This is a genomic window from Mucilaginibacter galii (assembly GCF_014635825.1).
GTDB lineage: Bacteria > Bacteroidota > Bacteroidia > Sphingobacteriales > Sphingobacteriaceae > Mucilaginibacter > Mucilaginibacter galii.
In genome coordinates this window covers 288,357-346,027 of the sequence record NZ_BMDO01000003.1, presented here as the reverse complement: position 1 = coordinate 346,027, position 57,671 = coordinate 288,357, and the positions used below count along the sequence as shown (strand labels likewise).

41 protein-coding genes and 2 tRNA genes (2 of these 43 cut by a window edge) are annotated in these 57,671 nt (G+C 43.8%); 21 read left to right on the top strand and 22 right to left on the bottom strand.

Annotated elements, in window-relative coordinates; all coding sequences use genetic code 11:
• The 3 genes from IEV61_RS08350 to IEV61_RS08340 all read left to right on the top strand — a co-directional run.
• Positions 1-1,464 carry the 3' portion of a heavy metal translocating P-type ATPase gene (locus IEV61_RS08350; RefSeq protein ID WP_188415584.1) on the top strand. The gene continues 561 nt to the left of window position 1, outside the view, so only the last 1,464 of its 2,025 coding nucleotides appear in the window; its start codon lies beyond the left edge, outside the window; its stop codon occupies positions 1,462-1,464.
• A gap of 344 nt (positions 1,465-1,808) precedes the next feature.
• Positions 1,809-1,882 (top strand) — tRNA-Pro (locus IEV61_RS08345).
• An 11-nt stretch (positions 1,883-1,893) separates the two neighbouring features.
• Positions 1,894-1,968 (top strand) — tRNA-Ile (locus IEV61_RS08340).
• Positions 1,969-2,432: 464 nt separating this feature from the next.
• On the opposite strand, the gene IEV61_RS08335 is transcribed toward IEV61_RS08340, so the two are convergent.
• A complete protein-coding gene (locus IEV61_RS08335; protein ID WP_188415582.1) occupies positions 2,433-2,945 on the bottom strand; it encodes a hypothetical protein in 513 nt (170 codons plus the stop codon).
• 529 nt (positions 2,946-3,474) lie between these two features.
• Between IEV61_RS08335 and IEV61_RS08330 the strand changes: the two genes are divergently transcribed.
• The 4 genes from IEV61_RS08330 to IEV61_RS08315 all read left to right on the top strand — a co-directional run bounded on the left by IEV61_RS08330 (position 3,475) and on the right by IEV61_RS08315 (position 6,516).
• Positions 3,475-3,753 (top strand): hypothetical protein, encoded by a 279-nt coding sequence (locus tag IEV61_RS08330; RefSeq protein WP_188415580.1) that lies wholly within the window; start codon positions 3,475-3,477, stop codon positions 3,751-3,753.
• Between the two features lie 302 nt (positions 3,754-4,055).
• A complete protein-coding gene (locus IEV61_RS08325; RefSeq protein ID WP_188415578.1) occupies positions 4,056-4,913 on the top strand; it encodes a hypothetical protein in 858 nt (285 codons plus the stop codon).
• 139 nt (positions 4,914-5,052) lie between these two features.
• A complete protein-coding gene (locus IEV61_RS08320) occupies positions 5,053-5,547 on the top strand; it encodes a hypothetical protein (RefSeq protein WP_188415576.1) in 495 nt (164 codons plus the stop codon).
• 369 nt (positions 5,548-5,916) lie between these two features.
• The gene (locus IEV61_RS08315) at positions 5,917-6,516 is read left to right on the top strand and encodes a hypothetical protein (protein WP_188415574.1); all 600 of its coding nucleotides are present in this window, start codon (positions 5,917-5,919) and stop codon (positions 6,514-6,516) included.
• A gap of 137 nt (positions 6,517-6,653) precedes the next feature.
• Here the strand turns inward: IEV61_RS08315 and IEV61_RS08310 are convergent, their stop codons facing one another.
• On the bottom strand, positions 6,654-7,547 hold the full coding sequence (locus IEV61_RS08310; RefSeq protein ID WP_188415572.1) for a hypothetical protein: 894 nt from the start codon (positions 7,545-7,547) through the stop codon (positions 6,654-6,656).
• Between the two features lie 198 nt (positions 7,548-7,745).
• A complete protein-coding gene (locus tag IEV61_RS08305) occupies positions 7,746-9,245 on the bottom strand; it encodes an RtcB family protein (protein WP_229747070.1) in 1,500 nt (499 codons plus the stop codon).
• Between the two features lie 288 nt (positions 9,246-9,533).
• Here IEV61_RS08305 and IEV61_RS08300 point away from each other — a divergent pair, with 288 nt between their 5' ends.
• Positions 9,534-10,589 carry a helix-turn-helix transcriptional regulator gene (locus IEV61_RS08300; RefSeq protein WP_188415570.1) on the top strand — a complete coding sequence of 352 codons (1,056 nt, stop codon included), beginning with the start codon at positions 9,534-9,536 and terminating at the stop codon, positions 10,587-10,589.
• A gap of 46 nt (positions 10,590-10,635) precedes the next feature.
• Here the strand turns inward: IEV61_RS08300 and IEV61_RS08295 are convergent, their stop codons facing one another.
• The 12 genes from IEV61_RS08295 to IEV61_RS08240 form a co-directional block, all read right to left on the bottom strand.
• Positions 10,636-11,583: an ADP-ribosylglycohydrolase family protein gene (locus tag IEV61_RS08295; protein WP_188415568.1), complete on the bottom strand. Its 948-nt coding sequence runs from the start codon at positions 11,581-11,583 to the stop codon at positions 10,636-10,638.
• Positions 11,584-11,600: 17 nt separating this feature from the next.
• Positions 11,601-12,506, bottom strand: coding sequence for a ribose-phosphate diphosphokinase (locus IEV61_RS08290; protein ID WP_188415566.1), 906 nt, complete (start codon positions 12,504-12,506; stop codon positions 11,601-11,603).
• A gap of 7 nt (positions 12,507-12,513) precedes the next feature.
• The gene (locus IEV61_RS08285) at positions 12,514-13,926 is read right to left on the bottom strand and encodes a nicotinate phosphoribosyltransferase (protein ID WP_188415564.1); all 1,413 of its coding nucleotides are present in this window, start codon (positions 13,924-13,926) and stop codon (positions 12,514-12,516) included.
• A 4-nt stretch (positions 13,927-13,930) separates the two neighbouring features.
• On the bottom strand, positions 13,931-14,827 hold the full coding sequence (locus IEV61_RS08280; RefSeq protein ID WP_188415562.1) for an NUDIX domain-containing protein: 897 nt from the start codon (positions 14,825-14,827) through the stop codon (positions 13,931-13,933).
• A gap of 87 nt (positions 14,828-14,914) precedes the next feature.
• The gene (locus tag IEV61_RS08275; protein WP_188415561.1) at positions 14,915-15,601 is read right to left on the bottom strand and encodes an NUDIX hydrolase; all 687 of its coding nucleotides are present in this window, start codon (positions 15,599-15,601) and stop codon (positions 14,915-14,917) included.
• Between the two features lie 265 nt (positions 15,602-15,866).
• Positions 15,867-17,063, bottom strand: coding sequence for a glycoside hydrolase family 88 protein (locus IEV61_RS08270; protein ID WP_188415560.1), 1,197 nt, complete (start codon positions 17,061-17,063; stop codon positions 15,867-15,869).
• Between the two features lie 2 nt (positions 17,064-17,065).
• Positions 17,066-18,244 (bottom strand): alginate lyase family protein, encoded by a 1,179-nt coding sequence (locus tag IEV61_RS08265; protein WP_188415559.1) that lies wholly within the window; start codon positions 18,242-18,244, stop codon positions 17,066-17,068.
• An 11-nt stretch (positions 18,245-18,255) separates the two neighbouring features.
• Complete coding sequence (locus tag IEV61_RS08260) at positions 18,256-19,344, bottom strand: alginate lyase family protein (protein WP_188415558.1); 1,089 nt, start codon at positions 19,342-19,344, stop codon at positions 18,256-18,258.
• Positions 19,345-19,369: 25 nt separating this feature from the next.
• The gene (locus IEV61_RS08255; protein ID WP_188415557.1) at positions 19,370-21,610 is read right to left on the bottom strand and encodes a glycoside hydrolase family 3 N-terminal domain-containing protein; all 2,241 of its coding nucleotides are present in this window, start codon (positions 21,608-21,610) and stop codon (positions 19,370-19,372) included.
• 30 nt (positions 21,611-21,640) lie between these two features.
• On the bottom strand, positions 21,641-22,504 hold the full coding sequence (locus IEV61_RS08250; protein ID WP_188415556.1) for a hypothetical protein: 864 nt from the start codon (positions 22,502-22,504) through the stop codon (positions 21,641-21,643).
• A gap of 14 nt (positions 22,505-22,518) precedes the next feature.
• A complete protein-coding gene (locus IEV61_RS08245) occupies positions 22,519-24,156 on the bottom strand; it encodes a RagB/SusD family nutrient uptake outer membrane protein (RefSeq protein ID WP_188415554.1) in 1,638 nt (545 codons plus the stop codon).
• An 11-nt stretch (positions 24,157-24,167) separates the two neighbouring features.
• On the bottom strand, positions 24,168-27,398 hold the full coding sequence (locus tag IEV61_RS08240; RefSeq protein ID WP_188415552.1) for a SusC/RagA family TonB-linked outer membrane protein: 3,231 nt from the start codon (positions 27,396-27,398) through the stop codon (positions 24,168-24,170).
• A 697-nt stretch (positions 27,399-28,095) separates the two neighbouring features.
• On the opposite strand from IEV61_RS08240, the gene IEV61_RS08235 reads away from it, so the two are divergent.
• The 3 genes from IEV61_RS08235 to IEV61_RS08225 all read left to right on the top strand — a co-directional run bounded on the left by IEV61_RS08235 (position 28,096) and on the right by IEV61_RS08225 (position 37,892).
• On the top strand, positions 28,096-33,699 hold the full coding sequence (locus IEV61_RS08235; RefSeq protein WP_188415550.1) for an alpha-2-macroglobulin family protein: 5,604 nt from the start codon (positions 28,096-28,098) through the stop codon (positions 33,697-33,699).
• A gap of 408 nt (positions 33,700-34,107) precedes the next feature.
• On the top strand, positions 34,108-37,122 hold the full coding sequence (locus tag IEV61_RS08230) for a glycosyltransferase family 117 protein (protein ID WP_188415548.1): 3,015 nt from the start codon (positions 34,108-34,110) through the stop codon (positions 37,120-37,122).
• Positions 37,123-37,343: 221 nt separating this feature from the next.
• On the top strand, positions 37,344-37,892 hold the full coding sequence (locus IEV61_RS08225; protein ID WP_188415546.1) for a hypothetical protein: 549 nt from the start codon (positions 37,344-37,346) through the stop codon (positions 37,890-37,892).
• A 91-nt stretch (positions 37,893-37,983) separates the two neighbouring features.
• Here IEV61_RS08225 and IEV61_RS08220 read toward each other — a convergent pair whose 3' ends face one another.
• Positions 37,984-39,864 (bottom strand): gamma-glutamyltransferase family protein, encoded by a 1,881-nt coding sequence (locus tag IEV61_RS08220; RefSeq protein WP_188415544.1) that lies wholly within the window; start codon positions 39,862-39,864, stop codon positions 37,984-37,986.
• 546 nt (positions 39,865-40,410) lie between these two features.
• On the opposite strand from IEV61_RS08220, the gene IEV61_RS08215 reads away from it, so the two are divergent.
• Positions 40,411-40,842 (top strand): hypothetical protein, encoded by a 432-nt coding sequence (locus IEV61_RS08215; protein WP_188415542.1) that lies wholly within the window; start codon positions 40,411-40,413, stop codon positions 40,840-40,842.
• Between the two features lie 123 nt (positions 40,843-40,965).
• Here IEV61_RS08215 and bshB1 read toward each other — a convergent pair whose 3' ends face one another.
• Genes bshB1 through IEV61_RS08200 form a run of 3 tightly spaced genes read right to left on the bottom strand, consistent with a single transcriptional unit; the run spans position 40,966 to position 42,818 of the window.
• Entirely contained in the window at positions 40,966-41,685 is a 720-nt protein-coding gene (bshB1, locus tag IEV61_RS08210) for a bacillithiol biosynthesis deacetylase BshB1 (RefSeq protein WP_188415640.1), read from the bottom strand.
• Positions 41,685-42,203 (bottom strand): glutathione peroxidase, encoded by a 519-nt coding sequence (locus IEV61_RS08205; protein ID WP_188415540.1) that lies wholly within the window; start codon positions 42,201-42,203, stop codon positions 41,685-41,687. Before IEV61_RS08205 ends, bshB1 begins: the two co-directional genes overlap by 1 nt.
• A complete protein-coding gene (locus IEV61_RS08200; RefSeq protein ID WP_188415539.1) occupies positions 42,204-42,818 on the bottom strand; it encodes a DUF4294 domain-containing protein in 615 nt (204 codons plus the stop codon).
• A gap of 107 nt (positions 42,819-42,925) precedes the next feature.
• Between IEV61_RS08200 and IEV61_RS08195 the strand changes: the two genes are divergently transcribed.
• The 5 genes from IEV61_RS08195 (at position 42,926) to IEV61_RS08175 (ending at position 49,057) form a co-directional block, all read left to right on the top strand.
• Positions 42,926-45,157 carry a RelA/SpoT family protein gene (locus tag IEV61_RS08195; protein WP_188415536.1) on the top strand — a complete coding sequence of 744 codons (2,232 nt, stop codon included), beginning with the start codon at positions 42,926-42,928 and terminating at the stop codon, positions 45,155-45,157.
• A gap of 136 nt (positions 45,158-45,293) precedes the next feature.
• Complete coding sequence (locus IEV61_RS08190; RefSeq protein ID WP_188415535.1) at positions 45,294-45,761, top strand: Fur family transcriptional regulator; 468 nt, start codon at positions 45,294-45,296, stop codon at positions 45,759-45,761.
• Positions 45,762-45,966: 205 nt separating this feature from the next.
• Positions 45,967-47,244, top strand: coding sequence for an adenylosuccinate synthase (locus IEV61_RS08185; RefSeq protein WP_188415534.1), 1,278 nt, complete (start codon positions 45,967-45,969; stop codon positions 47,242-47,244).
• Between the two features lie 362 nt (positions 47,245-47,606).
• The gene (locus tag IEV61_RS08180) at positions 47,607-48,215 is read left to right on the top strand and encodes a GIN domain-containing protein (protein ID WP_188415533.1); all 609 of its coding nucleotides are present in this window, start codon (positions 47,607-47,609) and stop codon (positions 48,213-48,215) included.
• Between the two features lie 119 nt (positions 48,216-48,334).
• Positions 48,335-49,057 (top strand): head GIN domain-containing protein, encoded by a 723-nt coding sequence (locus IEV61_RS08175; RefSeq protein WP_188415532.1) that lies wholly within the window; start codon positions 48,335-48,337, stop codon positions 49,055-49,057.
• A 45-nt stretch (positions 49,058-49,102) separates the two neighbouring features.
• Here the strand turns inward: IEV61_RS08175 and IEV61_RS08170 are convergent, their stop codons facing one another.
• Entirely contained in the window at positions 49,103-49,336 is a 234-nt protein-coding gene (locus tag IEV61_RS08170; RefSeq protein WP_188415531.1) for a hypothetical protein, read from the bottom strand.
• A 273-nt stretch (positions 49,337-49,609) separates the two neighbouring features.
• On the opposite strand from IEV61_RS08170, the gene tig reads away from it, so the two are divergent.
• From tig to IEV61_RS08150, 4 genes are all read left to right on the top strand, one after another.
• Entirely contained in the window at positions 49,610-50,962 is a 1,353-nt protein-coding gene (tig, locus tag IEV61_RS08165; protein WP_188415530.1) for a trigger factor, read from the top strand.
• A 528-nt stretch (positions 50,963-51,490) separates the two neighbouring features.
• On the top strand, positions 51,491-52,210 hold the full coding sequence (clpP, locus tag IEV61_RS08160) for an ATP-dependent Clp endopeptidase proteolytic subunit ClpP (RefSeq protein ID WP_188415528.1): 720 nt from the start codon (positions 51,491-51,493) through the stop codon (positions 52,208-52,210).
• A gap of 91 nt (positions 52,211-52,301) precedes the next feature.
• Positions 52,302-53,540, top strand: a complete 1,239-nt coding sequence (clpX, locus tag IEV61_RS08155) for an ATP-dependent Clp protease ATP-binding subunit ClpX (RefSeq protein ID WP_188415526.1) — start codon at positions 52,302-52,304, stop codon at positions 53,538-53,540.
• Between the two features lie 276 nt (positions 53,541-53,816).
• Positions 53,817-54,680 (top strand): AMP nucleosidase, encoded by an 864-nt coding sequence (locus IEV61_RS08150; RefSeq protein WP_188415524.1) that lies wholly within the window; start codon positions 53,817-53,819, stop codon positions 54,678-54,680.
• A gap of 166 nt (positions 54,681-54,846) precedes the next feature.
• Here IEV61_RS08150 and IEV61_RS08145 read toward each other — a convergent pair whose 3' ends face one another.
• Positions 54,847-56,130, bottom strand: a complete 1,284-nt coding sequence (locus IEV61_RS08145; protein ID WP_188415522.1) for an anthranilate synthase component I family protein — start codon at positions 56,128-56,130, stop codon at positions 54,847-54,849.
• Positions 56,131-56,191: 61 nt separating this feature from the next.
• Positions 56,192-57,671, bottom strand: partial view of a RecQ family ATP-dependent DNA helicase gene (locus tag IEV61_RS08140; RefSeq protein WP_188415520.1) — the 3' portion only. Its footprint extends 413 nt past the window's final position; 1,480 of the gene's 1,893 nt are visible here — the last part of the coding sequence; the start codon falls outside the window, past its right edge — the gene reads right to left on this strand; its stop codon occupies positions 56,192-56,194.

The window sequence follows — 57,671 nt, the reverse complement described above, 5'->3', positions numbered from 1 at the left end:
ACGGAGACAGATCCGAAAACCGTTGCGGTGGACGAGATCATTCAGGTTAAAGCCGGTGAAAAAGTGGCGTTGGATGGCGAATTATATTCCGATGCAGCGACCTTCAATACTGCCGCCCTTACTGGTGAAAGCAAGCCCGATACCAAACGTAAAGGTGATAAAGTATTGGCGGGAATGATCAACCTGGACAAAGTAAGCGAAGTACAGGTTAAGTCATTATTTAAGGATAGTAAGCTCAGCAAAATACTCGAAATGGTGCAGGACGCAACCGCTCGTAAATCGCAAACGCAGCTTTTTATCAGCCGGTTTGCCAAGATCTATACGCCTATAGTTTTTGCTTTAGCTTTATTGGTTTGCTTTGCGCCATACTTCTTTGTTGACGCTTACAACTTTCACCAATGGTTTTATCGCGCATTAGTATTCTTAGTAATTAGCTGCCCTTGTGCCTTGGTGGTTTCTATTCCGTTGGGATACTTTGGCGGTATCGGGCTGGCATCGCGAAACGGAATCTTGTTTAAAGGTTCAAACTTTTTGGATGTGATGACCAAGATAAATACCGTTATCATGGACAAAACCGGAACGCTTACCAAAGGGGTGTTCAACGTTCAGGAGGTGGTGACCGATAACTTTGATAAAAACGAGCTGGTTAAATATGCAGCCGCTATTGAAGCCAACTCGACCCATCCTATTGCTAAAGCCGTGGTGGAGTATGCAGGCGAGCCTGCCGCTGAGCTGAAAGCCGAAAATGTTGAAGAAATATCCGGGCACGGATTGAAAGGAACCATAAGCGGAAAGATCGTTTTGGCCGGGAATGCAAAATTGCTTAAGAAATTTAACGTTACCTATCCAGGAGATGTAGATACGTTAGTAGACACGGTAGTGGTACTGGCTGTTGACAACAGGTACGTTGGGTATATTACCATTGCTGATGAGATCAAAGAAGATGCAAAAGAAGCCATTGAAAAGATGCATAGTTTAAAGCTGCAAACGGTGATGCTATCTGGTGACAAGCAGGCGGTAGTGGACAAAGTGGCAAAAGCTTTGGGCATTGATAAAGCTTTTGGTGATCTGTTACCCGATGGTAAAGTGCAGAAGGTACAAGGCTTCAAGGATGCCGGAAACCGCATTGCTTTCGTAGGTGACGGCGTAAATGACGCACCTGTTGTTGCCCTTGCTGATGCAGGTATTGCCATGGGCGGCTTAGGTAGTGATGCTACCATAGAAACGGCAGACATTGTTATTCAGAATGACCAGCCATCAAAGATTACCACCGCTATCAAAATAGGAAAAATAACAAGCCGGGTAGTATGGCAGAATATTACTATCGCAATGGTTGTTAAAGTAATTGTACTTGTATTAGGAGCTGGTGGGATTGCCAATCTTTGGGAAGCGGTAATTGCCGATGTGGGCGTAGCCTTGCTTGCCATTTTAAACGCAGTAAGAATACAACGAATGAAGTTGTAAATAAATATGGGATGACGATGTGAAAGCATTCAATAATTTATAAAGATACTTCAGCCGCGTTCAGCAATTGATAATGATGTGGCACGTAACCAGAGGGCCATCCTTAACTTTGTTAATTAATTGAAGAATCGCTACTGAATTGACTTTCAAGTTTTTTTACAGAACTTTTCTTGATTTATAAAATTAAGCCGTATGCTTGCAGCATGAAAACAACAACAATACAGATACAATTGCCGCAACCGATCTATCGGAGGTGAATGGGTATGTATTGAGTAAAATAGAACAATATGCCACGATCCTCTTAGATAGCTTTAAGGGGATTTTTTGTTTTATGTGCAATTTTCAGGGTAGTATATCAATTGGTCAGATTACCTGCTTTGGGAGCAGGAGGTTCCCGGTTCGAGTCCGGGTTACCCTACAATGTTTAGCGGAACGTTAGCTCAATTGGTTAGAGCAACAGCCTTATACGCTGTGGGTTATAGGTCGTGGGTCCTATACGTTCTACTATGATGGTTGGTTGCCCGGGTTGGCAATGGGGGACTTCCCTTTTGAGGGTAATGGTCCTGGGTTCGAGTTCCGTACCAACTGTTTATATTTTCCTATGGTGCAACGGTAGCACGTCTGATTTTGGTTCAGAAGATCGTGGTTCGAATCCATGTAGGAAAACTGTTTTAATGAAGGATTGGTATGGTGGACTTGCTGCTTTAAGCGGGTAAGAGAAATTTTGAAATTTAAAGATATTTCTGTATTTCTTTAAATTCGAACTAAAGTTTGCTTACAAAGTACCCCGTAGGGAAACTGCGGATAGCGGGAGGCTGCAGAAGTACCAGCAAGATATCCATCCCTTTTATTACGGAAGTTTGTTTTAAACTAATGGCCTGCTAATTTAGGAGTGTGTAATTTCCAGATCACTGATTTCGAAGCGAAATTTATATAAGATATAATCTGATTCAATCCGGACGACTTTTTTAAAAAGTGGCGTCATTTGTTTTCCGAAATCGTATGACCCCCGAATTTTCACTGTGCAAAGGATCCTGAAATACCAAGTCAAGCGAATCAGTTGTTCCATATTTTATAATCGTCCATCCTTTATCTTTAGTGTATTCAGAAGAAAATTTATCAAACCTGAAACTAAGCATATCTAACAAAGCCGTATTCTCACCGGCTTCGGGTTGAGCGTCTTTATAAGTTATTACAAATCGGTTGCCCAGTGTATCCCCTTTTATTTCAGTAAGTGTTGACTTTTCGTCCCTGATCTCATGAAAGCAATCGGTCAGGTTCTGCCTTTTTACAAATCCCGGTACTGTCATAGTGAAATAGGCGCTTCTAAAATCACAGCCAACCGGGCGTGCCATCTTTTTTTCCCGATTCATGGATGTAGCGCTATTGGCCCTGCCTTTATCATTGCCAGAACAGCTATTCAGCACGTTTGCAATAAGCGCCGCACCTAAAAAAACGATGCTTAAACAACTATTCTTCATAACCACTTGATTAATTTTAATAATTTACACTACGATTAATAACTTATAATATTCCTTAAAAGTTTTATGAAATTTCACTGAAAGGTCTGAAATTGAAATATTTATCCTGATCTATAATAGCAAGCGGGCATTGCTATAAGGTGTACCCTTTTACTATGGTGGCCGGTTGCCCCGGGTTGGTAATGGAGACTTCCCTTTTGAGGTCAAATGGTCTTAAATCAGTGTCTTGTAGCGGCCACTTTACTTTACTTTCCTTTGGTGCAACGGTAGATAATCTGTTTTTGGTTCAGAAGATCGTGGTTCGAATCCATGTAGGAAAACTTTTTTTAATGAAGGATTGGTATGGTGGAATTGCTATTTTAAGCGGGTAAGGGGAAGTGTTTAGATACATATATTGTTGTATTCGGTTTAACGAAGAATGAAGGCTGCAGGCGGTGTATTCCTTAAGAAGGCGGCAGACAACGGTAAACCCTTGGCCACCCCAAAACAATCATTGTAGAGAAGGGTTATAGGTTTAAATATTTCAACTATGAACCTTATTTGGGCAATTTTATTTATAGCAGGCGGTTTTATTTTAAGATTTCAGATCAATAAACGACAGTTTAACCGCCGTAACATGGCCGGCGTGGAAGAATTCAAATCGTACGGGAATGCGTATGCCACTCAAATGATCGAAAAGGTGGGTAGATATGTTGGATTTTTCTTGATCGTTTTCGGAATTATAATGGCCATTTCTTTTTTCTTCCGATCTTCAAACAGTAGTCATGATACCAACCGTAAGAAGGTTGAACATTACAAAGCACAATAATTTAACGGCGAAATATTCACCGCTTTACTGCGCTGGTTAACCAAATTCATAAAGAATTACACCTTAGGCATTAAATTCCTCTCCGGTTCGATTCCGGCGCTGGGTACACAGCGTGGGGTTTGAGTCCCTTCTTCCATACATGTGGTTGGAGTTGCCTCTTGGTCGAGGCTCGTTTTAGCATTTTGGTTAAAGTAATCAATATATGGCAGATAAAAGTTTAAGTGGATAGCTTTTGCGAAATAAACAATAAGCCAGTCGTTAAAATTCAAAATAACCTTAGCTTTATAGCTGAACAACACGCTATGGAACATTTATACTATAAACCATCAGGAAAAATACCGGTAAAAGGCATCTTTATTTCCCTCATTACGGCATTCGTCATCACGGTTGTCCTCAGTGTTATATATATCGCCCTGCAATGGTTTATCCCTTTTATTTACCTTAACTTTTTTATTGCAGCCGGACTGGGATTTGGCATTGGCGGCGGGGTGTTTTTCGCAATTGGGGCGGGGAAGATCAGAAACACGAAGTATGAGTTTGTGCTCGCCGTGCTGTGCGGCCTTTTAGGCTGGTATTGCCAATGGGCATTATTTGTATCCCTGCTATCAGAAGCCGAAGGCAGTATGGGAGGTGGCATGTGGGTGCGTTCGTCTTTTAACCTCACAAGTTCCTGGTATATTTTTACACATCCTGAAATTCTTTTTGGGGCCATGCTAAGCTTAAATGATGTTGGTACTTTTACCCTGAAACACAGCACGGTTTCTGGTACGCTTTTATGGGTGGTTTGGGTAATTGAAGCAGTGATAATTATTGGAGCGCCTATAATGGTTTCCTTTTCAGGAAGGTCGACGCGTCCATTTTCTGAACAGAATGATGAGTGGATGGAAGACCGGGATGTGGAGGGAAAGCTGAAAACGGTAACCGATCCTGATGCTATGATACAGGAGTTAAGTACCGGTAATTTAAAATCCCTGAAAGACTTTTTGCCTGCTGATGATCTATCAACCGATTATGCAACGTTGCGTATCTATGAGTCTCCGGGCGATCCTGCCAGCTATATCAGTGTGACCAATAACAGCCACAAAGCCGATAAAAAAGGGGAGTTAAAAAAAGAAACTAAAACGGTGATCGAATATTTTAAGATTACTGCTGCTTTTTAGCACCTTTGCCCGTTACTTTTTTACTAACCACACACCACTTTTTAACAGGTAAGCAGCCCACGAAAAGTATAAGGTTTGATTCCCTATGATGCCGCTTCAAGTTCTGATAATTTGGCTTTAATTTAATTTCTAATTAGATATGAGAGAAACGTTTTTAGAATATAAAGGTAAAGGGTTTTGGATACGAAGTAAGTTCGTAGAAATTGTGAGTGAACATATATGCCAGGCTTTTGAAAATTTAGGGTTAGCAAAATTTAACGAAAAGCTGCTTGATATATATAGTGATTGTGATTCCAACAGAAATGGTGAAAAGTCATATGGTGTTGTAAATATTCTATTTGATGATTCAGTCATAACTGAAGACGATAAAAAAGCGTTTTTAGATATTTGTAGCAGAGCTAAGCAGCTTATAGCTGCAAAAGGGCAAGAATTGAGTGTACCGACACTAAACGCTTGGGAACTACAAAAGCTTGTTACTTATGAAAGTTATACATGGTCTGTTCCAATAAAAATAGAGAGCTTGAAAAAAACAATCGAACTTTTTGAACAGCTCATCAACGAAACCTATCCATTTTCAAACCATTACATTAATTATATAGGTTTTCCAGCAGCTGAACCCCATGATATTTTGTAATAATAACATCGCTCCCGCAAGGGTCTTCGCTTGTGATAAAGTGGATAGGTAATGAAATTCGAAAATGTGTTGGAAGCGTTTAACCACCAGCGGGACTTTCGGGAGCAAGGGGGTGTTAAGAATGGGGGTTTGTTTGCGGCAGACTAAAGTCTGTGAGCATAGTAGTCCGTAGTCGGAGACTACGGACAGCGGGGTTGACACAAATTATTATATAACAATGTTAGAAGGCTTAAACTTATAAGGAAAGCTTTGTTATCTTATTTATTCTAACTTCTGCACTTATATATTCATTGGGATCTTACGCTGCTGCCCTTTTTATATTAATTTTAACGACTATAATCCATTAGGAATTCAAATTATATAGTTGAAATGAATAATAACTTAATTGACAAATTTGCAGTGGAACATTCTTTGGTAACTACGTCACTTTTTTGGAGCAGCTTTTGGCCCAGCTTTATGGCAAGTTTAATTGCTGGTATTTTAATAACATTTTTAATAACTTATCTTATAAGTAGAATAAAAAAGCCTAAGTTAGAAATAGGTTTGGTGATAGGAACAGGTACACAAAGAACTAATCATTTTGACTTTTATTGTATCAATACAGGAAGTACTGGTTTAATGCCTAATCAAATTCAGTGGCAGATATACTTTGAGACGATTTTTAATATAGAAAATCAGGAAGTTGGTTGGATGCAATCTGTAATAAACGGTAAAAGTTATAACGTTCTAAATGGCGTAAATAGCCAACCGTGTTTTCCAGATTCATCATGCTCAATCCTATCGTTAAGTGTTGTGCGAGACAAAGTATTCCCTTATTCAACAATTACTGAAGTGCCTTTTTATTACTCATTTTCAACAATTGACGGCCAACAGAAAAATAGAGACTTTTGGAAAAAGAATCCAAAAATGTTCTACAACAATGGTTTTATCAATAAACAAATGTTTAAAATTAGTAAAATTAGTATTTAAGATACCGAATATTCTCCTTAGCTCCCGCAAGCATCCCGCTTATAATTGAACCCTTACAGATCATTAAATACTCTTTGTTAACATCGCTTATGCCACAAGCTGGACGCTTGGGCGAGGAAAACCTTTTGCATATGTAGTTATCCCAAAAATTCACTCTCAATTCCGTTCTCGATTGTAGCAACTACTCGATTTATAATTGTATTTGTCACTTTAACATTTCCATTTTGGTCAATTTTTCTTATTTGATTCATATCGACTTTGATAGAAAATGTGTTTGAAAAATGAACATTACCTTTAATAACATGGGTCTTGAATTTGGAGTCATTCATTTCAAAATTTATTATTTCGTTGCCATAAAAGCCTTTCCACATAAACTTCCCCGATTTAATAGCTGGGGAAATTACATCTATTGTGGCCTTTTCTAATTCGAGATCTGGCAAGTCATCTGAGTTCAGTATAAACTTTTGAAAGTTATCTTTTGGAATCTTTCTGGGAGGACCAACGGGTGACTTGTTTTTAAATCTTTGTATTTCAATAAAATCAACTTTTGGATAGCTATTTAATTTTTTGAATAAATTTGATTTTCGCCATGAAATCTTGTAGTTTTTGATAACAAGATTAGTAGAGTCTTTCAGTTTATCATCTGTCAAGTCTTTATCTTCCTTAAGAGAATCAAGGTTTAATTTTTCTAGTTGTTGCCGCTTAATTTCATTATCTAACTTTAAATTTTCGATTTGTAATCTGTTGAGTTCCTTGTTTTCTACAGGAAATCTTGTTATTACGATTGTTGCAATACTTATTATTAAGGTTATTTGATTAGCATTTTTTCCTAAAAATCTCCAAGTTTCCTTAAATCCTCCTTCTTCTGTTGGTTCGGTCTCTAGATGAATAGAAAGTTCTAACGTTTCCGCAATTTCTTTAAAAAGATATAACAACTCTTTTTCACATTCATTTCTTAAAATAGAGTCAATAGTATGGCTTTCATCTTTGAAAAAATAGTGAAGTTGTAAACCGTCCGAATTCTCTACCATTTTATTTTCTAAATTGAGTATAACCCATAACATCTAAATAATACCTAAGCTTTGTTGTTACTCATTGAGTATTAATAAACTAACGCAAGATAAAAAAATATTCTAAACGCTGTTGTTTTCCTTTCTACCACAAGCGTCTCACTTGTGGTAGAAAGTTTTGCATCTCTCTATGAAATCAAACTTAAACGAGTAAATGTATCAATCCTCCGGCCTTTCCCTCGCATCTGCCATCCTTACAATCCTCGGTTCAAACTTAGCCAATACGTCTACCAAATTCTCCTGTGCGGCCATTACGGCGTGGATGTCTTTGTAGGCCATGGGGGCTTCGTCCATATCGCTGCCCATGAGGGTAATGCGCTTGTTTACGAGGTTGGCGGCTATCAGGGCTTTGTCCAGCGTTTTAAAGGCGGCACTACGGCTCATTAACCGGCCGGCACCGTGGCTGGCGGAGTTAATGCTTTCCACGTTCCCTTTACCGCGCACCACAAAACCGGGCGTGCTCATGCTGCCGGGAATAATACCCAGCACACCTTCGCCCGCCGGGGTAGCGCCTTTACGGTGTACCATTACCTCGGTACCATCGGCCAGTTGTTCTTTCCAGGCAAAATTGTGGTGGTTTTCTATCATCGTAATGGGTTGAACACCTAAGGCACGGGCAATTTTGTTATGAATTTCGTGGTGATTGGCACCGGCATATTCGCCGGCCAGGTTCATGGCAATCCAGTATTCCTGTCCCTCGTCCTTATCCAGGTCTAACCAGGCCAAATGCTTGGCTTCGGCCGGGAGCTTGGTTTTGGTCATAGCAATTTTGCTGTAATAATCGGCCACGCTGCCACCAAAGCCACGCGAACCGGAATGCGAAAGCAGGGCCAGGTATTTACCAGCCGGTATATCGGCCAACGCACAATCGGCAATAGTGAGTTCGCCCCATTCTACAAAGTGGTTACCAGTACCGCTGGTACCTAATTGCGCATAGGCCTTGTCTTTCAACGAGCGGATCAGCTTGGTTTCGTTCCAGGTTTTGCTATCGAACAAGGAACTGTCAAAGTATGATTTAGTAGTGCAACCTATCCCGAAATAGGTGTTATCCACCAAAATATTTTTTAGCTTATCGGTTTCGGTATCTACCGCTTCGGCCGGGAGATCAAAAATGCTCAGGCACATCCGGCAGGCAATATCCACGCCCACCGCAAAGGGGATAATGGTATTAGCCGTGGTAGCCAGTACGCCGCCAATAGGCAGGCCGTAACCCTGGTGGGCATCGGGCATTAAAGCGCCGGCCACGGCAATGGGCAGTTGTATGGCGGTACGCATTTGGCTTAGCGCGCCCACTTCAATATGCTCCAATCCCCACACCGGGAAATCGGCTATTTCTTCTTTCAGCTTAAAGTTGCTGCGTTCCTGCTTTACAAACTTGCCTTGTTTGCGCAGGGCAATTACCTCTTCGGCCAGGTTTTTAAACTTGCCGCCTTTTTGCATGGCATAAGGCATGGGGTCGTTTATTAAAGCTTCCAGGTTAGCCAAGATCTGGGTTTTATCCATCACCCCATGTTTCAGCAAACCATTAGCCACGCGACTGAAATTTACCAAAACATCCACCTCGTTAATGCCTAATGCTTTTAACTCGTTGTTGCCTATTTTTAACCCCCCAGCCCCCTGAAGGGGGAGTTCGTTTTTGATATTTTGCTTTCTCATCATAGCTGAGTTTGTAATTTAACATTTAATTTCTTTGCGGGCCAAAATCCCTCTCTCCAGGTTGAGAGCGGGAGCGTTTGTGAACGCGTTCAGCCTTTCGACCCTACAAAGAGAAACATCAAGTGCGCAGCGTATTTGCGCAGTAAAAAATATTTTAATAAATTCATCAAAAAATAGCTGAACCGGAATTTTAAGAATTAATTGAATTTGCAAAATTGAATTGCATAGAATTCTGGTAATCCTAAAAATTCTTCAAATTCCGGTTCAGACGAATTCGAAATCACAGATCACATGCCCGTTAACCGCAATGCCCTTATCCGTTACCGCACTATTGATAGCTGCCTGCAAAACAGGCGCAGGCAATGGTCGCTCGATGATTTGATTGAGGCCTGCTCGGAGGCCATATACGAGTACCAGGGCATTACCACGGGTGTAAGTCGCCGCACTGTACAGGCCGATATGGAAATGATGCGGAGTAATAAGCTGGGCTACGAGGCGCCCATTATAGTGGTGGATAAAAAGTATTACACCTATGCCGATAAAAATTACAGCATTACCAATAGTCCGCTAAACGGGCAGGATCTGCAGGTGCTCGCCGAGGTATCGGACCTGTTGAAGCAGTTTAAAGGCTTTGGCCATTTTACCGATGTAAACGAAATGGTGAGCAAGCTGGAAGATAAGATCTACACCCAAAAAACGCATAGCGCCCCGGTTATTGATTTTGAAAAGAACGATAACCTGAAAGGTTTGGAATGGATAGAAGTGATCCGCAAGGCCATTGTGGCTAAGCGAACCTTGTGTGTTACTTATCAATCGTTCAAGGCACGTGAGGCCAGTACTTTTTGTATCAGCGGCTATTTGATGAAAGAATACCGCAATCGCTGGTTTGTGCTGGCGCAATCGCACCAGCGGCATGCGCCATTGCTTACCCTGGCTTTAGATCGTATACAAACCATAGAAGAACATGCTGACGATTATCGTGAGAACACCCAATTGGACCTCACCACTTACTACAACGATGTACTCGGCGTAACCAAAAGCCCCAACCAGCGCGATTGCCTGGTGGTTTTCTGGATTGATAAAGACAACGCGCCCTACGTAATTACCAAACCCCTGCACCATACCCAACAACTGCTGAGCGAGGATGAAACCGGAAAGATCTTCAGCATTAAAGTGATCCTCAACTTTGAACTGGAACGCGAGTTGCTGGGCTTTGGCGCCAAAATGCGGGTGCTGAGTCCGCGCATACTGGTAAAGCAAATTAAGGAACAGTTTTTGAAAGCTTTGGAGGGATATAAGGCAGAGCGTGAAGAAAAGGCGGAGGAAACGGTGAAAAGGGATCAATAAGGGGAACCTGGTAAGCCAAACAACACAAAGCAGACAATAATTTACTTTAAGCCAGCTTGTTAATCAGTCGCGTTGCCAGGTCTTCAATGTCTGATTTGCGGGCAAGTTGTGGTAGCCAATGTGGTGGAATGCTTTGATAGCCATAAAGCAACCCTGCCAAACCACCGGTTACTGCGCCTGTTGTGTCGGTATCGCTGCCAAGGTTAACGGCTTTTAAAACCGCATCTTTATAATTATCTGTATTTAATAAACAGCAAATGCTTGCTTCAAGCGTATGAAGCACGTAGCCGCTACTTTGAATATTTGCTTCAGGTAATAAATCAATACGATCTGTTAACAAACGATAAAAGATATTTTTCTCAGATGGATTCATTTGGATAGAATCTAAAAACGCGGGTATGAATGCTTGTAACTCGGCATAAATCTCAAACTTATCTTTCCCGGCAATTATGCCCAACGCAAATTCAAGATAATAAAAGCAGGAAATTACTGAGCGAACATGACCATGTGTTATTCCTGAAACTTGTTTAATGATCTCGTATCGTTCCAAAACCGGCTTGTTCCTGATATAGAGCAAAAGCGGCAAGATTCGCATTAATGACCCATTGCCATTACTTTGTTCATCAAAATCGCCGGCAATATCTGGCCTTACACCCTTTACCAGCCGGTCAATTGCACGCTGGGTAGTAATTCCAATGTCGAAAACCACGCCAGTTGCCGTCCAATAATTTCGATATCGCCAATCTATGAAGTTTTGGGCTACCCGGTTCAGGTCAAAATCAACTGTCAACGCTTCCGCTAAACAAAACATCAATGAGCTATCGTCAGAGAAAGTTCCGGCAGGCATATTATGCGTACCAAAACCTATCAAATCTTTTACCGGATTGTTCCTGATTTCTTCACGGCTTTTAAACTCTACCGGCACACCTAAAGCATCACCTACGCTTACTCCAAACAAAATGTCTAAGCAGGTCTTATGATTAATATTCTTCATCAATAATGATTTTTACTTCAAATAGCTTCACAAATTAGCTTAGCTAAACTTTTTACTACCACAAAGTCATCATCAATAAATTGCGTATTTACATGCGAATCGGTGCAGATCAGTTTTTTTATTAACCGGGAGTCTTTCAGCTTTTTGATGCCGTCGTTTACAAACAGCCCATGGGTAGTAATCACGTAAATATCACCCGCACCTGCTTCCTTATAAGTTTTAGCTGCATTGATGATGCTCCCACCCGAACGGATCATATCATCGTAGATGATTACGGTTTTACCCGCAACGTCGGCGTTGATGGCGCTTACCTCGGTATGGTCGCCTTTTAAACGGCGCTTAAGGATGAAGGCGGCATTAACGCCCAAATCGTTAGCTAAGGATTCTACCCACTTGGCGCGGCCTGCATCGGTACTGGCCATTACAAAGTTATCTCCACCGTATTGCCTGGCCGCTTCTATCACAATATTCTTGCAGTACACATGCACCGGGTACAGGTCATGCTCAAAATAATACTGAATACCCTCGGAGTGCAAATCGAAAAGCAGCACTTTGTTGCCACGGTTAGATTTAGGAATGGAGGATAAAAGACGCGCCCTTGTTTTTGCGGTCACAATTTCGCCGCTTAACACCGCGCGCTCCATAGTAGAGTAACCAAAGTAAGGAATAACCAGCGTTAACGAGTTAGCACCGTAACTCACCAGCGAAGATGCCAGATCGTACAGTTCAAGGGTGGCTTCATCGGTTACTGTCCCTCCTATTAATATCACATCCCGGTTCTCAATGCCCGAGATGATACGCTGATAACGCTCGCCATCGGTAAAATGGCTAACCTCTAATTCGCCTTTTTCAAAGTCGGCACATGCGATTAATTTTTGTGCCAGGTATTCGTAGTCTTTTATGGCAAACAGTATTCTTTTCATAGGATTGTTAATTGGCATTTTTTCTTACTTGCTCAAATGCAATAGCGTTTACAAGCATACCGTTTTCAAAAACGGCATGTAACTCGTCGGGCAAGTTTGGATAATCGTGCTCGTTCACGGTTTTAAATATGCCATTTATTTTCACGAGTTTTAAACGTCCGCCTTTACTCTTTTTAAAGCTTGGGGTAATGTTGCCATGCTCGTCCATTTCGGTCGGATTTTTCTCTACGGCAACCTCCTGTCCATTTATGATTGCGCTGCTACATTTTAGGGCAAACTTTTGGGTGTCACGATCAACTTTTTGCAACAAAGCGCCACCCATACCTAATACCAGGTTTTCAGCGCTGATACCGTTCAACTTTAAGGCTTCGTAAATATTGATGATAGCCTCGTAGTTTACACCATCGCCCTGTATCACCCTTACCTGCGGTGGCAGTACTTTATAGCCCTTAGCATTGGTAGTAAAACCAAACTTGTTAAATAGTATTTCAAAGATGGCCAGCAGCGTCATGATCGGGTCGCCGCTATCGGGGCGTATTACCAGCGTGCCTTCCCGGTTTAGTATCTCATCATGAAGTTCGGTGCCCCAATATTCTTCGCAGGCTTTAAAAATATTATAACTATCAGATACGCAGGCAATGGTTCCGGTTGGAAAGCTTTTGAGAACATGCCTAAAAATTTCGAGCTCACCTTCACGGCCCAGCAGCGTGCAGATACTGTGCTCCGTTGCCGGTATGCTCAAGCCATAAGCCTTTTGCGCATCATAATAATTAATGGCCATTTGGCTGCCAGCTAAATTATCGCTCCCGCTAAAATTGATCAGGTGAGCGGCACCACCAATTTTGGCACTTTCTACACTTCCCACGCCACGAAAACCAAAATCATTCAGCACAAAATCGATACCTGCTTCGGCACCTTCTGTAGCGGTTTCGTTAAAAAACCGTGTAATTACTTTGTGTATTTGATTACTAAGCGTTGCAACGGTGCAAGGGTACCAAACCTGCATTAAAAGGGTTTCTAAAAAGTTGGTGAGCCAGTAGCATTCCGGGTCAGTATTTTCAATAGTCATTAATACATTACTGGTTGGCACAGCAGTGCCCTCGGCAACCGCCTTTATTTTAATTGGCAAATGGCCATTATATGTATCTAAGATGTATTGGAACTTAGTTTTATCGAACACATCATCACGGCCAAACACCTGTTTTAAAAATCCCTCGGCTTCATCTAAATCCTGTTGTGTAAACGCCGGACCTTGCAGGTATTCTTTCAAAAAATATTGCAGCCCAAAAAATATGGTTTCGTTAAACATACCGCCGCGACTTTCCAGGTAACTATAAATTTGTGTAGTGCCCGGATAGTACAATTTATGGTGAGCGTATTTATAAGCGTCGGCCAGTAAAATAAAATTTTCGCGTTTCATGGTATTAGTTTTTAAGGTATTTGGTAATGATCATTTTGAACATCTCTATATGTTCATCGCTGATGGTGGCGTTTTCAATCATCTGTGGCAGGTCGGCTAGCGGGAACCAGGCCAGGTCAATGATATCATCTTGTGCGGCCGGCATACCACTAATGTAATCACAACTAAAAAGCAGCGTTATGATCTTATCTGCTTCATTGCGATAGCGCCAGTCATTTATTTTACACGATGTTTCATAAATCATTTTGCCAATTTCTATCTCACCACATTCTTCTATCAATTCGCGTTTTGCGGCATCTTCGTAACAGGCATCTTCAGGGTCGGCAAAACCACCTATAAAGCGCCACTTGTTATTGGTTGCCTTTTTTCCAAGTAGTATTTCAGTTTTGCCGTTCCGGAAACAAGCTATATCAACCGTAGGATAAACCTTGGTGTATTGATTATAGTAAGCGTACAAAATGCCTGCCCTGAAATCATTAGAGTCAAATACCTTATCGGCGTATTGCTTGCGCAGGTCGGTTGCATTATAATCGCCATGCTCGGGTAGTTCAACAGTTTCAAACCTGCCTGAGTAATAAGGAATAAAGCTGTCTCGGCTACCATACAGGCAAAAGTGCTCATTCGGAAATACGCTTTTCAACAGGCTATCGATACTCTCCGACCATGTTCTATCACTCGGGTGATCGCTTACCGGCAATACAATTACCTCCGGATAATCCCGTTTGATCATCTTCTCCCGGGTATAATAATCATATGGATTTTTACGGCTACCCATTATCGGGCTTACGCCTAATAAGATAATTAGTTTAGCGTGATTTTCTTTAACCTGGCTAACCAGCTGTTTGTGTCCCTCGTGAAGATAAGGAGTTTGGAAGCGGGCTATAATGACGGCTGTTTTCATATTTATATTTGCGTTAAATATACGCAAATATAAATATGTGTTTTAAATACACAAATTATATTTTAACTATTTTTGATAATGAATGATTTATATCTCGAAGTTGACACCATCTTTTTGTAGTTGGAAATACTTTTGCTCATTAAATTGAAAAAGATTTCCCGGGCGGCCGGCGCCGTCTAAGGCTTGCTTTTCACTTGTTTCCTCCAGAAAACCGAATTTAACTACTTTCTTTCTAAAGTTTCGGCGATCAATAGGCCGATCAAGCACAGCCATATAGAGTTTTTCTAACTCTGAAAAAGGGAATTTCTCTTCCAGCAATTCGAAACCTACGGGCTGATAAAGCATTTTGTTTTTTAAGCGCTCATGTGCCGCGCTTAATATCTCTTTGTGATCAAATGCCAATTGCGGCAATTTTTTAATATTGAACCAAGCTACATCTGCCGCATCGGTATCGGCCTGTAGCTCAAAGGCATCGGGTTTAACTAAGCCGTAATAGGTAATAGATATTACCCGGTTACGCGGATCGCGGCCGGGCTTTCCGAAACTATACAGTTGCTCTAAATAATTAATATTGACGCCTGTCTCCTCTTTCAACTCGCGCTGAACGGCCTCTTCTAAAGACTCGTTATTTACAACCAAGCCACCGGGCAGCGCCCAGCTATCCTTAAAAGGCTTGAGCTTACGCTTAATCAATAATACAGACAACCCCTCTTTGGAAGTATATCCAAAAACCACAGCATCAACAGCTACCTTGATATTTTGAATGGCCGGCATATTGCAAAGTTATCAATCTGCTCAACGCAGGCAAGTAGAAGTTGAGTACATATTGTACACAGGTTATATGCGTAACCCAGCGTTACTTAAATTTAGGAAATGTGATACAGCTTATCCGTAAATCGACCAGTTTGTTTCAAAGTCATTTAGTAGAGCAATGTTATACTAAAATTTCGTTTGTTACATTGCTTCACTAATAAACTTCATATTTTACAAAAAAAGCCGGTTTGTTATCAAACCAGCTTTTCCGTTTTTCAAGTTCCATTTACATAGCTACAACGGGCTGCCCTTTGGCCAACCTGCTTTGCCTTAATAAGGCTTCGAGGTAATAGTAGTCAGCATAGCTAATCGGCACATCAATTTCGCTGTTGGCGGGCTTGTGGCCTGTGCTATGCAGCAAAATAAAGCCCTTGCTTTCACCGGGTTGTGGCTGGTAATGCTTGGTTAAGCTGCTTAAAATTTGGTCGGCTGTTTTGCGATACTGTTTGCCGTTGGTGCTGTAAGTACTTAACTCGTACAATGCCGAAGCCATTAAGGCTGCTGCCGATGCATCGCGCGGCGCGTTAGGAATATCGGGCGCGTTAAAATCCCAGTAAGGCACTTTGTCTTTGGGTAAGTTGGGGTTACTGAAAATAAATTTGGCAATAGCCTCTGCCTGTTCTAAATAAACAGGATTTTTAGTTTCGCGGTAGCACATGGTGTAACCATATAAGCCCCAACCCTGCCCTCTTGCCCAGGCAGATTCATCGGCGTAGCCCTGGTGTGTTTGCTTATGTAATACGGCGCCTGTTTCAGGATCATAATCTATAACGTGATATGAGCTATAATCAGCCCTGAAATGGTTTTTTAAAGTGGTATTAGCATGACTCACCGCAATTTTGTAAAATGTTGAATCTCCAGATAATTTAGATGCCTCGAATAGTAATTCGAGATTCATCATATTATCAATAATCACGGGGTACTTCCATTCCTTACGGTTATCCCAAGATTTAATAACACCGGTTTTTGGGCTGAAACGGTTCGACAGCGTTTTAGCAGCGGTAATAATGACCTCCTTGTATTTAGGATCTTTCGTTAAGCGGTAGCCGTTACCAAACGAACAATAGATCTTAAAACCTAAATCGTGGGTGCCTTTATCATATTGCTCCTGCTCAATGTACGCCGTGTATTCTTTGGCTGCGGTTAACCATTTGTTATTGTGCGTGTATTCGTACAAATACCACAACTCCCCGGGAAAAAAGCCGCTCACCCAGTCTTTAGATGGAATGAGCACCAAATTACCTTTAGTATCCAGCGTACGCGGTACCACAGAGTTTGGTTTGATTGCGGTAGCCTTAGCCTCGGGGATAGCTTTGAGCATTACATCGGTTTGCTTCTCGGCAAAGGGAATGGCTTTTTTGGCCTCTTGCGCAAAGGCACCTGTGCTTAACAGGCATAGCGCTATGGGAATAAATTTGTTCATCGTTAATTATTAAGCCAGATAAGTGGGTGACGCACCGGCAGGTTTCTTATAATTTCTTCGTTAGTGGGTTCGTGCTCCATAGCTTTCCAGGTGTTGAGCCATTCGGAGTTTTGATAAGCAGCTGCACCAAATACCAAGGCTGGCTGAGCTACCGGCCAGCTATCCCAGTGCATTACATCGGGCTGAAGAGGCCATTTGTTTTTATCTTTCAAATAGGGGTACAAATACGCAATCCCCTTTTTAATGGAACGACCGTCAGGCGTTTCGTAAATCCAAAGGTTATCATTTTTGGTGCTTAACAACTGGCAAATAGTAGCCATGGCGTCCAGGTTAAAAATAGAATACCCGTAGGGCTTGGTACGTTTCAATTCTAACGGAAAGCTACCATCGGCAGCCATTTGTGTGCGCAATAAAACTTCTTTGTAGCGGTTGCGGCAAAAGTTAGCTACTTCATTGTTCCCCGTGAATAACGCAAAACAGGCCGCCTGCATTACCCAACAAGTGCCGTGGTTGTTTTTGGCATTCATTTCATCTTTACCATACTGGTGTGTGGTGAGCCATCCAAGGTATTGGTTGAACCAGTTTTTAATATCCATTAAATCTGCATCGCCAATTACACCCGAAGCTTGCATAGCCTCAACCCCCTTTACCACTTCCATCAATTGAATGGTATCTATAATACCTATGCCCCTGCCTGTAGCTACGCCCTTAATAGCCTGGGCATATTGCAGATTAGGGTTTATGAGCGTTTCGGGATTGACAAACCAGGTTTTCAAGTGAATCAAGGCCTGCCGAACATACCGTTTTTCATGCGTAAGCCGATAGGCAGATGCCAGCGCACCCACAATACGGCTCAGCCTGATCATGGCCAGCCTATGGGCGGTAAAGTTCTGTGGATTGGTTAGTCCATCTTTCTGAATATACGGACCGGCCAGGTTCTTTTCATCAGGCCACCAGTAGTCGCCCTCCGAATAGAAATCGTGCTTACCACCTGCACTGCGCGGGCAGCGTTCGGCAGTAACCGTGATGGGCTTTTGTTTTAATGCCCAAGCCGCCTCTTTTAAAATAGATTGGCGCAGGGTGGCAGCCACCTGTTGTTTAAAATCATTGTTGCCCAAAGAGCGCAAGCTTAAGGCTAAACAGCCTACGAGTAACAATCCTAAAATTCCGGTTCTTTTCATCAACCTCGGGTTTAAAATTTGGCTTTTCTTACCTGGTTAAGTACCAGTTGCCAATCATAATAATTGTTACCGTTTACCTGTTGAATGATCTTCATCATCCCGGGATCGAAGTATGCCGCCAGCGACAATACCACAATGCCATTTTTAGGGTTGAACGGATGACCGGCTACATAACCTTTTTCACCATTGGCGGCTCGGTCGCGGTCGAATTTTACCCGGCTGTTGGCAAACTCGCCATGTGTTTTTTCGCCGGTAACAAAGGGCACTAAAAACTGCACCGACTTTTGTACCGATGATTTAACAGGCGATTCGAAGCTGTAATAGTTTTTGCCGGTCGCCCGGTTCACCACGATCATGGATTTCAGCAACGGTTCCAGCGTGTAAATATGGTAATGCAAGGCATCACGTTCTGCAAAATCATAACTCGAACCATCAGCATAAAGGTTTTGCCCTAATTGCTGCTCTATCAACTGGTTTACCTGGTCATAATATTTTTTAGCCTGAATGGTATATACTATCTGCGTAATTACCTTAATACGGTGCGAGTTCCAGTTGTTTTTTGAGGTTGATTTATTGGGTGCTGCCGATGCACTGTTGATCTCGGCCAGGGCAATAGTTTCCAGCCAGTTGTCGATTTCTGTTTTTTGCGCAGGGCTCACTTCACTCCTGATGAGGTCGTATCCGGTAAAAAAGTCTTCCAGTTTGGTCTCATCAATAGGGTCGCCGCTGGCTTTGTTCATTTTAGCCCAGGCGGTAAGAAATTCCTGTGCTTTGTTCAAATAAGCCTTATCGCCATACAAACGGTAGTTTAAGGCCAATGCATAAATCTTAGGGGCATCTTCTACTGCTTTTAAACTGGCGGTTTTGGCAGGGTTTCCCTCTAATAAGCCTTGGGAAGTTACCTTTTCTATAGGATTTGGAGCTTGTGTTAAAGCCTTTTCGGCTTGTGCTGTAATAGGTTCAAATTGCTTTTTCACCTTTGCATCGGTTTGAATAGCCGTCTTTAAAGTCTTGATCTCAGCTGCCGAAAGGCTAACGTATTGCGCCTTTGCACTTACGGTCAGCAAAAACAAGCCTAAAACAATATATATTCTTCTCATTTTAAATTGGTTTAATGGGTGTACGTCAATTCTCAAGCTCAAATCTATCTTCAAGCACAATATGATCTGAAGCATTGCCGATCATCAGTTTAAACTCGCCGGCTTCGGTTCCCCATTTCATCTGCTGATCATAAAAAGACAACATCTCCTTACCGATCACAAATTTGACGGTTTTGCTTTCACCTGGTTTAAGATAAACTTTTTCAAAGCCCTTTAACTCTTTTACAGGGCGGGTTACGCTGGCAAATACATCCTGTAAGTATAGCTGTACTACCTCTTCGCCCGCAAAGCGGCCGGTGTTTTTGAGGTTGCAGGTCACGGTTAAAGAATCGTTTTGCTTGAATTTATGGCTATCGAGCTTTAAATCGGTTAAGGCAAATGTAGTATAACTCAAACCATAGCCAAATGCATAACGCGGACTATTCTGCATATCCAAATAACCCGAGCGGTAAGTGCTGGCCATATCTGTTGGCGATGGCCGACCGGTACTTTTATAATTGTAATAAACGGGTATCTGGCCTTCAGAACGTGGGAAAGACATAGGCAGCTTGCCTCCAGGGTTATAATCGCCAAACAATACATCGGCCATGGCATTACCCGCCTCGCTGCCCAGCCACCAGGTATGTAAAATGGCGTCGACATGGTCAGCGGTCCAATTAAATATCAACGGCCTGCCCGACATGGTGAGCACCACCATGGGCTTGCCTGTTTTTTGTACCACCTTAATTAAGTTTTCCTGCGCTCCGGGCAAATGGATGTTGGCTTTACTTTTTGCCTCGCCGCTCATGTCGTAAGCTTCACCAACGGCCATAATTACTACATCGGCTTTGCGGGCTATGGCCACTGCTTCGGCAAAGTTGCATTTAGCGGTATCGGCCAAATCGCAGCCTTCGGCGTAAAGCAGTTGGGTATTCTTACCCAATTTGTTCTGCAAGCCTTCATATAAGGATACCAGATGGTCATTATCCCATTTAACCGACCAAAAGCCCATCATATCTTTATTAGATTTCGCCAGCGGACCAATTACCGCTATTGTCTTGAGCTTTTTAGATAAGGGTAATAATTGCTTATCGTTCTTCAACAGCACAATACTGCGTTTGGCTACATCGCGTGCTTTCGCGCGGTTCTCGGCCGAGTTCAGTACTTTAAGTTCACGCTCTTCGTTACAAAAACGGTAAGGGTCATCAAACAAACCTAACTCAAACTTTTTGCGAAGTATACGTTTTACAGCATCGTCAATCAACGCTAAATCCACTTTCTTATCATTTACCAGCTTGACAAGATTGGCTATGTAGGCATGGCCTTCCATATCCATGTCGCTACCTGCCTTAATTGCTAATTCAGCGGCCTGGGTATTGTCTTTCGCAAAGCCGTGTGCCACCATCTCGCGGATGGAACCCCAGTCGCTCACCACAAATCCTTTAAACCCCCATTTGTCTTTTAAAATGTCGCGCTGCAGGTAGCTGTTGCCCGTGGCGGGGATGCCATTCAGATCATTAAACGAATTCATGAAAGTAGCAGCACCAGCATCTAAAGCGGCTTTGAAGGGCGGCAGGTAGGTTTCCCACAGCATGCGTTCGCTCATATCAACACTGTTATAATCGCGCCCGCCAATGGCAGCGCCGTAAGCGGCAAAGTGCTTTACGCAGGCCATAACCGCATCTAAATTACCCAAACCATTACCTTGAAAGCCTTTTACCCGTGCCTTGGCAATAAGCGAACCCAAATAGGTATCTTCTCCTGCCCCTTCCATTACACGGCCCCAACGCGGGTCGCGCGAGACGTCTACCATGGGTGCGAACGTCCAGTGCTGGCCCGATGCGGCAGCTTCCGTGGCCGCTACCCGTGCCGATGTTTCTATAGCCTTTAAATCCCAGCTGGCGGCCTCGGCCAGTGGTACCGGGAAGGTTACGCGGTAGCCATGTATCACATCCAACCCGAACAACAAAGGAATTTTTAGGCGCGATTGCATGGCGATTTCCTGCACCATACGGGTGTCTTTAACACCACGCACGTTAAGCATAGAGCCTACTTTACCAGCTTTAATATCTTGATATTTAGTGGTATTGGCAGTGACCGGGCCCGTTGCCAGGCGATCGCCGGTGTATTGGTTAAGCTGGCCCACCTTTTCTTCGAGGGTCATTTTGGCTAACAATTGCGCTACCTTTTCGTCAATACCGACGGTAGTGTTTCGCGGTATTTGCTGGGCATGCAAGCCACAGCTTATACCCAGCAGGCAAATTGTAAAGAGAAACTTTTTTTGCATAGAAGGTGTAGGAGTGAATGTCTTGTTAAATTAGTACCTGCTTGGAAACGCCGTAACGGCAACCACATGTATTTGACCATTGGTGGCTAAAAGGCCGCCGGTTGCCACGTTTGCATTATCGTTAAATACCATGGGCGAAAAATCGGCGTTGGTTACTTTCAGGTTGAATTTACTTTCAGGATCAAAACCTTTTCCTGTATTGTTTACATAGTCGTAAGCAATGGTACGGTTACCGCTAATGTTATAGTTTGGTGTTGGCGATGATACAAAAAAGCCTAACTTAGATTCTTTGCCAGCCACGGTACCCACAGGCAATATGGAGGTAAGGCTTTGATTTGCATTATTTAAAGTGCTAAAACCTAAATCGCCCTGGCCTATTAATGACAAAAAGTAATTTTTGACCGTTTGAGGCGAATATTCATTCCACGACGTTGCCGGGTGGGTTATGGGCGTTATACCATCGGCTGCATACTTTTGGCTGCCATCGGGGTTCTTGTCCAGTATTTGAAACTCGAACCAAAAACCTGCTGTAGGTATGTTGCTGGTTGTGCGCACTACGGTTTGGCCGTTTACAGTTGATGAAGTAGTAGGGAGCACTCTTACAGCGTTGTTGCTCAGGAATATAAACGTGCGTCCTGCCTTTTCATACTCTGCAGGATCAAGGCCGGCATACTCCAAACCTAACTGCATGTATTTAAAGACGGTATCATTAGCCACAACCGGCGTTTTACCCCTATCACGTAAATATTGTAACGCCGATTTGTTAATGTGAGCATCGGTTGGCTGTCCGGGTTTATATTTAAAATCTTTTTGAAATTCAAGGCCGCCAATTTTACATGAACCTAAAAGGGATGCACAAAAAAGACTTGCTAAGATTATATTTAACTTTTTCATCTTCATATCTATTTTTATTGACCTCCGTAAGGTGCGTTTTGTACTAATAAGTTATTTGAATAAAGCACAGTGGTGCTTAATGGCCAGTAGTAACGGCGTTTATCGGTTCCCCAGCCTACCTGGGCATTACCAGCCTGTAGCTGGCGGGCTTTCAATATTGGGTCCATCACTTCTATCACACGATCGGTACGTACCAGGTCAAACCAGCGCACACCTTCACCAATTAACTCAAACTGGCGTTCCTGTAAAATAGCCATTTCTAAAGTTGACTGATCAGGAAACTGCGTTTCGAGCACTATTGGCACACCGGCTCGTGCTTTAATCAAGTTCAGATATTTTACTGCGTTGGTTTTATCACCGGTTTTGTTTAGTGCTTCGGCGTATAACAAATACATCGCACTTAAACGGTACATGGTTACAAACACGTTAGTTTGATCGGTTGCTACCAAATTGCTGGTGTAAACGTTGGTTACAAAATTATACCCGGCAGTAGCGGTTGGTGCGGTGTAGGTACCTGCATACAATTTCCAAAAACCACGGTCGCGAATGGGCTGATTAGTGGCTGAAGTAATATTGTAGGTTTGCTTGACGCGCAGATCGGTAGTAGCTACGGTAGCACCGTAAGTAGCGGTCGATACTTTAGGCCAGTTGGTCCACAATGGATCGGCCATACGGATAAGCGGCTCGTTAGTGGTACGCGATACGCCCGACATACAGGCGCAACCATTAGCCAACACATCCCAATGGATAGTAAATATGGTTTCAACGCTGGTAGCAGGTGATAAAAATTGTGTGTTCCAGGTGGTACCGGGCTGCAGATCGGCAGCTACACCACCTGAGCCGGTAGCCGTTACGCCTGCCGAATTGTAAACCTTTCCGGTTGGCCCCTTGGCAGCAAATAAGCGCTTAAACCAAATAATGGCATTGGGATAATCTTTTTCCCACATGTATACATCGGCCATGATCGAAGCAATTGCACCTTCGCCTAAGTAAAAAATAACCGGGTTGGCGTTCTTTGCAGTCAAATCATAAGCCTTTTGCAGATCTGTTTTGCATTGCTGCAGAACTTTAGCCTGCGGGTCGCGGGCTTGTGATGCCTGCTGCGCAATATCGGTATAAGGCTCGGTGCGAATAGGTGCATCTCCCCAAATACGTGCAATCCAAAAGTAACAAAGGGCGCGCATAGCATAAGCCTGTGCAGTGTAGCTCGACTCCAGTGCCGGCGTAAGCTCGCCTGCTGTGCCCGGTGGTACATAAGTTTTAATTTCGGGCAAACGCTTTATGATCAGGTTAGCACGGCCTATACAGCTATACAATATGGTCCAATCGGCAAAGCTGTTGTTGGCGGTTAATCCGTTAAAATCAATTTCGTTTTGATTATTGGTAGCATAAGCCAGGCGGCGTTCCCAGTTATCGGAGCGGGCTTCGCCCCACCAGGTCATGGTGTTTTGATGCTGGCCTGTCGGCGTGGTTTTGATCATGGCCGATTGAAACTCTCCGTACATACCAGCTATGGCGGCATCTGCATCCAACTTGCTTCTGAAAAACTCGTTCAGCTTACCTTCAGATAAAGGTTCTTCGTTCACCATCTTGTTGCAACTGCCAAACAAAATAAGTGCGCTTAAAACGGTTATATATAATACTTTTTTCATTGTTGTTCTTTTTAAAATCCAACGTTAATACCAAATCCCAATTCTCTTCTTTTCGGATACCGGCCCGTATCATCGCCCGGTGTAAGGCCCGATGATGGTGTAAACTCCGGATCGAAACCACTGTAATTAGTGTAGGTTAACAGGTTAACTCCGTATACATACAGCGATATATTCTTGGTGTGTATCCTGCTGGCAATCTTAGGGTCAAACCGGTAAGTGAACCTGGCGTTAGAAAGCCTTACAAAGCTACCATTCTCTAAAAAGTAGCTGTTACCGCCTATGCGCTGGCTACCGCGGGTATCTTTATCGGGGTAGTACGGGAAGGTGGCAATATCGCCCTGTTTGGTCCAGGCGCCGTATATAGCCTCTGGTAAAGATGGGCCACCATTATTAGCGAAATTGGTTAAGTTTTGCTTGAACTGGTTATACACCTGCCCGCCCAGCGTAGCATTGATAATGAACGACAGGGAGAAATTTTTGTAAGTAAAGTTGTTTACAAAACCCAGGTAAATGTCGGGCTGTGCATTGCCCAATATCTGGCGGTCGTTATCGTCAATAACACCATCATTGTTCACATCCTCCCACTCGGTATCGCCACCTAAAAGGGTTGCACCACCGCTTGTTCTTTTGCGTACAACTTGCCCGCCATAAGGCTGACCGTTTAACTGGTAACTGCTGGCTACTGTAGCACCGGCAGTACCACCACGGTTAGTGGTGGTTGCAGTGATGCCAATAGGCGTTAACTTTTGTCCGTCGGGCGTGTAGGCGTTAGAGGCATCATACTGGTAAACCCCTAAGTTTTTCCAGCCGTAAAAGCTACCTATGCGTGTGCCTTCCTGAATTAAGTAACGGGCGTTACCACCGCTTACACCACCGCTGCCCGTAGCAATAAAGTTTTCGCCGTTGTTAAGCTTAAGAATTTTACCACGCTCAATAGAAGCATTGGCATTAATTACCCAGGTAAAGTTCTTATTGCGGATGGCATTGCCTGTTAAAACAAACTCTAAACCTTTATTTTGTATGGTGCCTACGTTAACACGTTGTACAGTGTAACCGGTTTCTTTAGGTACTTGTCTATTATACAACAGGTCGTCTGTGGTTCTTACATAGGCATCAACCGTGGCTGTTAAACGGCCTTTTAAGAAGGTAAGATCCATACCCAAATCTTTGGTGGTAGTGGTTTCCCATTTAAGGCCCGAATTGTACAAGTTCGCTGTAGGCGATATACCGGGTATGCCATTATAGCTGTCGCCGCCAATTTCTAACAGGGCTAAAGATTCGAATGCACCAATAGGATCGTTACCGGCTTTACCGTAGCTAAAGCGGAATTTACCATCGTCTAAAACTTTTTTAGTAAAGCCCAAGAAATTCTCATCTGTAAACCTCCATCCTACTGAGGCAGCAGGGAAGCCGCCCGAACGGTTATCAACGCCAAAGCGTGAAGAAGCATCGTTACGGTAAACACCCTGTAAAATATACTTACCTTTATAGCTGTAGTTAAAGCGCCCAAAATAAGAGCCGGTAGAAATAGGCACCTGGCGTACACGTTGCTGTCTTAGGTTAGTAATGTTAGCACCGGTAATGGTATGGATATTCTCCAACACAAAGTTAGTACCCGATAATGTGGTGGTATCGGTACGGGCTCTATCGCGCGATACACCGAGGGTGGCCGATATGCTATGATCTTTTTTAAACGTTCTATTATAGTTTAAATAAGCCTGTGCCTCGTAATAAAAACGCTGAAACATGTTGTTACGGGCGGCGTTGCTTGTACCATCCTGTGCGTTTACAATACGCGGCGAAAAGAAAAAGCCCTGGCTGTTATCGAGTTGAGTATTCAGCGTGGTGGTTAGCTTCAGATCTTTAGTGATGTCGAAGTTTAAACTATTAACAAACTGCGTGCGGTACTCCTCACGGGTGTTTACCTCATACAAAGCGTTGGTGATTGGGTTACGCTTACCGTTAGTATAACTGGTTAGACTGCCATTAGGGTTGTACACCAGGTAATTAGATGGTCTGTCAAAAACCGGCCTTATCTGGTTGGCAAAATTGGAGTAATTACCCGTTTGGCGGTAAAAAGAGATATTGGTAGAGTATTTAACCCCTTTTAAAAACTGGTAATCAACGTTAATGCGCGATTGCACACGCTTAGCGTAAGTATTGATCAGCGTTCCCTGATCGTCGAGATAATTTAAGCTGGCGGCATAGGTCAGGTTTTTTTGCCCGCCTGCTAACGAGAACTTTACATCATGCCTTTGGCTCATGTTGCCCAGCACCAACTTTTGCAGATCGTTATCTGAGTTTTGACCCGGGTTTAACGAGTCGACCACAGTGCTACCATAGCCGGGTGTTAAACCTAATTGTAAACGACGATAATAACGTACATCTTCGGAGTTGGCCGATTGTATAAGGTGCGATATGCGGCCGGTGGTGAAGGTGTATTGCAGATCTATACGGGGCTTGCCTTCGGCGCCACGCTTGGTGGTAATTAAAATAACACCATTTGCCGCACGCGAACCGTAGATAGCCGCCGATGCTGCATCTTTCAATACTTCAACGCTTTGAATATCGTTAGGATTCAATAAAGAGGCGTTTTGGGTGATCACTCCATCAATAACGTATAGTGGATTAGTACCCTGCCCTTCTGAAGAAAAGGTAGACGGGCCTCGCACAGTAATACTACCTTCGGCGCCCGGTTCGCCGTTATCGTTAATAACCAAAACACCTGCTGCCTGCCCTTGTAAGGCATCAAACAAGGTTAAAGGCTGGCGCTCCTGTATTTGTTTATCGGTAACTGTTGAAATAGAACTGGTGATATCGCGCTTCCGCACTGTACCGCCATAACCGGTCGAAATGACTACTTCCTGTAATGATGTGCTCGATTCGGCTAACTTTACGTTGACTACCGCGCGGCCGTTTACAGGTTCTTCCATAGTGGTATAACCTACGTAAGTAAATACCAGTACCGCGTTGGCGGGGTTGGCTACGCTGATGCTGTATTTACCATCAACCGCGGTACCGCCACCACCACTTGTACCCTTTACTTTTACGGTAACACCTACCAACGGTTCGTTGCGGCTATCGGTTACCAAACCTGTTACTTTAACAGGGGTTTGTGCATAAATTTTTGTGGTGAGGGTTAACAATTGTGTCAGCACTAACACCCCTATCAGGTTTAGGCGCTTTGCCCAGGCTGGTTTTGTTATACCCAATAAAAATGCTTTTGTACATCTTTTATTCATATTCTCTTTGTCTTTAGGTCCGATAACTGTTGGTTTCAGTTCATCGGTTTTGGTTTGATTGTTTGTTGCGGAACGTTAATAATGCTTACCGCCTTAACCTGTATTGCTGGTTGAAGTATTCATATTGGTCATAATTTGGTTTTCAATTTATCTGGCAGATGATTATATCTGCACCCGTTTCAGGCTTTGCCTTGTTTTCAATAACAATTATAGTACAGATGCAGCTGAAATGAGCTTATCAGGCTTTAATCATCATAATTGGTGGTGTAAACATAAAGGCTTTTTCTGCAAGCCACAAGAGTAAAATTTACATAAAATACTGAAATACAATACTTTATAATTATTTTGATACGTTATAATAGCAACACGGCAATAGGTATTTACCTGTGTTTTAAGTACAACTTGGATATGTTATTTATTAGCTGATACGGTTTGCTAACAAGTGAAATTTTAAAAAAAAATTTTCACTTGTTGAATTTATAAGGTGATGAGATTGTAGAAAGTATTCCCATTTAGCAGGAATAAAAAGTGAAACGGGCAACTTCATTTTAGCGCATGAAATTTTAAATTATCTCTCTAAAAATTCATATTTCCTCAAAAAAATACATTGTCGAAAAAAGATGCAATATATCGGCCATAAGCTATTGTAATCCTTATAAATACTTTCTACATTTCGTGCACATTCTACCTGCACATCATGAGCCGTACATTCAACCTTACGCCCTATCAAAAAAGACTTATAGCTATTGGCCTTGCCTTAACCGCTATTGTAATTACCCTCATCCTGGTGATGAAGCATCGGAAAAAAGACAAGATAGACCCCGCCTTCAGCAAGTACATTGAGTCATATACCTCGGGGGTTGTCTCCCGGCAAAGCGCTATCCGTATTAAGCTTTCTAACCAGGTGCAAACCAGTCATGCTAAAAATGAGGCACTGCCTGACGGCGTTTTCGACTTTTCGCCATCGGTTAAGGGTAAGGCTTACTGGGTAGATGCGCAAACCATAGAGTTTAAGCCCGAAGCAGACTTACAGCCCAACAAAAGCTATGATGTTGACTTTGAATTAAGCAAGGTTACCAAAACAACCGAAAGCCTGGACGATTTCAAATTCGACTTTAAAACCATCAAGCCCGATTTTACGGTAGACCTTAACGGTCTGCAAACCGCCACCAATACCTCATTAACCCAAATGAAGTTTACCGGCGTAGTGCAAACCGCCGATGGTGAAGACCCCGCCAAAATTGAAAAGGTTATTAGCGTAACCTACCCATCGGCCACGGCCATTACCTGGAAACACAACCCGGCCGCACGTACACACGAGTTTACCATCAATAAAATACAACGTTCCCCTACTGCCGGCACACCGCTGCTGGTTAGGTATGATGGCGCACCGCTTGATATAGAAGGAAAGCAAAGTACCGAGTTTGAGGTACCCAAAGTGGGCGATTTTAAGGTACTGGCCATCCGCGCCGTGCAGGATCAGGATCAGTATGTATTAGTACAGCTCTCTAATCCGGTTATGGTAGGCCAGGAACTCACGGGATTAGTTGGCATCAGCAACATGAGCGAAACCGCTTACACCATAGACGGGAGTACACTGAAACTTTATGGAACCAAACGCCTGGAAGGCGACTATAATGCCTTTGCTAATGAAGGCATTGAAGATATTACCCACAAAAAAACAACGCAGGCCTTTACAGCTAACGTATTCTTCGAGAACCGTTTGCCCTCTGTAACCATACCGGGCAAGGGCGTTATCCTGCCCGATTCGGGACGGTTGCTTATGCCTTTTGAAGCCGTGAACTTAAAGGCGGTAGATGTAAGCATTATCAAAATTTACGAGAACAACATTCCCCAATACTTTCAAAACAATGGTTTTGATGGCAACTACCAGTTGCGCCAGGTAGGTAAACCTGTATTGCAAAAAACCATCAGGCTGGATAATGACAAAAGCATGAAGCTGAACAAAAAGAACCGCTTTATGCTGGACGTGGATCACCTCATGCGTACCGAGCCAGGGGCTATTTACCGGGTGGTGATAGGTTTCAGGCAAGAATATTCTTTATTCAATTGTAAAGCGGGCGCGGTAAGCGCTAAAGCTAATAATGAGGACGGGCCGGACGAGGATTACTATGAAGATAACAGCAATGGTGGTGAAGGTTTAGATGATGATGATGAGTTTTGGTCGAGATATGATAATTATTACCCCGACGGTTATAACTGGGACGAGCGCGATGATGCCTGTACCCAATCTTACTATAACAAAGACCGCTGGGCAACGCGTAATATCTTAGCCTCCAACATTGGCCTTATAGCCAAACGCGGCAGCGATAACAGCATGATGGTAGCCGTTACTAACATCATGGATGCCCAACCCATGAGTGGCGTTACGCTTGAACTGCTGGATTACCAGCGCCAGGTACTCACCACCACCAAAAGCGATGGCGACGGTTTGGCAAAATTTGACCTTAAACACAAACCTTACCTACTGGTAGCCAAACACGGCGATGAGCGAGGATACTTAAAGCTGGATGATGCCAGTTCGTTACCACTCACCCGTTTCAACGTAGGTGGCGAAGAGGTACAAAAAGGACTGAAAGGTTTCATCTATGGCGAGCGTGGCGTATGGCGTCCCGGCGACTCCATCTTTGTATCATTCATCCTGGAAGATAAACTTAAAACCTTACCTGCCGACCACCCTGTAGAGTTTGAGTTCTACAATCCGCAGGGGCAATTATACAGCCGCTTAACCCGCACCAGCGCGGTTGATGGGTTCTACAGTTTCCACACCGCTACTACCACCAGCGCCGCTACCGGCAACTGGACCGCCAAAGTAAAGGTGGGTGGTGCCGTGTTTGAAAAGAACATTAAGGTAGAAACTATTATGCCTAACCGGTTAAAGCTTAACCTGTCTTTCGGTAACCTTACCGAACTGGTTAAGGGCAGCAGCACCAACGGCACGCTGAATGCACGCTGGCTGTTTGGCGGTATTGCGCAAAATCTGAAGGCTAAGGTTGATGCCTTTGTATCGGCACAAACAACTACGTTTAAACATTTAGAGGGCTATAATTTTGATGATCCTACCCTGGCGTTTAATACGCAAACACAAACCGTTTTCGACGGCAGGCTGGATGCCCAGGGCAATGCAGCCATCAACGCCGATATTAATGTAGAAAAGCAGGCGCCGGGCCAACTAAGGGCCAATTTTCTGGTAAAAGTGTTTGAACCGGGAGGCAACTTCAGCATACAGCAAACCTCCATGCCTTACAACGTGTACAACGGCTATGTGGGTATTAAAACACCCGAAGGCAGCGCCATGACCGGTATGCTGGAAACCGATAAAGATAACGTGATAGATATTGTAGACGTTACGCCAAAAGGCTTACTTATGGCCGGCAGCCGTAATGTTGAAGTAGAAGTTTACAAAATACAATGGCGGTGGTGGTGGGACGAAAGCGGCAACGAACTAAGCAACTTTACCCAGGACCAGTATAACAAGCTCATTAACACCCAAACCGTAGGCCTTGTAAACGGCCGTGGTAAGTGGACGCTCAGGGTGGCTAAAAACGATTGGGGCCGTTACCTGGTGCGGGTTAAAGACCTGCAAACCGGGCACTCTACCGGTAAAGTGGTTTATGTAGATTGGCCAAACTGGTCGGAACGCTTGCAGCAGGGCAACGCTACTGAGGCGGCCATGCTGTCGTTCACGTCAGATAAAAAGGATTACAAGGTAGGCGAAGAAGCTACCTTAACTATCCCTACAGGTGCAGGTGGCCGTGCGCTTATTAGTATTGAAAACGGCAGCCATGTTATTAAAACAGCCTGGATAAATACCGAGAAGGGACAAACCCGCTACCGCTTTAAAATAGAACCGGGCATGGCACCCAACGTGTTTGCAACGGTAACGCTATTGCAACGCCACTCGCAAACGCTGAACGACCTGCCCATACGTATGTACGGTGCTATAGGCTTAGGTGTAGAAGACCCGGAAACCATTTTGAAGCCGGTGATCACGATGGCCGATAAGATCAAGCCCGAAACGCAATCGTCTATCACCGTGTCCGAAACCTCGGGTAAGGAAATGACCTATACCATAGCTTTGGTAGATGAAGGTTTGCTGGATCTCACCAACTTTAAAACCCCTAACCCCCATACCGCCTTTTACGCCCGCGAAGGTTTAGGCGTAAAAACCTGGGATTTGTTTGACTATGTAATTGGCGCATTCGGCGGCGGATTAGAACGCATCCTGAGCATTGGTGGCGATGGCAGCGGTGTGGGCAACGGCAAAAACGTATCGGTTAACCGCTTTAAGCCCGTGGTTAAGTTTATGGGCCCCTACCATTTAGGTAAAGGCGAAAAGCAAACCAAACAGTTTAAGCTTCCGCAATACATTGGCTCGGTTAGGGCCATGGTAATAGCCGGCCACGATGGCAGCTATGGCTTTGCCGAAAAACCGGTAGCCGTTAAACAACCTTTAATGATACTGGCTACCCTGCCGCGCGTACTGGGTCCGTCAGAAACGGTACGGCTACCGGTTACGGTGTTTGCCATGGAAAACAACATTAAAACGGTAAGCATAAAAGTACAGTCGAATGCGTTTAGCAACCCCGGCAGCAGTTATCAAAAAACGGTAACGTTTACCAAGCCGGGAGATCAGCTGGTATCGTTCGACCTTAATGTGAAAAACTTTATAGGTGTAGGCAAGGTAAAGATCATTGCACAAAGCGGTAGCGAAACCACAGCCTTTGACGTGGTGCTGAACGTGCGCAACCCTAACCCGCCTATTACCAGCGTTATTCAAAAAGAGTTGAAACCTGGCGAGGTTTGGAACACAGGCTACGCGGCCATTGGCATGGGTGGTACCAATAAAGCTACCTTAGAGGTATCATCCATCCCGGCGCTCAACCTTTCTAAACGGTTAAGCTACCTGGTGCAGTACCCGCATGGCTGCGTAGAGCAAACTACGTCATCGGCATTTCCGCAATTGTTCTTAGGTCAGTTAATAGACCTGAACGCCCGCCAAAAAGCCGAAGCGGAGGTTAATATTAAGGCGGCCATTAGCAGGCTTAACGGCTTTAGGGTACAGGGTGGCGGTTTAAGCTACTGGCCAGATGGCGGACAGCCCGACGAGTGGGGCACCAACTATGCCGGCCACTTTATGCTGGCTGCCCAGGCCAAAGGTTACACCCTGCCTGTGGGCTTCATAGAGGGCTGGAAACAGTACCAAAAGCGGACTGCTCAAAACTGGGCGCCCGATGTACGTGAGTTCTATTATTCGGGCTTAACGCAAGCCTACAGGCTATACCTGCTGGCTTTGGCCAATGCGCCCGAATTAGGTGCCATGAACCGCTTAAAGGAGATGAAATATTTAAGCCCGGAAGCCAAATGGCGTTTAGCCGCGGCTTACAAACTGGCCGGCCAGCCCGAAGTAGCTATGCGCCTGATAGCCGGTTTGCCAACCACGGTTAAACCTTACACGCAAATGGGTTACACCTATGGTTCCGACCTGCGCGATGAGGCTATGATACTGGAAACCCTGACCTTATTAGGCCAACGCCAGAAAGCCAGCCGTATGGTATATTCGGTTGCCGCTAAATTATCGCAAGATAGCTGGTACAGCACACAAACTACCGCCTACTCTTTGCTGGCCATAGCACAGTATTGCGGTCAGAATAAGAGCGGTAACACACTGAAGTTTGATGTGCAGGCAGGAACGGTAAAGAACAGCGTGAACTCCGCGTCGTATTTATGGCAGTTGCCTATTGCCGCCAATGGTGGCAAGGCGGTTGTTAAAAACAACGGCAAAGGTTTGCTCTACATCCGCCTCATACAGCAGGGACAACCGGCACTGGGTCAAATATTACCATCGAACATTAACCCCGATGTGCTGCAAATGCAGGTGAAGTACTATACGCTAAGCGGTAAGCCTATTGACCCAACCAGCTTAAAACAAGGGACCGATTTTGTGGCGCAGGTAATCTTGAAAAACCCTGGACAACGTGGCGATTATGCTAACATGGCGCTCACGCAGATCTTCCCTTCGGGATGGGAAATTTTGAATACCCGGATGATGAATAACGATGAAGTATTTAAATCGTCACCGTCAGACTACCGCGACATTCGCGACGACCGGGTAAATACTTATTTCAGCCTGCCTGCCGATAAGGAAGTAACCTATTATGTGATGCTTAATGCCTCTTACACCGGCCGTTACTTTTTACCGGCCACGTATTGTGAGGCCATGTACGATGCTACGGTTAACGCCTTGCAAAAAGGGCAATGGGTTGAGGTGGTGAAATAAAAGCCTTTTGTCTCGAACGATAGTGAGAGATCCTGTTCGAGATGCAAAGTGTAAAACTATCATTTTGAACAGGATTTCTCGTTAGTACTCGAAATGACAGGTTGATTGATATGTTGCTATTAATAACCGTTATTGCAAGCGACCTGTATTTTCCAACATGTCATTGCGAGCGATAGCGTGGCAATCTCCGGCGCTGGGTGACTAAGCGTAAAGAGATTGCCACGTCGCTATCGCTCCTCGCAATGACATGGTAGTTTAAAGAACTCAACAAAGCCGGCTCCCGCAAAGAGCCGGCTTTGTTTTTAATGCCCTAATGTTAAAGAATGTTAAGGTTCATGGGCTTTTGACCCATAAGTGTGAACTTGCTCGTAATTAGCACTATGGTTACACTTTTACTCCTTAACTCTCATGCTTTACAACAAGCTTAACAACCTCCTGGGCTGGCTTTGCTTTGCCATTGCCGCAACTACCTACATCCTCACACTCGAACCCTCGGTAAGCTTTTGGGACTGCGGCGAATTTATTTCCTGCGCGTTCCGCTTGCAAATTTCGCATCAGCCGGGCTACCCGCTGTTTGCCATGATAGGTAAGGCTTTTTCCCTCCTATCCCTGGGCGATAACACCAAGGTGGCCTACTTTACCAACATGGCATCGGCACTGGCCAGCGCAGCTACGGTGATGTTCTTATTTTGGACTATTACAGCACTGGCTAAGAAAATGCTGGTGAAACGTGGCGAGGCGGTCGATTCATCCACCCAAACCCTTATTATGGGTGCCGGGCTGGTAGGTGCCCTGGCTTTTGCCTATACCGATACCTTTTGGTTTTCGGCCGTAGAAACTATTGTATTTGCGCAGGCCGCTTTATGTGTATCGGTCGTATTTTGGGCCATTTTGAAATGGGAAGCCCGTGCCGATGAGCCAGGTGCCGACCGCTACCTCATTTTGATCGCCTATGTAATGGGACTATCCATAGGTATACACTTGTTAAACCTGTTAACTATTCCTGCACTAACGCTGGTTTATTACTTCCGCCGCAGTAACCGTATTAGTACCAAAGGTACTGTGGTTGCCGTTTTTACGGGCGTCGCCTTACTGGCATTTGTGCAGTTTGGCATTATTCAGTATACCGTTAAAATAGCGGCCTACTTCGACTTGTTTTTTGTGAATACTTTAAAATTTGGTTTTGGCAGCGGCTCGTTCGCTTTCTTGCTTTTACTGGTGAGCGCGCTTATTGGCGGCATTGTCTATAGCGTGCGTAAAAATAAACCTCCGCTAAACCTGATCTTAATTGGCTTAAGTTTTATGTACTTGGGTTACGGCTCCTTTGCCATGATCCCAATCAGGGCGCATGCAGGCACAAACTTAAATAACAGCCACCCCGATAACGCTTTTAAACTGCAAAGCTACCTTAACCGTGAGCAGTACATTGCCCCGCCCCTGGTTTACGGGCCTTATTTCGATTCGCACGCTATAGAGCAAAAAGAAGGCGCTACGATTTATCGTAAAGGCAAAACACAATATGAGGTGGTAGGCAAAAAGCAAAGTCTGGTATATGACCGTAACACTATACTGCCGCGTATCTTTAGCAGCGATGGGCAAGACCCGCAGTTTTACAAGCAATGGCTCCAACTGGGCGAAGGTCAATCGCCAAACTTTGGCGACAACCTGAAATTCATGTTCAGCTGGCAAATTTACCAGATGTATGCACGCTATTTTTTGTGGAACTTCGTAGGCCGCTACAACGACCAGGATGGCCAAACCAGCACCGTTGAGCTCAACGGCAATTGGACATCGGGCTGGTTCGATGGTGGCAAACACCTGCCTAAATTCATTACTGAAAGTAATACCTATACCCCGCTTTACGCGATGCCGCTCATGATTGGCTTGTTTGGCATGTTTTACCACTTTAAACGCAGTAAAAAAGATGCTATGGTGATAGCATTGCTCTACTTCTTTACCGGTATAGCCATTGTACTTTACGTAAACCAGCCAAGCGTACAACCCCGCGAGCGCGATTACAGCTACGTGGCATCGTTTTACACCTTTGCCATTTGGATTGGTTTGGGCGTAATTGGCCTGGCTAAGTTTATGCAGCAGCGGGTTAACGGGCGGTATGCTGCGCTTGCCGCCACTTCGCTTTGCCTCGTGGCAGCCCCCGTGTTAATGGCCGTGCAGGAATGGGGAGCGCACAACCGGTCGACCAAAATGACACCGCATGACATGGCGAGCAATTACCTTAATTCCTGTGCACCTAACGCCATCTTATTCACCTATGGCGATAATGATACTTACTCACTATGGTACGCCCAGGAGGTGGAAAACATACGCCCCGATGTACGCTTGGTGAATCTGAGCCTTTTTGGTACTGACTGGTATATACGCCACATGAAAAAGCCCATGAACCAATCGGCACCGTTGCCCATTACCATGGACGATGACCAGTATAAGGATGGTGTACGCGATTATTTAACGTTCCAGGATGCAAAGATCCCCGACTCGGTAGAACTGAAAGAGATCTTCGAGTTTATGACCTCCGACGACCGCGGCACCAAGCTGGAATATGAAAGCGGCGCAACCGCTAATTATTTGCCTACCAAGAATTTTAAATTAACGGTTGATCCTGCGCAGGTCATTAAAACGGGCACCCTCCCTGCCAGCCGCAGTAACCAAATAGCCAAAACCATGGAATGGAAATATCCATCGGGCTTTGTAACCAAAGAAAATTTAGCCATGATAGATATACTGGTACATAATAACTGGAAACGCCCGGTTTATTTCACCAACTCCGTGCCTAATGAAAGTTCGATAGGCTTAAGTTCTTACCTGTACAACGAAGGCTTTGCTTACCGACTTTTGCCGCTGAAATCTGATACCGCTGCTGCCCCTCAAGCCGAAAAGACCAATACCATGGTAATGTACCATAACATGATGGATAAATTTAAATGGGGCAACATGAAGAAGGCCACTTACCTCGACCAGCAGTCTACCGCGCTGTTCTACCCTTTTATTGCCACTACCTTTATGAACCTAAGTCAGAATTTGGCAGCCGAGGGGCACCCCGATATGGCGCTAAAGGCCCTGCACCGTTACGACCAGGTAATGCCCGACATTTACCCTTATGTAGACGTAGCCGTTCGTAAGTTTTACCTTGCCGATACCGCCCTGCACTTGCAGGATTTTAAACTGGCTAATAAGATGATGACCAGCATTGATACCTACGTTAAAGAGCAGTTAGACTTCAATTACCATCGCCTGCAAACCGATGCCGACACGGTAAACATCCGCGATGTTCAGTTAAGCTTATCACTGCTTGATGAAATGAGCAAGCTTGGTAGCCAGAACCAGCAATTAGCGGTTAATAATAGGGTTAAGCAGCATTTAGCAGAGTATCAACAAAAGTTTTCGACGCTCATGAGGCAATAGAAAGTTGAATTTAGATTATGGAAAGGTTGCATGTTGTCATGCAGCCTTTTTTTGGATATAAGTGCATCCATAAAACAGGCATGTGGCATTGCACTTTCATTAAAGTAAATTATTACTTAATTAGCAGATAATATGTTATATAAAGATGGTAAAATAATAGAGAGCCGCCTTGTTGTAACCTCCTAATTTAGAACTCATAAACCAATATTAAACTAAGTTTTATGAGTACTAAAAAACTAATGATGCCACTGGCATTACTAATGGGCATGCTTATGTCTTTAACATCCTTTGGTGCAACCAACAGGCATTTGCCAACCACCACAGGTGTACCGTTCACGTTAAAATATCTTCGTAATCATAACCGACCGGTACAGGCGGGCAAACAGTTTGTAGCTGGCCGCGTAACCATGAATATGGGCAGAACACAAGCAGGCTTGTTTACCGATTGGAACATCACGGTAAGTAACGACAATTATTCGCACACCTGGCGCACATCTGATAGCAGCCAGGGATCTGTTGACAATTACCAGTCTAATTATTATGAATTCCGCAGTTTCTCCACCGATGCCATTCCTCCGGGCATTTATACCGTTACTGTACAAGCTAACAACTGGGGTGCCTACCGGGATGACATCGTTATTGGCGGCGATAATAACACTGGAAGCTCGGTTTGGGATTTTAACGCTTATGATAACCCTTACACCGTATACAATATTGAAGTAACTGCCGATGGCGACGGTATATATATTGGTACCACCACCAACTATTAATAACTGTTCGTTACAAAAAAAGCTAGCTGACCTCATGAGGGTCCGCTAGCTTTTTCTATGCGTTAATTTTAGCAAATAAGAGCCGAATCTGCTACCAACCTATTCCGTAATCTTCACCATGATTGCTCGAACCTCCCCAAAAGCTACCATGCTTCCAGTCGAAATAGATGGCGTTGATGGGGCCGCTGGTGCGATCGGTAAAGCTGAGGGTATAGCCCATTTTTTTGAGGGCATTGCGTACTTCCTCTTTGGTGTTGCTGTTCAACAGAATTTGTCCCGGCTTTGGCTCGCGGTCGGCAGTTTTAGTGCCGCCTAAAGAAAGCCATAATTGGTTAGTATTAAAGTTAGCTGCTTCGGTTGCCTTTTGAACGGTCATGCCAAACTCGGCCACGTTTAAAAAGAACTGTAACAGGTTTTGGTCCTGCGTATCGCCGCCCTGTACCGCTGCCGACAGATAGGGTTTACCATCCTTCAAAAACATGGAGGGCGACAGCGTTACCCGCGGCCTTTTGCCCGGCGCAACCACGTTAAAGGGGTTTAAGGCCGAATCGAGCACAAAGCTTTGCATACGCTGGCTCATGCCAATACCTGTATTACCTGCAATACAAGCCGGCAGCCAGCCACCGCTTGGCGTAACCGATACTACCCAACCTTCCTTATCGGCCGCCTCTATGGAGGTAGTACCGCGCCATAATCTATCTTCGTAAACCTCCTTAGGGGTATTGTTCCCTAAATCATGTGTTGGTGCGAAGTTGCGTATGGTGGTATCCATTTCAAAACCGCGTTGTTTGAGCAGGTTAATGTAAGGGTTCACCTTGCCCTCGAATGGGTAAGGGTTGCCTGGGCCTATCCGCGCATCGTTCTTGTCAAAACCAATGAGGGCAGCACGCTGCTTGGCATAATTTTTACTTAGTAAGCCTTTCATAGGTTCGGCCGGAGTGGCATAAGGGTCGCCGTAGTAAAAATCGCGGTCGGCAAACGCCAGGTTCATGGCTTGGTACAAGGTATGAATGTATTTTGGGCTGTTATAGCCCATGCTTTTCAAATCAAAGTTTTCGAGAATGTTCAAGGCCTGCAGCAAAACCGGGCCCTGTGTCCACTGCTTTAGCTTATATACATCAATACCCTTGTAGTTCACCATTAAAGGCTCCTCTTCAATCGGCTTCCATTGAGCCAGATCTTTCATGGTAATTAAGCCGCCTTGCTCCTGGCAGCCGCGTACAAACTCCTGTGCTATATCGCCTTTATAAAAGCGGTCGTAAGCTGCCATCAGCGCTTCTTTACGGCCTTTACCTTTTTTAAGGGCAGCCTTTTCGGCGGCTACCATTTTGGTCAGGGTATTTAAAAGATCTTTCTGCACAAATATTTCGCCGCCTTCAGGAGCCTCGCGCTGCTGGCCCGCGTGGGTCAGGAACACTTTAGCACTATATGGCCATTGTTTGATCTTGTCTTTATCGCGCTCCATGGCGTTGGCTGCCTGTGCCTCTATGGCGTAACCTGCTGCCATGTGCATAGCCGGCGCCAGCACTTGTTCCAGGCTCATGCTGCCATAGTTGACGAGCATATAGATCAGTCCGCCGGGCGTGCCCGGTGTAGTGGCAGCCAGCGGACCATACTCGGGTGGAAAATTATATCCTTTACCTTTGAAGAACGCCACCGTTGCACCTGTTGGTGCAACACCCATGGCATTAATGGCAATTACCTTTTTTGTTTTAGGATTGTAGATGAGCACCTGCGTTTCGCCGCCCCAACTTAGGGTATCCCACATGGTACAGGTAGCTGCCAGCATAGCACAGGCTGCATCTACCGCATTACCTCCTTGTTGAAATATCATAGAGCCCGCCGTAGCCGCCATGGGCTTACCCGTAATAGCCATCCAATTAGTGCCATAAAGCATTGGCTTTTGAGTAGGCTGTGCCATTAACGATTTGGCAAAAATGATAAGGGCTAATATTGCGGTCAGTCGCTTCATAATATGAATATAAATTAAATACAGGCTTTATGATTGATTTACTTTAGCTATCATACCAAAGCCCGGCTAACTACTAAAATGAACAAAACGATTTACAGGAATTGTTGAGACATTGTTAATTTCAAACGTCAAGATAAGCAAAATCCTAATTTAAATATCATTATGATACATTATGCAACTTCAAATTACAAACGCTGTGTGTATCAAACCCATCATTTGAAATTCACAATATGATAAATATTTAGATTATGATAACAACGGCTCGTTTTTTGCAAAGATTGTATATCGTAATATTAACGCTTTAAAGCACGTATTTCTATCCGATACTTATTTAAATGCATTTATAACTTGTAATAATATTGCTACAAGCTGCATTTTTCAATCTCACAATTTAGGTTTTACGTTACATAACATACTAATACTGCGATTTGACGTTCTATATGTTCTTATTCTTTGCAACAATGATATATGACAATGAATTGCAAAGGAACATTTAGCTGTAATACTTAACATTATTTGTGAACACCCTACTACAATAAAAATAAAATGAGCAAACAAACGGAGAAATTGAAAAAACAGCTTCTCGAAATTTCTGATGTGATCAACGCATTTCAATCTGAAGCCGTGCAGGTGAAAATTATTGACAGGCTGTTAGACACCATGATTGATTGGGATAAGGAAAGTGAAGAACAACAGGGTAAAAGGTCGCGTAGTTACCAGGGCGAAGAAGGAACTAATAACAGGGAATCGGCCAGCCGCAAACCTGGTGCTACCAAAGTGTTGAATCAGTTGTTACAAACCAACTTTTTTGACCATCCGCATTCTATAGCCGACATAGCCACCTATTGTAAAGATCAATACGATTCAGAATTTAAGACATCAGAGCTATCGGGCATATTACTTAAACTAAGCAACGAAAGTAAATTGCGCCGTGAGAGAAGCGAAGAGAACAACCGCTATGAATACGTAAGAGCGTAACCCCCCCAGCCCCCCCAAAGGGGGGGGTATTGGCTTGGTTACAAAACGAAAAAGCCGGATACAAATTGAATATTGTATCCGGCTCTTTTATTATTGCTACTCTCCCTTCAGAGAGCTGGAGGATTATCTCAAATCAAATAAACTTTCTACCCCTAATATTTTACGGCTTAAAAAGCCTTCGGCGTATTTGGCTTGTATGGAGCGGCCAAGTTCGCGATCGCGTGCTTCCACGTTATTTACGAACTCCGGCGAGGAGATGTAAGTTTGAGGCTCGTCTGCCCAGTCGGGATTGTGAAACTGCGAACCGTATGCCATGATACTGGCTTTTTTGGGCTCCCAATATTCTGAGATATCAACTAAGATATCGGGTTTAATGTACACATCCTGTATAAAATGCAATAGTTGTTTTGGGCGCCAGGCTTCCTGCGGTTGCCCGTTATCAAAAGTTTCTATTTTACGCAGTCCGGCCAAAAAGCAAGAGGCTTGTACCAGGTCGCTCGCACGGCCATGGTCGGGGTGGCGATCATAGTAGGCATTGGTAATTACTATTTCGGGGCGGTAGCGGCGTATAACCTCTACTACCTTAAGTTGGTACTCGGGCGTGTTTTGAAAAAAGCCATCAGGTAAACCCAGGTTGTCCCTTACAGCCAGCCCTAATATTTTACCGGCAGCTTCCGCTTCCAGCGCCCTGATCTCAGCCGAGCCGCGGGTGCCCAGTTCGCCACGGGTAAGGTCAACAATGCCCGATTTTTTGCCATCCGCATTATGCTTCAAAATTACCCCAGCGCAGCCCAGTTCGGCATCATCGGGGTGTACGGGTAGTACTAAAATATCAAGCTTGATCATGTGGTAGCGTAGGCTGGGTTTGCGGTCAACAATTCGCCTATCTTCTTCTTTACTTTAGCCGATGTTGGCTTGGTAAAGGGGTAATAGTAATCTATAACGTGGCCGCTACGGTCTACTAAGTACTTATGAAAATTCCACAACGGCACCGATTGTACCTTGCCGTTTTCACGTTTGTTACCCAAAAATCTGAACAGCGGATGCGCATCCTGCCCTTTAACCTTGAGTTTGCTGAACACCGGGTAGTGGGCGCCAAAGTTTATTTTACAAAACTTGCTGATGCCCGAACCATCCAAAGGTTCTTGTCCGCCAAAATCATTCGACGGAAAAGCTAAAATTTCAAAATCCTGCCCTTCAAACTCGTGCCTTAAAGTTTCCAATTCTTTAAGCTGTGGGGTAAAGCCGCATTGCGAGGCTGTGTTAACAATTAATAAAACTTTGTTTTTATAATCGCTCAAGTTCACTTCTTCACCGTTCAATTTTTTAACATTGAACCGGTAAATACTTTGTTCGTCCATTTAATTGTATCTGTTAGAATAATAGCCGGCCTGGCGTAGTATGGCCTCAATATCACGTTCCTGATCCTGATCGTACTCTTCTTTTAAATTGTGGCCAAATATACGCGCTACCGACTGAAACATAAAGGCATGAAAGCTGCCTTTTAACTGTTTTGCCAATTCGTAGCTGGTGGTACCCGTTTCGCGGTCGATTAATTTGATCAAAATTTCGCCCTGGGTTATGGTTAAGTTTTTAACTTGGGTGTTAAATAACTCCTTTACTTGAATTTCACATGCTTTAATGAGTTCTTTTTGTTTGCCTTTATCATTTGTGGTGGCAAGGTCGCGTTGCAGCTGGCGGTATTTATCGCCGGCTATGCGTGCATAAGGTATAACTTTATAAACGTTGTATTTTAAGCGGAGGTATGCTTTGCGGTCGGCTTCGGTTTCAAATATACGGGCGGCAACAATGGGCACTTCTTGTAACACCACCCACGGAACTAATTCCCCGTTAAGTTCGGTAAGGTAAGCGCTTATGGTATCATTTTTGCCTATTTTGGGATGAGGCAACTGCGTTTGCGACCATACGCGGCCCACAACACAGCAAAACAGTAGCATCAAACCAATATATTTCATATATTTACTTAATACAAAAATAGTGCTATTTTTTAGTGAAATAAAAATTACAGGCAATAAATTTATTTGTTGCCCCATTATGATACTCTGATAACAAACGCTTATAAATGAAAGATTTAGTGATTGATCTTGAAGCCGAAAAAGCGGAAATTTTAAAAAGATACCGTGCGTTGCTGCGTGCATCAAAGTCTACCCTGCAAAAAGGCGACAAAACGATGATACGCAAGGCCTTTGACATTGCCCTGGAAAGCCATAAAGACATGCGCCGCAAATCGGGCGAGCCGTACATATACCACCCTATTGCCGTTGCCCAGATAGCTGCCGAAGAAATTGGCCTGGGTACCACCTCTATTGTGTGTGCCCTGCTGCACGATGTGGTTGAAGATACCGACGTTACCCTTGACGATATTGAACGCGAGTTTGGTAAAAAGGTATCGAAGATTATTGATGGCTTAACCAAAATTTCGGGTGTATTTGATACCAACAGCTCGCTGCAAGCCGAAAACTTCAGGAAAATGCTGCTTACCCTGGCCGATGATGTTAGGGTAATCTTGATTAAGCTAGCCGACCGCCTGCATAACATGCGCACCATGGAATTTATGCCGCGCGATAAGCAGCTTAAACTTTCCTCAGAAACTGTATACCTGTATGCACCGCTGGCACACCGCCTGGGGCTTTATGCCATAAAGTCAGAGCTGGAAGACCTTTCTATGAAGTACATGGAGCGTGAAACTTACCAGTTCATCAAGAAAAAGCTGAATGAAAAGAAGGCGGAGCGCGAGAAATTCGTGAACGACTTTATTCAGCCTATTAAGAGTGTACTGGAGAGCCAGGGATTGCAAGCCGACATATTTGGCCGGCCAAAATCTATCCATTCCATCTGGAATAAAATGAAAAAGAAGGCTATCCCTTTTGAGGAAGTGTATGACCTTTTTGCCATCCGCATTATATTAGACAGTGCAACGGATATGGAAAAAGCCGACTGCTGGAAAGCCTACTCCATAGTAACCGACTCGTACCGCCCCAACCCCGACCGCCTGCGCGACTGGGTATCATCGCCGAAGGCTAACGGCTACGAGTCTTTACACACTACGGTTATGGGGCCGCGCGGTCAATGGGTAGAAGTGCAGATACGCACCAAGCGCATGAACGAAATTGCCGAGAAAGGCTTTGCCGCGCATTGGAAATATAAAGAATCATCGAGCGATAGCGGTTTAGACTTATGGATACATAAAGTGCGCGAATTACTACGTAACCCTGATAGCAACGCGCTCGACTTTCTGGATGATTTCAAAATGAACTTGTTTAGTGATGAGATCTTCATTTTTACACCCAAAGGCGCGCTTATACAATTACCATCTACCGCTACAGCACTTGATTTTGCCTTCGAGATACACTCGGATGTAGGCGCCAGCTGTATTGGTGCCAAGGTTAACCACAAATTGGTACCGCTTAACTATAATCTGCAAAACGGCGACCAGGTTGAAATTATCACCTCCAGTAAGCAAACACCTAAAGAGGATTGGTTGAACATTGTGGTGACGGCTAAGGCCAAAGCCAAAATCAAATCATCGTTAAAGGAGGAAAAACGCAAGGTTGCTGAGGATGGTAAGGAGATTTTGGAGCGTAAGCTAAAATCGCTCAAAATCACTTATAACACCGATAACATACATAAGCTAACCCTTTACTTCAAGCTGCCTTCGAGCCAGGAGTTATTCTACAACGTAGCCAAAGGTATTATTGACCTGAAAGATTTGCGGGAGTACCAGTCGGCCGAGAAGGTGGTGGAAAACAAACCGCAGGATAAGATTGAGCAGGAACAGGTTCAAAGCCTCATGCGCAGTGTAAAAGCTAAGGATAGCGATATACTGCTTATTGGCGAAGACATGCAAAAGATAGATTACAAGCTGGCCAGCTGTTGTAATCCTATCCCCGGCGATGATGTGTTTGGTTTTATAACCGTGAGCGAAGGCATCAAAATACACCGTACCAACTGCCCTAACGCAGCTAAGTTGATGGCTAACTATGGTTACCGTATTGTGAAAGCCCGGTGGACTACCCAACACGAACTGGCTTTCCTTACCGGACTGCGCATTACCGGTATTGACGATGTAGGCTTGATTAACAAGATTACCACCGTTATATCAACCGACTTTAACATTAACATCCGTTCTATTACGGTTGATAGTGATAACGGTATTTTTGAAGGAACCATTATGGTTTATGTAAACGGTACCGAACACCTCGAAAACCTCATTAAGCGCCTTAAACAGGTAAAAGGCATAACCGGCGTTACCCGCTTCGATTCGGCCGCTACACCGTTTGAGAAGGCGTCTTAAGAGAGGTTGGTGAGTGGTTGATTAGTTGAATGGTGAGTAGTTGTTTATGCATTGTAAAACCATTCAACTACTTAACCCAATCAACCATTCACTAAAAAATAATTCCTAACTTTGACTCGTAACCTATTTAAATATTATGCCTCTACAGGAAACCATTGATATGGTTAAAAAGATTTTCGAGGCGTATCTCGAAAATAAAAGCTTGCGTAAAACGCCCGAGCGTTTTGCTATTCTTGAAGAAATTTACTCACGCAGTGATCACTTTGATGTGGAATCGTTATACATCCACATGAAAAATAAAAAGTACCGAGTAAGCCGCGCTACGGTTTATAATACATTAGAATTACTGGTATCGTGCGATTTAGTGACCAAGCATCAGTTTGGTAAAAACATGGCCCAGTTCGAAAAATCGTACGGTTACAAGCAGCACGATCACATTATTTGTATTGACTGTGGTAAGGTGGTTGAATTTTGCGACCCGCGCATACAGCAAATACAAAGCATGATGGGCGATTTGTTAAAATTTGAGATCAAGCACCACTCGCTTAACTTATACGGTAACTGCGCTAAGCTAAAAGAGGGTTATTGCGACCGCAGAAACTAATCAGTAATTATTACAAATTGGCATAAGCCGAATATTTTATTGATTAACATCTTTATAATCTTACTTTTGCAGCTTTGTTAAAGTAAGACATAAATTAAACGTAAATATGTCATGCCGAATTTATTTCGGCATCCCACGCATAGAGTAATACTTTGATGCAGGATGCGAAAATAGATTCGGCATGGTGTTTTCTAAAAAAAATTAAATGGCTGTTGATGTTTTATTAGGCCTCCAATGGGGCGACGAAGGCAAAGGAAAAATTGTTGACGTACTAAGTGCAGGTTACGATTTAATTGCCCGCTTTCAGGGCGGCCCTAATGCCGGGCATACCTTAGAGTTTGATGGTAAAAAGTTTGTACTGAACACCATCCCTTCAGGTATATTCTTTGATAACACCATGAACCTTATTGGTAACGGTGTGGTAATTGACCCCATTACCCTGAAAAAGGAACTGGATAAGCTTAAAGATGCCGGCCATGACTTACTGGCCAAAAAGAATTTAATGATCGCTAAAAAAGCGCATTTGATCCTGCCTACCCATCAACTGCTGGACGCTGCCTCTGAAAAGAAAATGGGCGAAGGCAAAATTGGTTCAACCTTAAAAGGTATTGGCCCTACTTATATGGATAAAACCGGGCGTAATGGTTTGCGTATTGGTGATGTTACCCTCCCCGATTTTAAAGAGCGCTACCAAAAGCTGGTTACTAAACACACCTCTATGCTTGAGGCGCTTTACGGCGAAGTGGTTGACTTTAGCGAACGCGAAGCGGCTTTCTTTGAAGCTCTTGAACTCCTGAAACAATTCCCGCTGGTAGATTCGGAACACTTAGTTAACGATTACCTGAAACAAGGTAAAAGAATTTTAGCCGAAGGCGCACAAGGCGCTTTGCTTGATATCGATTTTGGTTCGTACCCATTTGTTACTTCCTCAAACACCACTACCGCTGGTGCCTGCACTGGTTTGGGTATTGCACCAAGCAAAATTGGCGAGGTAATAGGTATATTTAAAGCTTATTGTACCCGCGTTGGCGGTGGCCCCTTCCCTACCGAGTTAGATAATGACCTTGGCGAAGAACTGCGCCAGATAGGCCATGAATTTGGCGCTACTACCGGTCGCCCGCGCCGTACCGGCTGGATCGATCTTCCAGCATTGAAATATGCTATTATGCTTAACGGCGTTACCCAACTGGTAATGACCAAGGCCGATGTATTGAGCGGTTTCGAAAAAATATACGCTTGTACTCACTACAACCACGCAGGCGAAGTAATTGATTACATGCCTTACGATATTTGCACCATTAAACCAGAACCTGTATTGCAGGAGATTGATGGCTGGCATGAAGACATTACGGGCATTACCGAAATTTCTGAAATACCGGCTAAGCTGCAATCTTATATTAACTTTTTAGAAGAGCAGCTGGAAGTACCTGTTAAATACCTTTCGGTTGGTCCGGATCGGAAACAAACTTTAGTACTGCATTAATAGCAGTCAACCTAAAATATGCTAACCGGCAGTAACGATGAGTTGCTGCCGGTTTTGTTTTTAGCAAGATTTATAGATTTATTTCTGCGGTAGACAATTATTTTTTCAAAAACCTGCAAACGAATAAGACGCTTATTTGCCAAATTTAATTTGGAAAGGCCTCCTCTACCAATACAATTAGCTGCCGTTTTAAACCCTTAACCCACTTATAAGGAACTACATTTCTATTGCCATAGATGCTAAACTGCCACTACCCCAAAATTATTTAAAAAATGTTGTAACGTTTTCAAATGAGTGTCGTCTTATGGATATATAACAAAAAAAAACAGATTTAATTCACTGATATTCAAAATATTAATTATATGAAAACTCAACTTATCACCCTTATCACATCAATTGCAATTATTGCTTCAATTACCAATAATGCTTCGGCCACCGTTAAGACCGACGAAAAAAATGCCATCGTTTTAACCGATGCCAGCACCACGAACATTAACAAAATAGAAGTTCGTGGCAACGTTGAACTCTACCTTTCGGATGGTACTGCTAACGAGGTAAAAGTTTACAACAAATACTACAGCGAAAGCGCCCTGGTGCAAAATCAAAATGGCGTGTTGCGCATCTCTTCTTACAAAAGTGAGAAACTGGTTGTATGGATCACCGTGAATGATCTGCGCTCCATCACCGCTTACGATAATGCCGAAATAAAAAGCTTTGGTAAGCTCTCGGCCATTGATATGAATATAAACCTTTATGGCAATTCATCTGCAAAACTTGATGTGAACATGTTTACCGCCAACATAAACGTTAACGACCGCGCCACAGCCGATATTAAAGGCGATGTAACCAACTGTTACTTAACCCACGACCGTTCGGCCAGTGTAAACAGCTCGGCTTTGGTTGCCAGCAAAATGGTAATTAACAATGTGGCACCTGTTGCGCCTAAAGGCCAGGAAATAGCCGGCATCTAAGCAACCCACTTTTAAAAGTTCTACATATATGCTAAAAAGCTGCTCAACTGAGTGGCTTTTTTCATTTTTAGCGTAACTTGAACCCGAAAAACATCGTCATCCCTGAAAGATACAAGATCATGAAAATCCGCAGCAGTTTTATAGCCGTCATCGTTATTATTTTAAGTGCAGCCACCTTATCATCTTGCCATATAGGCTGTATTGAAGGCACCGGGAAAAAGGTGACCGAAAACCGCAAGCTCAGCAACTTCAAAAAAATTGATGTTTCGGGTGAGTTTAAGATCAATTTAAAGCAAGACAGCTCCATGGGTGTAAGCGTAACCGCAGATGACAACCTCATGAAATACATTCGTACCGAAGTTAACGGAGATAAACTGCGCATTTACTCACGTAAAAATATTTGCAGCAACCAGCCAGTAACTGTAAGTGTTGGTGTAAAAAGCCTGGAAGAAATTAAGACCGCCGGGGTAACCACCATTGCCTCGGTTGGCCGCATAAATGCCGGAGATCTTACATTTAAATTTGCAGGTGTTACTAAAGTGGATATGGACCTGAGTGCTGCCGACGTAGAAACATCGGGAAGCGGCTCTACCGAATTAAATTTAAAAGGTCAGGCGGCATCGCATAAAGTAAATATCGCGGGCGTTGGCGAATTACATGCGCTCGATTTTGTTGTAGGCAGCTACGATATAAAAATAAGCGGATCTGGCGATAGCCAGATCAACGTGTTGAAAAGCCTGGTTACCCATATAAGCGGCTACTCATCCATAGAATACCGCGGTAATCCATCTGAGGTCGATACCAACAAATCGGGTGCATCTCAAATTAAAAAGATACAGTAAATAGCATTTAACTGCTAACAGCTTTGCTGCAAAACAAACAGCAGACTACATGGGCGGGCTTGGTGGTAACGGGTTAGGCACCGGGTTTGGCCTTGTATTAGGCACCGGCGAAGGTGTTAATTTAACACCCGGCGAGGTACCAGTAGAATCGTTATTGGCAGCGTTGGTAGGTACGGGATTGTTTTGTGCAATAGGCCCCGCTTTGCGGGTTTTACAACCTGTGGTTAATCCTATACTTAATATGGCTGCAAGGCCCAGGCCCAAAACTAATCTTTTCATGAAAGCGATTTAGTGTTGTAACACCCGAACTTGCTTTTGGTTTAAGCATAAGTAAACTATATCGGGCTTATATTTATTTAAGTCCATTTTATACTGCAATAAGTTGCTCTGGCAGGCACAAAACACAACTATTTTTTGAACCCTTTTACCACTATGCAGCTGATGATTAGGTAGCTGAAATAAAAAATTAATTCTTACCTTTGCGCTCCAAAACCACAAACGCCTTCAGGCCATAAACCGCTGGTTTTGTAATTACTATATCAGGTATAAATTATGAATATATCACAGGAAAAAAAAGATAGCTTAAACGCAGTTATCAAGATCAACATCAACACCGAGGATTATCAGGCCCGTGTAAACAAAGCTATTAATGACCAGGCTAAAAAAGCCACTATACCAGGTTTCCGCAAAGGCATGGTGCCGGCATCGCATATTAAACGCATGTATGGTAAAAGCATTTTGGTTGATGAGATCAACAACCTGTTATCAGATACCCTGAACAATTACCTGAACGAGCAGCAACTGGAAGTTTTAGGTCAGCCCCTGCCAAAGGTGGATAATGCTAAAGAATACAACTGGGATTTTACCGACAACTTTGAATTTAATTATGAAGTTGGCTTAGCCCCTGAATTTACGGTTGACTTCGGACCTGAAGATAAACTGACTAACTACAAAATTAAGGTAGATGACGAAACGTTAGCATCGCGTATTAAAAACCTGCGTCGTAGCTATGGTAAAATGACAAACCCTGACGTATCGGCAGATGATGACGTACTATACGGAGAATTAGCTCAACTATCGGCCGATGGTTCTGTTTTTGAAGGTGGTATTAATAACGTTACCTCTATCCGTTTAGATCAAATTACCAATGAAGCCGTTAAAGCTTCGTTAATTGGTTTGAAAAAAGACGATGTAGTTGAATTTGATATTCAACAGGCATTTGATAACGATGCCGCCAAGGTAGCCGGCTTATTAAAAATTGAGGAAGCAGAAGCTGCTGATTTGAAATCGAAATTCCGCCTGACGGTTAAAAATGTAAACCGTTTAGAAGAATCAGATTTAGATCAGGCGTTCTTTGACAAAATATTTGAACCTGGTACGGTAACTACAGAGGAAGAGTTCCGCACCAAAATTACTGAAGAGCTGGAAAGCATGATGGTTCAAGATGCAGATAATAAACTGCAGGGTGAAATGTATAAGCACGTGCTTGACAAAATTAACTTTGAACTGCCCGACGAATTCTTGAAACGCTGGTTAAAAGCCACCAACGAAAAATTGAGCGATGAGGAATTACAAGGCGGTTACGATGATTTTGCCAAAAACCTGAAATGGACCCTCATTGGTAACAAAATTGTTCGCGATAACGACATCAAGATAGAATACAACGAAGTATTAGATCTGGCTAAAGCACGTATAGATGCACAATTCAGAATGTACAGCCAGCAGCCTATCAGCGAAGAGCAATTAAGCCAGTACGCTGTTCAGTTCTTGCAAGATAAAGAGAATGCCAACCGCATTTTTGAAGAAGCAAAATCTTTAAAAGTGTTTGAGTACCTGAAAACCAAGGTTACGCTCAATGAAAAAGAGATCACTTTTGATGAGTTTAGTAAATTGCCACAAGCGTAATTAACCTCACCTGATTCCTCTCCAAAAGAGAGGACTTAATATATTTTATCCTCTTGTCGCTCCCTCTCCTTTGGAGAGGGCTGGGGAGAGGTAAAAAGAGCAACCTCTAACAGGGTTGCTCTTGTTTTTTGTAACAAACTTAGTTTACCTGCATTTGTTAAGGATACGGTTTTGAAAGTAGCTGTAACTATTTGGTAAACTGCAAGCAGCGTTAAGGATTGAAGCGGATACCGGCCACGTGGCTAATGCCCGTGCAGTATGAGCGGAAAGCCTGACCCGGTAGGGTAACGCACTTAATGTAATTGATTACCATAAATTAGCCGGCTTGTCAGTCTTAGCTTGTCGAAGACTTAGCACGTCAACAAGTCTTCGACAAGCTCAGACTGACAACAGCAATAAATCGTATATCAAGTATAATACAAGGTGATATTTTTATATTTTGCTCCACTATAAGTATAAATACAACTAAAAACTATATTTACCGCGTGCGCCGGTTGCGCATTACACTTTTAAATATCTTAACACGCAATGAATAACATTAATAAAAACGAATTCCGTAATTACGCGGTAAAGCATCACCGCATTAACAGCATATTTGTTGATAAGTACATTTCGAGCGTTGAGCACAAAATAATGCCTACCGCTATTGCTCACCCGGTTGATATGACCCCATACATCATCGAGGAACGCCAGATGAACGTGGCTCAAATGGACGTGTTTTCGCGTTTGATGATGGACCGTATCATCTTTTTAGGTGATGCCATTTATGAAAACATCGCCAACATTATCCAGGCGCAATTATTGTTCCTGCAATCGGCCGATGCCAAACGCGATATCCAGATCTACATTAACTCCCCGGGTGGTTCGGTATATGCCGGTTTAGGTATTTATGATACCATGCAGTTTGTTACTAACGATGTAGCTACTATTTGTACCGGTATGGCGGCGTCAATGGCTGCTGTATTGCTTTGCGCCGGTGCCGATGGCAAACGTGCCGCCCTGCCCCACTCACGTGTAATGATTCACCAACCGTTAGGTGGTGCGCAAGGTCAGGCTTCAGATATTGAGATCACCGCCCGTGAAATTCAAAAGCTAAAAAAGGAGCTTTACGAGATCATTTCACAACACAGCGGAACTTCTTACGAGAAAGTTTGGGAAGCATCAGACCGCGACCACTGGATGATTGCTGCAGAAGCTAAAGAGTTTGGCATGGTTGATGAGATATTAGGCCGTAGCAACGATAAATAATCGCTGATTAAACATTAAACTGATTTATTTTAGGTTAACACTTAAAGTAAATCAGTTATTTATTAAATTTGATTACCAAATTTCAATTCAGATGAACAAAAACAGCAAGGAAATCAGGTGTTCGTTTTGTGGAGCCGGGAAACAGGATTCTCTGATGCTGATAGCAGGACTGGATGCACACATTTGTGATAAATGCGTAAACCAGGCCAACGAAATTTTAGCTGAAGAATTGAAGGTTCGGAAGGTAAAATCGTCACCATCAACGCCTACTATACTTAAGCCATCTGAAATCAAATCGCATTTAGACCAGTATGTTATCGGGCAAGACGATGCCAAAAAAGTATTGGCTGTGGCAGTGTACAACCACTACAAGCGCCTTAACCAGCGTGTAGAAAAAGATGAAGTAGAGATAGAGAAATCAAACATCATGATGGTGGGCGAAACCGGTACGGGTAAAACCCTGCTGGCCAAAACCATTGCTAAAGTTTTAAACGTTCCTTTTTGTATATCAGATGCTACAGTACTAACCGAAGCCGGTTATGTAGGTGAGGATGTAGAAAGTATTTTGACCCGCTTGTTACAAGCTGCAGATTATGATGTAGCTGCTGCCGAAAAGGGCATTGTATATATTGACGAGGTTGATAAAATTGCGCGCAAGAGCGATAATGCCTCTATTACCCGCGATGTATCGGGCGAGGGTGTGCAGCAGGCTTTGTTAAAAATACTGGAAGGTACCATGGTTAACGTACCACCGCAAGGTGGCCGTAAACACCCCGATCAAAAAATGATCTCGGTAAATACCAGCAATATCCTTTTCATTTGTGGTGGCGCTTTTGATGGCATAGACCGTAAAATAGCCAACCGCTTACGTACCCAAACCGTGGGTTACAAAATGAAGCGCGATGATAGCGAGATTGATACCAAGAATTTATATAAATATATTACCCCACAAGATTTAAAGTCTTTTGGATTAATTCCTGAGTTGATTGGCCGTTTACCGGTATTGACTCATCTTAATCCGCTGGATAGAGAGGCTTTGCACAACATTTTAACCGAGCCCAAAAACTCGTTGCTTAAACAGTACAAGAAACTATTTGAGTACGAAGGTGTAAAATTGGATTTTGAAGATGATGTACTCGACTTTATTGTAGATAAAGCCATGGAGTTCAAATTAGGTGCACGCGGACTGCGTTCCATCTGTGAAGCGATCATGATAGATGCCATGTTTGAGTTTCCATCCAAGAAAGACGTAAAGCGTTTTACGATCACTTTAGATTATGCTCACGAGAAGTTTGACAAAGCTGATTTGAAGAAATTGAAGGTAGCATAGTGCAGATAAGCATTTATTTGCTTACATTTGTCAAATCTCACATACAAAAACACTCAACCCTGGTGCAACGCCGGGGTTTGTTGTATCTACAGATTTTTAGGAATAACCCCTGATAACATTGCCAGACCCTCCGGTGAAATAGCCCGGCGCCTCAAAGCAAGAATAACGTAAAAACTATCAACCATGGTGGAAAAAACGTCCGGAACAACCCGGCTGTTTTGTTGTACCTATACAATCCATCAGTAGGTTGATCAAATATAAAAAAGGAGAAAGAATATGAACGAAGAAATGGATGTAAACAAAGACGCTACCATTGTGGAGCAGTCTAAAAAAGTGAAAGAAGTACAATCGCCCGTAAAAAGCGGCTTGAAAACGAAGGAGTCTATTGTAGAAAACTGGTTACCACGCTACACCGGCCGGCCGTTGAAAGATTTTGGTAACTATATTATACTCACCAACTTCTCTAAATACCTCACCTTGTTTTCGCAATGGAACGGCGATGTGCCTATTATGGGGTTAGATAAGCCTATGCAAAGCGTAAGCGCTAATGGCATAACCATGATCAACTTTGGTATGGGCAGTTCGGTAGCGGCTACAGTAATGGACCTGTTAACCGCCATACACCCTAAAGCCGTAATATTTTTAGGTAAATGCGGTGGGTTGAAAAAGAAGAACAGTGTAGGCGACCTTATCTTGCCTATAGCGGCCATTAGGGGCGAAGGAACATCGAACGATTACCTGCCTGCCGAAGTGCCTGCCCTTCCCTCTTTTGCGCTTCAGAAAGCTATATCGACCACCATTCGTGATATGGGACGCGATTACTGGACCGGTACCTGCTACACCACCAACCGCCGCGTTTGGGAGCACGATAAAGAGTTCAAGAAATACCTGAAAACCCTGCGTGCCATGGCAGTGGATATGGAAACTGCAACAATATTTACCACCGGCTTTGCCAACAAGATACCGACCGGAGCATTGCTGCTGGTATCCGATCAACCAATGATTCCTGAAGGCGTAAAAACTGCCGAAAGCGATTCGAAAGTAACCGAGCAGTTTGTAGAAACACACTTGAAAGTTGGTATTGAGTCGTTAAAGCAACTGATCAACAATGGCTTAACGGTTAAGCACCTGAAGTTTTAAGCTGTTTAAATTATTCACCTACTATCTCGAACGTAGTGAGAAATTTTGTTCAAACCTGCACGTCGTATACTGTACTTAAGTAACAAGATTACTCGTTATCACTCGGAATGACATTTTTCTTTTCCCCTCTTGAGCGGGGTTAGGGGTGTGTTGATGAATTATACCTTTAAGACTCAGTATACTCTATCTTAGCACCTAATACCTGCAAGATAGCCTGTGCCTTTAGCAAGCATTCGGCATACTCCTGCTCGGCAACCGCATCAAAAGTAATAGCGCTGCCCACCTGGAAGGATAAGTAACCATTGCTGGCGTTATATAGGATGGTGCGTATAACGACATTGAAGTCGAACTCATTATCCGGGCTAAAATAACCAAGGGCGCCTGAGTAAACGCCGCGGCGGGTGCGTTCGTAACGCTCTATCAACTGCATGGCGCTGAGCTTAGGTGCACCGGTCATGCTGCCCATGGGGAAGGTGTTGCGGATAGCGGTAACGCTCGACAAGCCTTCCTCAACTTCGCAGGTTACTGTAGAGATCATTTGATGCACCTGCTCAAAGGTGTAGATGCCAAAAAGCTCCTCGGTTTTGACCGTACCCAGCTTGGCCGATTTAGTCAAATCGTTACGCACCAGATCAACGATCATTACGTTTTCCTGTTGTTCTTTGACGTTAATGCGAAGGTCTTGCTTGATTACCTCATCTTCTGCTGAAGTTGCTCCTCGCCTGGCAGTACCTTTAATAGGCTGCGAAATAAGCTTATTGCCACGTTTAGCCAAAAACCGTTCGGGCGATGCACAAAGAATGTAATGCTCACGATACTTAAAGAAACTGGCAAACGGTGTTGGCGATATGCTATTAAGCTCCATGAATACCGATAATGGATCAATAATCGTGTCTTCCGCAAAAAACTCCTGGCAAAAGTTAGTTACATAAATGTCGCCGCGGGCAATGTGCTGCTTGATCTGATTAAAGGTATCTACATACTCCTGCTTGCTAAAGCGCGACTGTAACTTAATTTCAAGAGTGGTTTGTCTTTCTAATGATCGCTGTTGATTGATAGCCTGATATATAGCTTCGGCATTGTCAGCTATAATATCTACATCGTTACCCTTCATGATGATCAGATACTGCGGAACGAAAAAGTACAGGTCGGGAAAGTTGAGTCCATCTACATTGTTGGATTGTGTTTGTTCAAGCTCATTTTTTAAGTCATATCCAAAAAAACCTATCATCCAGCCATGATGTTCCTGCCTGAAAGCTTCGAGAGCTTCAAACGCATGGCCTGCACTTGCTTCAATTTCGGCTTTTACGCCTACAGCCAACAGGGCATCAAATTTGGAGTAAGCGTTATGATAATTATTAGAGTCCAGATAACCACAAACCGCAAATTCACTTGCCCACTTCAAAGCTTGCCGTTTGAACTGATCTATGTCTTCAACCTTAAAAATCATGCGCACAAAAATAGCTTTAACCGCATAAAACTTCCCAAAAACTTGATGAAAGTACGTTTTATTAGATGTAATACTTATCACCGTTGGTTTTAACTCGGCCGGTGTCCAAAAGCTGGCGTATTACGATTAACCGCTCTGCACTTTTGCCATGTTTGAGCGCACTCACAAGGTGTTCCAGATCTAAGGGGGCACTGCTGAGCAACTGCAATATCTCATCGGTTATCAGGCCTTGTATTTGACCGGCATTTTGCTGGCGCTTTTCGCGCAGGCATACATCGCAAGCACCACATTTTGGGGCATTTGGTTGGTTAAAATAGGCCAGCATTTGCTGACTGCGGCACTTATCAGTTTCGCAATAAGCCAGCATGGCTTCCATCTTTTTTTGATAAACTGCCTTACGGGTTTCAAGATAATGGCGGTCTATCCATAAATTAGCCGAGGTATGCCGGGGTTTAAGATAAGTTACCTGCGGTTTATCGGTTTGGGGCAAATAGCTAATTACCTCAAACTCGTTCAACTGCTGCAGGGCATCGGTTACTTGCTGTACGCTGAGATTGGTACGCCGGGCAACATCAAACTCACGGATGCGGGCGTAATTATCAAATGCCCCGCCATAAGAGCGCAACAGCGTTTTAACGAACGGGTCCCAGGCCGGATTCTGAATTTGAAAATTGTATAATTCTTCATGGTCGATGGCAAACTGAAACCTCGACGGTAAAAAAACACTTTCGTTAAAACTCAAATACTCACCCTGTTCTAAAAACTTCAAGGCATTCAACGTTTTCAAAGCATCCAGCTTAAAGCGCTTACAAAAATCGGCCACATCCAGGTTAAAGCTTAGCCCCTCGCCTGCCCCGTAGGCCAGCTGGAAATAATTTGCCAGGTAATGGTAAACCTGCTTCATCTCCTCTACCGTAGGGAAATTAACCTCGAATTTATGCAGCTGCTTTTGCTTATCCTGCTCATTATAAAGCAATACCGCGTATGCTTTTTGCTCATCACGACCGGCACGGCCAGCTTCCTGGTAATAAGCTTCCAAACTTTCGGGCAAGTCTTTGTGCATTACAAAGCGCACGTCGGGCTTGTCTATACCCATCCCAAAGGCGTTGGTGGCCACCATAATACGGATATGGTTACTCTTCCATTGCTCTTGCTTGGAGGCACGTACATCACCGCTTAGGCCTGCATGATAGTAATCGGCCGGGATGCCGTGCTGGGTAAAGAAAAGCGTTAGCTCAGTAGTTTCGCGGCGACTGCGAACGTATACAATACCGCTGCCGTTTACGCTGCGGGCTACCTCCAGCATGCGGCGGGCTTTATTTTCATCATGCTGTACGCGGTAACTAATGTTCTTACGCTCAAAGCTTTGTTGAAAAACATTACGTTCTTTAAACAATAACTTATCCTGTATATCATCTCTAACCTCGGCTGTAGCGGTGGCAGTTAAAGCCAAAACAGGCACCTTGGGGTGCAGCTGCCTGATATCTGCCACGTGCAAATAAGGTGGCCTGAAATCGTACCCCCATTGCGATATACAGTGC

Bases quoted from the DNA above. Each gene is read 5' to 3' on its own strand.
- IEV61_RS08335 (WP_188415582.1), bottom strand. From the start codon at position 2,945: ATGAAGAATAGTTGTTTAAGCATCGTTTTTTTAGGTGCGGCGCTTATT.
- IEV61_RS08330 (WP_188415580.1), top strand. From the start codon at position 3,475: ATGAACCTTATTTGGGCAATTTTATTTATAGCAGGCGGTTTTATTTTA.
- IEV61_RS08325 (WP_188415578.1), top strand. From the start codon at position 4,056: ATGGAACATTTATACTATAAACCATCAGGAAAAATACCGGTAAAAGGC.
- IEV61_RS08320 (WP_188415576.1), top strand. From the start codon at position 5,053: ATGAGAGAAACGTTTTTAGAATATAAAGGTAAAGGGTTTTGGATACGA.
- IEV61_RS08315 (WP_188415574.1), top strand. From the start codon at position 5,917: ATGAATAATAACTTAATTGACAAATTTGCAGTGGAACATTCTTTGGTA.
- IEV61_RS08310 (WP_188415572.1), bottom strand. From the start codon at position 7,547: ATGGTAGAGAATTCGGACGGTTTACAACTTCACTATTTTTTCAAAGAT.
- IEV61_RS08305 (WP_229747070.1), bottom strand. From the start codon at position 9,245: ATGATGAGAAAGCAAAATATCAAAAACGAACTCCCCCTTCAGGGGGCT.
- IEV61_RS08300 (WP_188415570.1), top strand. From the start codon at position 9,534: ATGCCCGTTAACCGCAATGCCCTTATCCGTTACCGCACTATTGATAGC.
- IEV61_RS08295 (WP_188415568.1), bottom strand. From the start codon at position 11,583: ATGAAGAATATTAATCATAAGACCTGCTTAGACATTTTGTTTGGAGTA.
- IEV61_RS08290 (WP_188415566.1), bottom strand. From the start codon at position 12,506: ATGAAAAGAATACTGTTTGCCATAAAAGACTACGAATACCTGGCACAA.
- IEV61_RS08285 (WP_188415564.1), bottom strand. From the start codon at position 13,926: ATGAAACGCGAAAATTTTATTTTACTGGCCGACGCTTATAAATACGCT.
- IEV61_RS08280 (WP_188415562.1), bottom strand. From the start codon at position 14,827: ATGAAAACAGCCGTCATTATAGCCCGCTTCCAAACTCCTTATCTTCAC.
- IEV61_RS08275 (WP_188415561.1), bottom strand. From the start codon at position 15,601: ATGCCGGCCATTCAAAATATCAAGGTAGCTGTTGATGCTGTGGTTTTT.
- IEV61_RS08270 (WP_188415560.1), bottom strand. From the start codon at position 17,063: ATGAACAAATTTATTCCCATAGCGCTATGCCTGTTAAGCACAGGTGCC.
- IEV61_RS08265 (WP_188415559.1), bottom strand. From the start codon at position 18,244: ATGAAAAGAACCGGAATTTTAGGATTGTTACTCGTAGGCTGTTTAGCC.
- IEV61_RS08260 (WP_188415558.1), bottom strand. From the start codon at position 19,344: ATGAGAAGAATATATATTGTTTTAGGCTTGTTTTTGCTGACCGTAAGT.
- IEV61_RS08255 (WP_188415557.1), bottom strand. From the start codon at position 21,610: ATGCAAAAAAAGTTTCTCTTTACAATTTGCCTGCTGGGTATAAGCTGT.
- IEV61_RS08250 (WP_188415556.1), bottom strand. From the start codon at position 22,504: ATGAAAAAGTTAAATATAATCTTAGCAAGTCTTTTTTGTGCATCCCTT.
- IEV61_RS08245 (WP_188415554.1), bottom strand. From the start codon at position 24,156: ATGAAAAAAGTATTATATATAACCGTTTTAAGCGCACTTATTTTGTTT.
- IEV61_RS08240 (WP_188415552.1), bottom strand. From the start codon at position 27,398: ATGAATAAAAGATGTACAAAAGCATTTTTATTGGGTATAACAAAACCA.
- IEV61_RS08235 (WP_188415550.1), top strand. From the start codon at position 28,096: ATGAGCCGTACATTCAACCTTACGCCCTATCAAAAAAGACTTATAGCT.
- IEV61_RS08230 (WP_188415548.1), top strand. From the start codon at position 34,108: ATGCTTTACAACAAGCTTAACAACCTCCTGGGCTGGCTTTGCTTTGCC.
- IEV61_RS08225 (WP_188415546.1), top strand. From the start codon at position 37,344: ATGAGTACTAAAAAACTAATGATGCCACTGGCATTACTAATGGGCATG.
- IEV61_RS08220 (WP_188415544.1), bottom strand. From the start codon at position 39,864: ATGAAGCGACTGACCGCAATATTAGCCCTTATCATTTTTGCCAAATCG.
- IEV61_RS08215 (WP_188415542.1), top strand. From the start codon at position 40,411: ATGAGCAAACAAACGGAGAAATTGAAAAAACAGCTTCTCGAAATTTCT.
- IEV61_RS08205 (WP_188415540.1), bottom strand. From the start codon at position 42,203: ATGGACGAACAAAGTATTTACCGGTTCAATGTTAAAAAATTGAACGGT.
- IEV61_RS08200 (WP_188415539.1), bottom strand. From the start codon at position 42,818: ATGAAATATATTGGTTTGATGCTACTGTTTTGCTGTGTTGTGGGCCGC.
- IEV61_RS08195 (WP_188415536.1), top strand. From the start codon at position 42,926: ATGAAAGATTTAGTGATTGATCTTGAAGCCGAAAAAGCGGAAATTTTA.
- IEV61_RS08190 (WP_188415535.1), top strand. From the start codon at position 45,294: ATGCCTCTACAGGAAACCATTGATATGGTTAAAAAGATTTTCGAGGCG.
- IEV61_RS08185 (WP_188415534.1), top strand. From the start codon at position 45,967: ATGGCTGTTGATGTTTTATTAGGCCTCCAATGGGGCGACGAAGGCAAA.
- IEV61_RS08180 (WP_188415533.1), top strand. From the start codon at position 47,607: ATGAAAACTCAACTTATCACCCTTATCACATCAATTGCAATTATTGCT.
- IEV61_RS08175 (WP_188415532.1), top strand. From the start codon at position 48,335: ATGAAAATCCGCAGCAGTTTTATAGCCGTCATCGTTATTATTTTAAGT.
- IEV61_RS08170 (WP_188415531.1), bottom strand. From the start codon at position 49,336: ATGAAAAGATTAGTTTTGGGCCTGGGCCTTGCAGCCATATTAAGTATA.
- tig (WP_188415530.1), top strand. From the start codon at position 49,610: ATGAATATATCACAGGAAAAAAAAGATAGCTTAAACGCAGTTATCAAG.
- clpP (WP_188415528.1), top strand. From the start codon at position 51,491: ATGAATAACATTAATAAAAACGAATTCCGTAATTACGCGGTAAAGCAT.
- clpX (WP_188415526.1), top strand. From the start codon at position 52,302: ATGAACAAAAACAGCAAGGAAATCAGGTGTTCGTTTTGTGGAGCCGGG.
- IEV61_RS08150 (WP_188415524.1), top strand. From the start codon at position 53,817: ATGAACGAAGAAATGGATGTAAACAAAGACGCTACCATTGTGGAGCAG.
- IEV61_RS08145 (WP_188415522.1), bottom strand. From the start codon at position 56,130: ATGATTTTTAAGGTTGAAGACATAGATCAGTTCAAACGGCAAGCTTTG.